Origin of the sequence: Actinoplanes solisilvae (assembly GCF_003999975.1) — a bacterium.
GTDB classification, from domain to species: domain Bacteria; phylum Actinomycetota; class Actinomycetes; order Mycobacteriales; family Micromonosporaceae; genus Actinoplanes; species Actinoplanes solisilvae.
Window position 1 is genome coordinate 795,754 of record NZ_RJAC01000002.1, and the last position, 56,174, is coordinate 851,927.

Consider the following 56,174-nt stretch of genomic DNA (forward strand, 5'->3'; position numbering starts at 1 on the left):
AGAGAGTGGTACAGGTCACCTCGGCCAGGCCGGCGCCCTCCAGAAGAGCGGAAACCCCGTCCCGCGTACGAGGGAACTCGTGGCCCGGATCGAGCCGGGGCAACATGGACGGTCGCTCGGCGCCGGCCGCGTCGAAGATCTCGCTCCACAACCGCTGGGGCGTCGGCGGCGGGGACGGCCACACGGTCAGCGCGATCCGGCCGCCGGGACGGGTCACCCGCGTCATCTCGGAGACCGAGGCCGCCGGATTGCCGACGTGATTGATCACGAAGTTGCCGACCGTGGCGTCGAACGCACGGGCCGGGAACGGCAGCACGGGCAGCGTGGCCAGCACCGTCGCGTTGGCCGGCAGGCGGCTCGCGGCCAGGTCGAGCATGGACGGTTCGGCGTCGACCGCCACCACTGTCGCGCCCTGCGAGGCGGCGAGGGCGGCCACGGTGCCGGTGCCCGTGCCGACGTCGAGCAGGTGGTGCCCCTTGTCGACCCCGGCCGCGTCGAGCAGGGCCGCGGCGGGATGGGCACAGAGACGGGCGAAGCTGCGGTCGTAGGCGGCCGCGCGGCCCGCCCACCGGGCGCGCTCCCACCCGTCGAACTCGGAACTCTTCATGATCCGTCGCAGGATAGCGAGGAAAGGCAAGGCCACCCCGGTGACACGGGGTGGCCTTGACGAACGTACGAAAAGCTCTAAAGCGTGGTGATCACTCGCCGGCGGCGGAAGAGGAAGGCCGTCGCGCCGCCCGCCAGAAGCAGGAGCGCGCCAGCCAGCGCGACCAGGCCGGTCGGTGCGCCGGTGATCGGCAGGCCGCCGCCCTGACCAGCGGAGTCACCCTCGTCAGCGCCTTCCTCGCCTTCCAGCTCTTCGAGCGGGAGGCAGTTGCGGTAGGCGGCGAGTGCGGTCAGGCCGAACTCGCCCGCGACGGCCACGCCGACCGTGTCGACGGCCTCGCTGCCGGCGTTCTGGATCGTGATCGGGAGGGCGGCCGACTCACCACGGCCGAGCTTGAGGTCCTTGATCGGCGCGATCTCGAGGTCGACGCCGCCGGTGGAGCGAATCACGGTCACCTCGGACGTGAACTCGCCGGCCACCGCGGTGAACCTCGAGACGGCCTGGTCGCCGGTGATCGCGACACCGATGGACAGGCTCGCACTAGAGCCTGCGCCCTCCTAGATCAAACTTCGGCGAAAACCGGGCCGTCCTCGGGCAACGGGGGCACCTCGCCGCGAGCCGCCGCACGCCGGGCAAACTCGCGGACGCCCGCGATCTGCCGCTCGCCGAGCGAGAAGTCGAGCGCCCGGAAGTAGGTCGCCAGGGTCTCGGCGTCGAACGGCTCCCACCGGGCCGCGGCCTCGGCGACCTTGTCGAGCTCGCCGAGGCTGAGGTCGCGCGAGCGCTGGAACGCCTCGTGCACGTCCTTGACCACGCCGGGGTGGGAGGCAGCGAAGTCTTTGCGGGCGGCCCAGACGGCGAAGACCATCGGCAGGCCGGTCCACTCGCGCCAGGCCAGGCCGAGGTCGGTGACCTCCAGGCCGAGGCGGGGCGCCTCATACATCGCGCGCAGGGCCGGGTCGCCGATCAGCACGGCGGCGTCGGCCTCGAGCAGCATCTGGTTGAGCTCGGGCGGGCAGCGGAAATACTCCGGCTCGGCCTTGAACTGCTCGGACAGCAGCATCTGGGCCAGCAGCACGCCGGTGCGGCTGGTCGAGCCCAGCGCGACCGGGCGGCCGTCGAGCTCGGCGAGCGGCCGGGTCGAGATCAGGTTGACGCTGAGCACCGGGCCGTCGCTGCCGACCGCGAGGTTGGGCAGCAGCACCAGTTCGTCGGCGTGGCGCAGGTATTCGACGAGCGTGATCGGGCCGATGTCGAGCTTGCCGGCGACCAGGTCGGCGCTGAGCTTCTCGGGCGTGTCCTTGTGCAGATCGACGTCGATGAGAGCGCCGGACCGCATCAGGCCCCAGTAGATCGGGAGGCAGTTGAGGAACTGGATGTGCCCGACCCGGGGGCGTACGGCGCTGTCGCTCATGATGCGACGCTATCCCTTGCCCCCGCAGCTTTACCCGCGACAGGAACCGAAGGTGGTTCACGTCGCACGAGGGGCCAGCCCTCATCCGCCATACCACCCATTCTTCACGGGCAGGGAAAATCAGGCTTCCAGGTCGTACGCCGCCGCGATGGCTTCGGCCAACTCGGGCTCCTGCGCCGGAAGCAGGAAGCCCACGCGCCGGCCGAGCGCCGACCGGGGAACTGTCGTGACGTTGTCGCAGGACACGACGGAGTCATGGTCGAGGCCATTCTCCTTGCCGACTGGCACCTCCGTGGAAAGGCCTCTGACGGTACTGGTAATCGGCGCGACAGTGATCGATTTCAGATAGGGCCGGACTTGCTCCCGCGTAAGAACAAGGACCGGACGGGTCTTGTCGAGCTGCGCGAGGTGAATCGGGCGCATCAGTCGATGTCCAGCGACTGCCCGCCGGCCCACTCCGCGAGATCGTCCAGGTCACCGCGCTCGTGCTCCGCCGCGTATATCGCGGCGTCCCGCTCGGCAGCGGCCCGCCGCCGATCCCGTTCGAGAGCGCGCACCACAACTGCGGCCCGGCTGCTCGCGGTGCCGGCTCGGACTTGGTCGTCCACGAATCCCACCAGGTCATCCGGTAGACGAACTGCGATCTGAGTAGTCATACCTAAACGGTACCGCGCTGGGATTAGATCGGCTACCGCGCTAAATTCAGTAGAGGTAGACGCGAGGGTGGCGTAACGTGGGCGGCCGCTTGACGGCCGTGGTGAGCATGCACCGCAGCGGACGTCCCCCGCGCCGAGGGCGACGGATCAGCCCCTTCCGGATACGCGAGCAGCCAGGAACCACCCTGCCTGAGGATGCACCGTGCCCACCTTTGACCTGGACACCGAACTCGCCGCCGAACGCACGCACCTCGCCGAGTCACGAGCCGCGCTGGCCCGCATGCGAGGTCGCGCCGAGGCCCTCTTCTCCACCGGCGACCGGGTCGCCGGTGACGCCTACACCGCCGAGCAGCTCGGACGGCACATGGCCCGCCGGGTCAAGGAACTTGCCGACGACCCCACCACCCCGCTCTTCTTCGGCCGCCTCGACATCGACGAGTCGGCCTACCACGTCGGCCGCCGGCACGTCACCGACGACGCCGGGGAGCCGATGGTGCTCGACTGGCGCGCCCCGCTCTCCCGCTCGTTCTATCGGGCCAGCGTGCGCGACCCGCAGGGCGTCGCGACCCGCCGCCGGTTCGGCTTCGTCAAGGGCGAGCTGACCAGCTTCGAGGACGAACACCTCGACCGTGGCGAGGAACTGGGCACCAGCAGCCGCATCCTGACCGCCGAGATCGAGCGGCCGCGCGTCGGACCGATGCGCGACATCGTGGCGACGATCCAGCCCGAGCAGGACGAACTGGTGCGCGCCGAGATCACCGACTCGATCTGCGTACAGGGCGCGCCCGGCACCGGTAAGACCGCCGTCGGCCTGCACCGCGCCGCCTATCTGCTCTATCTGCACCGCGAGCGGCTGCGACGCTCCGGCGTGCTCATCGTGGGGCCCAACACGGCCTTCCTCTCGTACATCTCGGCTGTTCTGCCCGCCCTGGGCGAGGTCGAGGTGCAGCAGGCGACCGTGGACGAACTGGTCGGCCGGGCGCCGGTGCGCGCGACCGACAGCCCGGCCGCGGCCCTGATCAAGCACGACGTACGCATGGCCGAGGTGCTGCGCAAGGCGCTCTGGAGCAGGCTGGCCAAGCCGACCGAGCCGATCATGGTGTCGGACGGGTCGTACCGCTGGCGTATCGACGCGGAACCGCTGCGCCGCCTCGTCGACGAGGCACGGCGCGACGGACTGCCCTATGCGGTCGGCCGCGAGCGGGTGCGGGCCCGGGTGGTCGGCCTGCTGCAACGCCAGTCCGAATATCGCACCGGCAACTCACCGACCGACGGCTGGCTGCGCAAAATGAGCAAGGTCGCCCCGGTGACCGGGTTCCTCGACGCGGCGTGGCCCGCGGTGACACCCGAGGCGCTGGTGGCCGAGGTGCTGACCGACCCTCCGGCCGGGCTGCTCGACGACGAGGAGCGGGCGGCGATCCGCTGGGCCAAGCCGCCCCGCACGGTCAAGGCCGCGAAGTTCAGCGCGGCCGACCTGCTGCTCATCGACGAGGCCGCCGGGCTGCTCGAGCGCGAGGCGAGCTTCGGCCACGTGGTCGTCGACGAGGCACAGGACCTCTCCCCCATGCAGGCGCGCGCGATCGCCCGCCGGAGCGAGCACGGGTCGATCACCGTGCTCGGCGACCTCGCCCAGGCCACCTCGCCGTGGGCCGCCGCCGAATGGCGCTCGACGCTCGAACATCTCGGCAAGCCGGAGGCCGCCGTGGTGCCGCTGACCATCGGCTTCCGCGTGCCCGCCTCGGTCGTCGCCCTGGCCAACCGCCTGCTGCCGGCGCTCGGCGTCGACGTGCCCGAGGCGGTCTCGCTGCGCCGCGACGGCGACCTGGCCCTGATCCCGGTGACCGACCCGTCCGATCTGGACGCCGAGACGCTGGCCGAAGTGACCGGGGCGCTGTCGCACGAGGGTTCGGTCGCGGTGATCGCGGCGGACACCGCGGTGGAACGACTGCGCGGGCATCTCACGGCGGCCGGCATCGACCACGCGACGCCCGACGACGTCGACTCCGAGGCACGAGTGACCGTGGTGCCGGCAACCCTGGTCAAAGGCCTCGAGTACGACCATGTGATCGTCCACGAGCCGGCCGACATCGCCACCGCCGAGCCGAAGGGCCTGAACCGCCTCTACGTCGTGCTGACCCGTGCCGTCTCGCGCCTCTCGGTCCTCCACGCGAAACCCCTGCCCGGGCCGCTCGGCTGACCGCGCTGTGCGCCGACCCGAACGCCGCAACTCGATCACCCGCCCATCCGCCTGACCAAAATCGATCGTTCGCTCATTCACTTGATCAAGCGGCCCTTCCATCCCGAACCCCCTCCCTCCCGGGGCAGGCAGACCATATGCCGCCGAGCCTGTCGACGCGTCGCGTTATCCACAGGCTCGGCTCGCTGTCCACAGGCCCGGCTCGCTGTCCACAGGCCCGGCTCGCTGTCCACAGGGCTGGCAACTTTGTGGCACAAAGTTCTTTGACTTTATGCGGTAAAGTTCTTTGCATGACCCCGATCGACGACGACGCCCCACCCGTCAACCCGGCCGAGTCACTCGCGCTGATCGCTCGCGAGCGGGCCAACCTCGGCCGCGAGCTCACGCCCGACCCCCGCCTGATGTTCTGGCCGTGGGGCTTCGCGTGGCTGGTCGGCTTCACGTTCTTCTTCCTGCGCTTCGGCCCCGACGGCCGGGTCATCGTCGACCTGCCCGCGTGGCTGCCGCTGCTGGTCCTGACCGCTCTGTTCATCGCCGCCGGCATCATCACCGGCGTCGCCGGCAGCAAGGTCAGCCGCCGCATCAAGGGCCCGAGCAACCGCCAGGGCCTGATGTACGGGTTGAGTTGGTCGATCGCCTTCACCGCGTTTTCCACCGTTTTCGCCCAGTTCAGCGGCGATCTGCCCGAGGCGCGGGCGGGCCTGCTCTGGGCCGGCGGCATGGTCGCGCTCACCGGCGCCCTGCACATGGCCGGGGGCGCTATCTGGGACGACCGCAACCTCTTCGTCCTCGGCGCCTGGACGAGTGTCATCAACATCGTCGGCGTCATCGTCGGCCCGGGGTGGCACTCGCTGATCGTCGCGGTGGCCGGTGGCGGCGGCATGATCGTCGCCGGCCTGGTCGGGTGGATGCGGCTGCGATGACCGACCAGAGCGAACCCGGCGTGACCGAGCTCGACCCCGTCATCCACGCCCAGGCCCGGCTGCGCGTCGTCTCCGCCCTCTCGGTGTTGCGCGACGACGACCGCATCACCTTCCCCCGCCTTCAGGAGTCGCTGCGCATGACCGCCGGCAACCTCTCCGTCCACCTGCGCAAGCTCGAGGACGCGGGCTACGTCGAGGTCACCAAGACCCACCACGGCCGTACGCCCGCCACCCTGGTGCGGCTCACGCGGCGCGGCCGGCTCGCCTTCGACGACTACACCGCGGCGCTGCGCGCGCTGCTGAACCCGCAGGAGGAGTCATGACCCTGGCCCGCGCCGTCGACGTGTCCCGCCACTATGGCGACAAGGTCGCTCTCGACCGGGTCTCGTTCGACGTCGAGGCCGGCGAGCTGGTCGGCCTGCTCGGTCCCAACGGCGCCGGCAAGAGCACGCTGGTCAACCTGCTCACCGGTATCCGGCGCCCGACGTCGGGCCGGGTCGAGCTGCTGGGCGGCGACCCGCGGTTGGCGGCCAGCCGCCGCCTGCTCGGTGTGACTCCACAGGAGACGGGCGTGCCCGCCTCGCTGCGCGTCGGCGAGGTTGTCGATTTCGTGTCCGCCCACTACGACAATCCGCTGCCCCGGGGTGAGGTGCTCGAGCGATTCGGGCTCACCGACCTTGTACGACGCCAGACCGGCGGCCTGTCCGGCGGTGAGAAGAGGCGGGTGGCGGTCGCGCTCGCCTTCGTCGGCCGGCCTCGCATCGTGTTCCTCGACGAGCCGACCACCGGCCTCGACGTGCAGGCTCGCCGGCTGCTGTGGGACGGCATCCGTTCCTTCCACGCCGACGGTGGCACGGTCGTGCTGACCAGCCACTACCTGGAAGAGATCGAGGCATTGGCCCGGCGGGTGGTGGTGATCGGGGGTGGCCGGGTGCTCGCCGACGACACGGTCGAGGCCGTACGCGGTCTGGTCGCCGTCCGCCGGGTCAGCCTGACGGTGCGCGAGCCGTTGCCCGAATTGGCCGGCGTGACGGAGACCGAGCGCGACGGCGACCGCGTACACCTGCTGACCGCCGACGCCGACCGCCTCGTTCGCGACCTGGTGACGTACGGCATCGCCTTTGTTGATCTTGAAGTGCGCCCGACCTCGCTCGAAGAGGCCTTCCTCGCTCTGACCCGCCAACCGGCTCCCGCCTAGGAGGATCCGTTGTCGTCGCTCGCGCTCACCCACGCCCGTTTCCAGCTCCTCGAGACCTTCCGCATCCCGATCGCCGTCTTCGGCAGCGCGTTCTTCCCGTCGGCGGCCATGCTCGCCTTCGTCGTACCGTTCGTCGGTGACAACGCCGAGTACGCGACCTACGCCACCGTTTCGATGATCACGTTCTCGGTGATGACGACCAACCTCTTCCAGCACGGCGTGGGCGTCTCGGAGGACCGGGCGCAACCCTGGGATCCGTACGTCCGCACTCTTCCCGCCGGAGCCCTGCCCCGCTTCGCCGGCCGCATCCTGGCCGGGCTGTGCCTGATGGCCGTCTCGCTCGTGCCCGTCGTGCTGATCGCCTGGCTGCTCACCGAGGCCACCACGACCCCGCTCGGCTTTGTGATCACCGCCGTGACGACCGCCGTCATCGCGGTGCCGTTCATCCTGATGGGACTCGCCATCGGCTATTCGATGCCGCAGAAGGCGGCCGTCGTGGTGGCCCAGGTGCTGTTCTTCCCGCTCGCCTTCCTGGGCGGGCTGATGACCGGGCCGGGCATGGCGCCGGGCATCGTCGAAGATCTGGCACCCTATCTGCCGACCGGTGGCGCGGCCCGGCTCATGTGGGCCGCGGTCGGCGACTTCCCCTACGACCCGGGCTCGATCATCACGCTCGTGGCCTGGACGATCGTGCTCGGAGCGCTCGCGGTATGGGCCTATCGGCGCGACGAGGGTCGGCGGTTCAGCTAGAACAACGACACTTAAGCCTGTCCAAAGGTGCACGGTGCGACGATGCGGCCATGACCCCATCGACACCCGGATCTCCTGCCTGGGTCGATCTCGGCACCGCCGATCTCGAAGACGCGCAACGGTTCTACACCGCGCTGTTCGGGTGGACGGCGGAGGTTTCCGGCGATTACGTCACCTTCCTCCGAAACGGGCTGCCGGTGGCCGGCGCGGGCCCGCTCTACGGGGCGGGCCAGCCGACGGCGTGGAGCACCTACATCCGCACACGCGACGCCGACGAGGTCACCGCCCAGGTGGCCGCGGCCGGCGGAAAGGTGCTGGTGCCGCCGTTCGACGTGCAGGACCAGGGCCGCATGGCCGCGTTCCTCGACCCGGGCGGCGCACCTTTCAGCGTGTGGGAGCCGGGCACGATGCGCGGCGCGGAGCTCTTCGACGTGCCCGGTTCGGTCACGTGGAACGAGCTGAACACCCGCGACCTCGATGGCGCGATGGCGTTCTACCACGCGGTGTTCGGCTGGCAGTTCCGCAACAGCTCGATGTCAGGCGTGCCCTACGTGGTGGCTAAGGTGCGCGAGACGCCGGTCTGCGGCCTGCAGCAAATGCTCCCGCAGGACTGGCCGGACGATGTCACTCCGCATTGGATGGTCTATTTCGCGGTGCACGACTGCGACGACGCGGCCGAGCACACGCTGGCGTTGGGCGGTGTCGTCGTGCAACCGCCGACGACTCTCCCCATCGGACGCTACGCCCTGCTGGCCGACCCGCAAGGCGGCCTGTTCTCGGTGTTAGGAGCGAACGGGCACGACTAGCGGGCCGTGCTCGCCCTCGATGACCCGCACCCGCACCCGGTAGTGCTTGGCCAGGTTCTCCTCGGTGAGCACCTCGCGGGCCGTCCCGGCGGCCACGACCGTGCCCTCGGCGAGCAGAACGATCCGGTCGGCGTACTCCCCGGCCGTGGTCAGGTCGTGCATCGTCGTCAGCACGGTCAGCGCCCGCTCCTGGCGCAGCCGGTCGATGAGCTCGAGCACCTCCTGCTGGTGGCCGATGTCGAGCGCGCTGGTCGGCTCGTCGAGCAGCAGAACGCCGGCCCCTTGAGCGAGCGCCCGCGCCAGGAAGACACGCTGCCGCTCGCCGCCCGAGAGCGTCTCGAGCCGCCGATCGGCGAAGCGCGTCACGTCGAGCGACTCGAGGACCTCCTCGACGGCGGCGATGTCGGCCACCGATTCCCGCCCCAGAGGTGCGATATAGGGCGTACGGCCCAGGAGCGCGTAATCGAGCACGCGCATCGCCGACGGGACCGTGGGCGACTGGGTCACCGTGGCGATCGTCTTCGCCCGCTCGCGCCGGTGCAGGCGGTCGACCGGGGTCCCGTTCAGCTCGACCGTGCCGGCGAAGGGCAGCAGACCGCCGATCGCCCGCAGCGCCGTGGACTTGCCCGCCCCGTTCGGCCCGATCACGGTGACCCACTCGCCCCGGGCCACGTCCAGATCGACGCCGTCCACGATCAAGTTCCCGTCCAGGCGTACGCGGAGGGCTTGGACCCGAATGGCCAGGTCACTCATGACGAGACCGCCCGGCTGCGCCGCAGCACCACGATGAAGAACGGCGCGCCGAAGAAGGCCGTGATCACGCCGATCGGGATCTCGGCCTGGCCCCCGGCGGTGCGCGCGAACAGGTCGGCCAGGGCCAGGAAGGCGCCCCCGAAGAGCACCGACAGCGGCAGGATCGAGCGATAGCTAGGCCCGGCCAGCAGGCGCATGGTGTGCGGCACGATGATGCCGACGAACCCGATCAGGCCTGACACCGAGACCGCGGCCGCCGTGCCCAGCGAGGCCGCCACAATCAGCAGGTAGCGGCTGCGCTGCGGATGCAGACCCAGCCCGGTCGCCTCCTCGTCGCCGACGGTCAGCACGTCGAGTTCGCGCCGCTGGGACAGAACGATCACGGCGGTCAGGACGGCGTAGGGCAGCACGATCAGCACGTCGTGCCAGCCCGCCGTGGCAAGTCGGCCGAGCAGCCACGAATAGACCTCGCGCAGCGTCTCGACGTTGCGCTGCAGAAGGTAGGTCTGCCCGGCGGCCAGGAAAGCCGAGACCGCGACCCCGGCCAGGATCAGCGTGGCGGGCGAACGGTCGCGGCCCCCGGCCGCCCCGAGCAGCCAGGTCATCGCGACCGCGATCAGCGCCCCGGCGAACGCGGCGACCGGCACCCCGATCGGCAGGTCGGAGGTGACGTCGCCGACGGCCCCGGTGCGCAGCGAGATCACCGCGGTCACGCCGAGGCCCGCGCCGGCCGCGACGCCGAGCAGGTGCGGGTCGGCCAGCGGGTTGCGGAAGACCCCCTGATAGGCGGCGCCGGCCAGGGCGAGCAGCCCGCCCACGAGCAGGCCGAGCACCACCCGGGGCAGGCGCAGCTCGGTCAGGATCGCCACCTCGCGGGTGGTGAGGCCGCTGTGCAGGTGCACGCCGGGCAGCAGGTTGAGCAGCTCGATCGCGACCCCGCCGGGCGGCAGCGAGACCGACCCGAAGGCCAGCCCCGCGATCGCCGCGACCAGCACCGCGACGATGCCACCGGCCAGCCAGCCGGCGCGCAGACCGGCCGGCTTGACGACGCCCCGGGACCGTCCCCGGAGCGCCGCGGTCATGAGGGGACCTTGGCCAAGGCGTCGGCGACCGAACGCACGAGGTCGACGGTGCGCGGGCCCCAGCGCGAGGCGATGTCGTCATCGAGGGGGTAGATCTGGCCGGTCTTGACCGCGGTGACGGTGCTCCAGCCCTTGCGCGCCGTGACGGTCTGCACCGACTGCTGGCAGCACTTCGTGTCGGCCAGGAAGACGGTGTCGGGGTTGGCCTTGACCAGCGCCTCCGCGGAGAGCTGCGGATAGCCGCCCTTGGATCCGTCCGCGTCGGCCGCGTCGGCCACGTTCTTCATGCCGAAGAGCGAGAAGATCGAACCCACGAACGTCTTCGAGGTGACCGTGTAGAGCGTCGGGTCGAGCTCGTAGTAGTAACTCAGCGGCGTGGTGCGGGCCGGCACGTCCTTGACGATCTTGTCGATGTCGGCCTTCATGCGGGTGCTCAGGGCCGTGGCCTCGTCCGCATGGCCGGTCAGCGTGCCCAGCTCGCCGATCTCTTTGTAGGTCCCGTCGAGGTCGGCTGCGGCCGGGACCAGGAGCACCGGGATCTTGAGGGCGCCGAGCTGCGACACGATCTTGTCGATGTCGTTGGAGAGCACCACCAGATCGGGGTCCTTGGCCGCGATCGCCTCGGCGTTCGGCTTGAAACCGGAGAGGTCGGTCTTGGGCGCGTCGGCCGGGTAGGTCGACTGGTCGTCGACCGCCGTGACCTGCGGCCCCGCCCCGATGGCGAAGAGCATCTCGGTGGCGGTCGCGCTGAGCGAGACGATCTTCTCGGGCCGCTTGTCGAGCGTGAGATCACCGACGGTCGCCGGGAAGGCCGCGGCGCTCGCGCTCGACGGCGGCGAGCTCGACGGCTCGGTGCTGTCGCCGCAGGCACCGGCGATCATCAAGGTCGACACCGCGACGAGGGCGGTGAGCAGGCGAGGTCTCATGAGGTCCTCCGGTCGGCCGGGTGCGTTTGCTTCGCCGACGGGAGACCGCCCGCGAGGCGCCCCTCCCCGGGAGCGCTGGTTCGCGACCGCGCTCAGGCGACCTGGCTCGACCCATGACGGGCCACACAGTTGCGGGACAGCGCCGGGTTCACACCGGCTTCGCTGAGACGCGGTCCCCGTGACGCTATCCCACGCTCTGCGTGATCAACCGGCTGGTTCCGCCGGGTTGGCCTCGGTCACTTCGCGCGGTCGGCGTCCGGCTCGACTTTGTCGCCCGCGCGGTCGCCCTCGGCGGCCGCGTCCTCGTCGCCGGCGAGCGCGGCGCGCAGCCGCTGCTTCTCGGCCGCGCGGCGACCCAGGGCCCCGGCGAGCTGCTCGTTCGTCTGGTTACGCCACTTGGCCAGCAGGAAGTACGACAGCACCATGGACACGACGATCGCGATCATGCCCGACACCAGGATGTTGAGCGGGAACATCGAGAGCAGCAGAAGGACCACCGCGAACAGGCCGACGCGCGCGAGCGTGTACTTGATGGCGGGATGCATGTCTCTCTCCTCAACCTGCCCGGTGGCTGAGCCACCGCAGGCCATAAAACCAGACCAGGCAATAGACGACAGTCAGAGCGGCGGCGCCGACCAGACCGCTGACCAGGGTCGGGAACTGGCTCGCCGCGAAACCGGCCAGGGTCAGCCCGGCGACCACGCCGAAGCCCGCGGCCAGCAGCACGACCACCACCCGCGAGGCGCCGAAACCCTCGGCCCGGAACTCCTCGACGAACAGCCACACCGGCAGGATGATCGCCAGCCAGCCGCTGGTCGCGCCGAACTCGGAGATGCGGGTCAGCGACAGGATCGCCTCGAGGATCAGCAGCAGGACAGCACCGGTCACCAGCCCGGCCAGGGCGGTGCCGAGCAGGTCACCGATCGTGCTCAGGCGTCCATTGGGGTCGCGGCGCGGACGGCGCGCACTCTTCGTGTCGGTCATGACAACCCGAGGGTACGCCAGCAGGCCGCGACCCTGATGAGCCGTGTCAGGCCCACACCTTCTGCGGCTCGCTGCGGCGCTCGGCCAGCGAGGGGGCGGGGGCGTACTCGCGGACGACCTCGTAGCGAGTGTTCCGCTCGACCGGCTGGAAACCGGCGTCCCAGATCAGGTCGAGCAGGTCGTCGCGGTGCATGGTGTTCGGGGTGCCGTACGAGTCGGCGTCGTGAGTGATCTTGTATTCGACCACCGAGCCGTCGAGGTCGTCGGCGCCGAAGTTCAGCGAGAGCTGGGCGACCGACAGGCCGTGCATGACCCAGAAGTTCTTTAGATGCCGCACGTTGTCGAGCATCAGACGGGACACGGCGAACGTCTTGAGCGACTCGGCCGGCGCGGCCATGGTCGTACGCTCCTGGATGCGGTTGCGGACCTTGCCGTCCTGCGAGTCGACGAAGTCGTGCTGGTAGCGCAGCGGGATGAAAACCGCGAAGCCACCGGTCTCGTCCTGCAGCTCACGCAGCCGCAGCACGTGATCGACACGGTGGCGAGGCTCCTCGATGTGGCCGTAGAGCATGGTCGCCGGCGTACGCATGCCCTTCTGGTGGGCCAGCCGGTGAATGCGCGACCAGTCCTCCCAGTGGCAGTTGTGGTCGACGATGTGCTGCCGGACCTCCCAGTCGAAGATCTCGGCGCCGCCGCCGGTCAGCGACTCGAGCCCGGCGTCCATCAGCTCGTCGAGGATCTCGCTCGCGGGCAGCCCGCTGATCTTCTCGAACCACTGCACCTCGGTGGCCGTGAAGCACTTGAGCTTCACGTTCGGCAGCGCGGCCTTCAGCTCGCGCAGCACCTTGGGGTAATAGCGCCAGGGGAGGCTGGGGTGCAGGCCGTTGACGATGTGCAACTCGGTGAGCTGCTCGTCCTCCATCTCCTTGGCCTTACGCACGGCCTCGTCGATGCGCATCGTGTACGCGTCCTTCTCGCCGGGCTTGCGCTGGAAGGAGCAATACGCACAACTGGCGCTGCACACGTTGGTCAGGTTGAGGTGACGGTTGACGTTGAACATCACCCGGTCACCGTTGAGCTCGGTGCGCCGGTGGTGAGCCAGCCGGCCGAGCCAGGCCAGGTCGTCGCTCGCGTAGAGCGCCTCGCCGTCCTCGCGGCTCAGCCGCTCACCGGCGTAGACCTTCGCCTCGAGCTCGCGTTTCAGCCCGGCATCCATGTGCGCCCCTCTCGACCACGTCGCCGTCGAGCCTACGTCCGGGCCTCGGCCGACCGTCTGGCGCGGGCCGCCGTTCGCTCAATTCCCAGCCTTCTTTCACCTGGGATCAATCGACAGGTGTGTCCATCTTGCTGTAAGTCTTTAGGGGGAACGGAACGCGGCGCCCCCACGCCGCGACGGACGGGGAGCACATGGCGACAGGACGAGTCGGTCTACGACGATCACGCATCGCGCGCCCGTGGTGGCGCCCGATCGCGTTCACTGCCGTTGCCGCCGCCGCCATTGCCGCCCTCTTCCAGCCCGTTCCCGCTCTGGCCGACCCGGCCAACGCCCCACAAGACACGTTCAACCTCGCCGTTCCCGACTCCGGGTCCCGGCCGACGGCGCTCGGCAGCCTGACCCTCCCCGGTCAGAAGACGCCCACCGCCACCCCGACCTCGTCGCTCAGCGGCGTCGCCCTGACCCCCGTGCTGCAGCAGGTCGAAAAGGGCCGCAACGAGATCAGCGGGCTCGGCGACCAGCTCATCCAGCTCGGCGAAGACCGCCGGCTCGCTGTCGAGCAAGAAACCGCGGCCAAGCTCAAATTCGACCAGGCCGCGGCCAATCTGCTGCAGGCCCGCTCGGCCGCGGCCGACGCGGCGGCCCAATCCATGATCGACGCCGCGGGCATGCCTCCCGGCGGCATCGGCGGGCTGTCCGACCTCGGCAACCTCGCGCGGCTGCAGCGCGGCGACGGCACCGCCCAGGCCATCGCCCGTCAGATCGAGCTGGCCCAGATCAACTCCCAGCTCGCGCTCGACGAGCACGCGCTGAGCGTCGATCGCAACGCCGACCTGGCGACGAAATACACCGCGCTCGACAAGCAGATCAAGCAGAAGCAGGCCGCGCAGCAGCGTCTCGAGGCGGCGCACGCCCCCGAGATCCGGGCTGCCGAGGCCCGCCAGGCCGGCGTCGACAGCGCTCTCGGCACGGGTTACCTCGCCGGCTCCGAGGCCGGGCGCAGTGCCGACGCGCGGGCCATCCGGGCGCTCAAGTTCGCGCTCGCCCAGCGTGGCGACCCATACGTCTGGTCCGAGGAAGGCCCCGACCAGTACGACTGCTCCGGCCTGATGTGGGCGGCCTACCGCGACGCCGGCTTCCAGCTACGCCGCGTCTCCCGCGACCAGTACGACCAGACCAGCGACCGGGTCGTGTCGCGCTACTCCCTGCTCCCGGGTGACCTGCTGTTCTTCAGCTACTCGAACAGCTGGCGTGACATCCACCACGTCGCAATGTACGCAGGCGTCTACAACGGCGTGGCCATGATGGTCGAGGCCCCTCGCACGGGTCTCAACGTGCGGCTCACGCCGGTGCGGTGGTCGCGGCTGTTCCAGGCGACCCGGGTCTTCGGCTCGATCGAGGGCGTCGTGCAGGGCCCCGAGCTGAACGCCCCCGACCCCGAGCCGCCGTCGACGCCGGACAACCCGCGTCCGCCGACCAAGCCGACGAAGCCGCCGACCACCAGCCGGCCGCCGACGAGCCCGTCGACGTCGCCTTCGACCTCGACGTCGCCGTCCACCTCGACGTCCCCGTCCACCTCGACGTCGCCTTCGACCTCGACCTCGCCGTCCACCTCGACGTCGCCTTCGACCTCGACCTCGCCGTCCACCTCGACGTCCCCGTCCACCTCGACCTCGCCGTCGACCCCGACGACGACGTCGAACCCGCCGGCCGAGACGCCCAAGCCGACCACCGACCCGCCCGACAGCGAGCCGACGTCGACCAGGTCGACCAGCACCGGCTCCCCCGACAACTCCCCGTCCGAGGACGACACCGAGGACTCGAGCCCGTCGAACGGCACGACCAGCTCGAAGGCCACCTCCAGTGACTCCACCCCGTCGGGTGGTTCGAGCTCGTCGTCCAAGAAGCCGGCCACGTCCGAGTCGACCAAGTCGTCACCCGAGTCGTCTTCGTCCTCCTCCGGCTCCTGACGCCCCCTCGCGGCCGCCAAGTACGCTTCGGCCGCGCAGGACAGGGCCGTCTCCACCGAGAGGCGCTCGAATTTCGTCTTTCCGGTGGTCAGCGGCGACTCCCGGGCGGGGGCCGGTTGATGCCGGGTGTGCTGACGCGCACGGATATGGCACGGTTATGTGCAGCGCCCGACGACCGAATCCGTCGGCACGCGGCGGTCTGGAGGATCCATGGACGAGCGGCAGGCGAAACCGGACAACGACGGCAGTGAGCCGCCGTCTTCGGGGACGTCGGCGAGCGGCGACCAGGATGCGTACGCTCCCCCGCCCCCGCCCGCACGAGGCGCTTTGTGGGCCACCCAGCCGTCGTCGAGCGGGAGCTCCGGCACCGCCTCGGTGAAGGCGACCGGTCCGGCCTCGGAGGCCGACGCTGCTTCGTCGCCCGAGGGTGCTGAGCCCAAGGCTGTCGGTTCGGCCCGGCCGGTGAGCCCCGCGGGCTCCGGTCTCGTGCCCGAGCGGGTCGACGGCTCGGGCCGGCGTCTGCCGACGACGCTGGGCTCCGGCGCCGCCCGCGCCAGCGTGCCCGGCTCCGGCAGCTCCGATTCCTCCGGCCCGGCGGCGAGTTCCTCCAGCCCGGCGGCGAGTTCCTCCGGCCGCGCGGCGAGCGAGGCGACGGTCTACGGCAGCAAGCCGGCCGACGATGCCAAGCCGGCCGAGCAGCCGTTCGAAGCCTTCGGCGCCAAGGTGGTCACCCCGACTGTCGTCGCCTCGGCGCCTGTCTCGGCCGCGCCTTCCGCGCCGATCGTGGCACCGGCACCGGCACCGGCACCGGCTCCGGGCGAGGAGAGCCGCTCGGTCGTGGCCCGGGCCAAGGTGTCGCCACCTCAGGCCACCGCTCCGAAGCCCGGCCCCGGCGAGCCGCAGCCGTCCGAGCCGCAGCCGTCCGAGCCGAAACCCGCCGAGCCGCAGCCCGGCGACCCCGCCCCGGCCGAGCCCGAGCCCGGCAAGCCCGAGCCGGGCGACCCTGAGCCCGAGCGGCCCGAGCCCGGCAAGCCCACGCCGCCGGCCCCGGTGCCCACGCCGCCGTCGCGCCCCGAGCCCGGCAAGCCCGATCCGTCGAGCCCCGAGCCCGGCCCGATCCAGCCTCCCGACCCGTTCCCGGCCCCGCCGGCGCCCGGCCCGTTCCCGGCACCCACCCCGGGCCCCTTCCCGACGCCCGGCCCCACACCCGGCCCGGTTCCGCCCGGGCCCGGCCCGTCTCCCGTTCCGCCGGGCCCGGGCCCCTCGCCCGTACCCCCGGGCCCGGGCCCCTCGCCCGTACCGCCCGGCCCCGGCCCGTCCCCGGTGCCGCCGGGTCCTTCGCCGAGCCCCGTCCCGGGCCCCCCGCCGCCGATCGTGCCCCCGCCGCCGATGATCTCCTCGGCGTCGAGCGGCCTGCCGTCCTACACCGTGCCGCCTGCCACCGGCGGTCGTTCCGCGCCGGCCACGACCCCGTTCGGGGTCGTCGAGTCGGCTTCCGGCCGCCCGCCGACCGGAGCGAGTTCCCCTCGCCCGTTCGGCGCCCCGCCGCGGTCCCAGTCGGCTCCGCCCCCGCGGTCCGAGCCGGTTCCGTCCGCCCGGTCCGGTGCCCCGGCCTATCCGCCCGGCTTCGATCCCGAGCCGACGGTGGCCGTGCGCCCCTCCGACCCCGACCTGACGATCGCGGTCCGTCCCGGCGACCCCGACCCGACGATCGCCGTACGCCCGGGCGACCCCGACCTGACGATCGCCGTGCGCCCCGGCGACCCCGACCCGACGATCGTCGTCCGCCCGACCGGCAACCCGGCTTCCGGCGCGCGGCCCGATTCGGCGCCGGCTACCCAGGTCAGCGCCCCGGCCTACCCGCCCGGCTTCGACCCGACGGTCTCCGTGCCTCACCAGCGCATGCATGGCACGGTCTACGGCACCGGCGGCTACGAGACGATCGACGCCACGATGCCGGTGTCGATGAACCCGGTCGAGACGTCCGGTTCACTGACCGGGCACATCCTGGCCCAGGGCTGGCGTGACGAGGTCGTCGACCGGCGTCGCGGCAATCTGAAGGTCGCGATCGCCATGCTGGTCGTCCTCGGCCTGCTCGTCACGGTGAGCATCGTCTTCCTGCTCACCGCCGGAAACTCGTTCAGCGACTGGATCGGCGGGATCTTCTCGTGACGCGGCGCACCCGATTCATCGGGTGCCCGATTTGGTGAGACGCCGAGCTTGACCTAAGCTTGCCGGGTTTGCGTGACGACCTTTCAAGCTCCTCATGCAAGCGCGCGGTGGTGGGTGAGCCTGCCCACTAGCAGCGCGGAATGCGGTCGGCGCGCCGAACGTTGAGCCGTACACTTATGACAGTTGTTGACGCGGCGTGCCCTTGCGGAGCACGCCACGGGCGTTCTTGCGGGCATTACAGCGGCCGGCTCTCGGTAGCCGCGGCGGGCCATTCGCGAGCATGCGCCCCCGTAGAGAGGTTCTCTTGACCACTTTCGCTGATCCCAGCACGTTCCCGTCCGTCTTCGAAAACCGTTCTGACTCCGAGGCCGCCACCGAGCAGCCCACCCCCGAGACCACTGAGACCGTGGTCGTCGTGGCTCCGGCCGACACGACTCCCGTGGCGGCCGACCTGACCGACGAGGGTGCCGAGACCTCCGACGCCGAGGTCGCCGACGAGCCGGCCGAGGCGCCGGCCGTCTTCCCGAGCTTCGCCGAGCTGGGCGTTCCCGCCGAGCTGGTGCGCGTCCTCAGTCGTGAGGGCATCACCACCCCGTTCGAGATCCAGGCCGCGACCATGCCCGACGCGCTGGCCGGTCGCGACGTTCTCGGCCGTGGCCAGACCGGCTCCGGCAAGACCCTGGCGTTCGGCCTGCCGCTGCTGGCCCGCGTCTCGCAGGGCGGCCGCGCCCGCCCGCACCACCCCAAGGCCCTGATCCTGGTGCCGACGCGTGAGCTGGCCATGCAGGTCGCCGACGCGCTGATGCCGCTGGGCCGTTCGGTCGGCGTCTTCCTGAAGACCGCCGTCGGCGGCGTCCCGTACGACCGTCAGATGGACGCGCTGCGCCGCGGCGTCGAGGTCATGGTCGCCACTCCGGGCCGCCTCGGCGACCTGATCGAGCGGGGCGCGTGCAAGCTCGACGACATCGAGATCACCGTCCTCGACGAGGCCGACCAGATGGCCGACATGGGCTTCCTGCCCGAGGTCACCGAGCTGCTGGCCAAGACTCCGGCGGAGTCGCAGCGGCTGCTGTTCTCGGCCACCCTCGACGGTGACGTCGACACGCTGGTCAAGCGGTTCATGCACGACCCGGTCACGCACTCGACGGCTCCGGCCGAGGCGAGCGTGTCCACGATGGATCACCACCTGCTGCTGATCCCGCCGCACGACAAGTTCCCGATCGCCGCCTCGATCGCCAACCGGGAGGGCAAGACCATCGTCTTCGCCCGCACCCAGATGGGCGTCGACCGGCTGGTCGAGCAGCTCCGTCAGGTCGGCGTCCGCGCCGGTGGCCTGCACGGCGGCAAGACCCAGCGGGTCCGCACCCGCACGCTTGCCGAGTTCAAGGAGGGCCGCACCAGCGTCCTCGTCGCGACCGACGTTGCCGCCCGCGGCATCCACGTCGACGGCATCTCGCTGGTCATGCACGTCGACCCGCCGAAGGACCCGAAGGACTACCTGCACCGGGCTGGTCGCACCGCCCGGGCCGGCGAGTCCGGCGCCGTCGTCACGCTGGTTCTGCCCAAGCAGCGCCGCAGCACCCAGGCCATGATGTCGAAGGCCGGCGTCTCGCCGGACGAGACCCGCGTGCGCACGGGTGACGAGAAGCTGACCGAGATCACCGGTGCCCGTGAGCCGAGCGGTGTGCCCGTGGTCGACGAGCCGGAGCCCCGCCGCGAGCGTGGCGACCGGCCGCGTGGCCGCTTCGGCGACCGCGACCGCCCGCGTGGCTCGTACGGCGACCGCCCCCGCGGTGACCGTCCGCAGCGTTCGTACGGTGACCGTCCGCAGCGTTCGTTCGACGACCGGCCCGGCAGTGACCGTCCGCAACGGTCCTACGGTGACCGGCCGGCCGGCGACCGCGGTGGCTACGGCGACCGCGCTCGCGGTGACCGTCCGCAGCGTCCGTACGGCGACCGTCCCGAGCGGGGCGGCTACGGCGACCGGCCGGCGAGCGGCGACCGCGGTGGCTACGGCGACCGCGCCGCGTCCGGCGACCGGGGTGGTTACCGCGGTGGCTTCGCCGCCGGTGGCGACCGGCCCCGCGACGACCGTGGTGGCTTCGCCGGTGGCGGCGAGCGGCCCCGTGACGACCGTGGTTTCGGCCGTAACGGCGAGCGGGCCGGCGGCTTCCGTCGCGACACCGGCCAGCGCAACGACCGCCGCGAGGGGCCCTCGGACCGCTTCGGCACCCCGCGCCCGGCTCGCTCGTACTGAGGCAACCTGAGCTAGACGCACGATGAGACGCCCGGCACTGCGAAGTGCCGGGCGTCTGCTTTTCCGGGGCGCTTCGCCCGGGTAGGAAGAAGGCATGTCGCCGCTGCCCGCTTCGCTGTTCTGGCAACGTAAGGACACCGCCGGAACAGAACATGCCCTTTTTGACGCCGCGAACGGCCTGTATGCCCGCGGCACGGCTCTGGCCGTCGACCCGATCCCTTATACGTGCCGTTACGAACTGCGGACCGATCCCGGCTGGGTCACCGCGCACTTCGACGTCACCGCCGAGGGGGCCGGTTGGCGTCGCAGCGTCCGCCTCGAACTGGCCGCCGGAACGTGGCGGGCCACCACCGCCGAACAGGGCGACCTCGATGTGGTGCTGACCTCCGCCGGACACGCTGCCGCTGGTCTGCCCGGCTTCGAGGACTCCGATCGGTTCTTCGGCGCGTTCGACGTCGACCTGGGCGGCTCCCCGCTGACCAACACCCTCCCCGTACGCCGTCTCGGGCTGCAGAAGCCCGCGGCCGACGAGATCGGCGTCGCGCACCGCATCAGCGTGGTCTGGGTGCTGCTGCCGAGCCTCGAGGTGGTGCAGGCCGACCAGATCTACACCGCGCTGGGCGAGGGCCGGGTCCGGTTCGCGAGCGAGACGTTCAGCGCCGACCTCACCATCGACGAGGACGGCTTCGTCGTCGACTATCCGGGCTTGGCCAACCGGGTTGGGTAACGTAACCCCAACGAGCCGTTTGGGCGGCTCAGGCGGCTTCTGAGCGGCCGCGCGGCCCCTACTGCCCCGGGCCGGGCTGCGGCCGGTTCTCCCATTTCGTCGACAGGGCGATCGCCGTGCGGGTGGAGGCGACTCCGGCGGTGCGGTTGACGCGCACGATGAGCTGCTCGAGCTCGGCGATCGTGCCGACCCGCACGGTCAGCTGATAGGACTCCACGCCGGCCATGAAGTAGCAGCTCTCGACCTCGGGCATGGCCCGCAGGGCGGCGAGCACGTCGTCGGTGTCGGCGCCCGAGTCCTCGATGATGCCGATCAGCGCGGTGACGCCCAGACCCAGCGCGTCGTGGTCGACCTCGGCCCGGTAGCCGCGGATCGTTCCGGCCGCCTCGAGCTTGCCGACGCGCTCGTGCACGGCGGGCGCGGAGAGCCCGACCTTGCGGGCGAGTTCGGCGTACGACGAGCGGGCGTTCTCTCGTAGCAGCTCGATCAGCCGGAGGTCGATGGAGTCCATGCCGATGACCCTAAACGGGTGGCAGATCGTCACTCACGCCCGGTAGCGACGTAAACGGCGGCAGGATAACGATCACTGTCGCAATTAGGGCTTTTTCCGCATTCCAGGGACTCGGTTCCGGGGCAATGCTCTAATGGCTTTACGTCCCGATCGAGCACGCCGACACTCACCGTGATCACGGCCGCTCCAAAAGACCGACGCGAGGAGGGGGCTGTGGACACTGGAGATCGTCTGCTCACACCAGGCGAGGTGGCCGCGCTGTTCCGCGTCGACCCGAAAACGGTGACCCGCTGGGCCGCCGCCGGGCGCATCGGGAGCATCCGCACACCCGGAGGCCATCGTCGATTCCGCGAATCCGAGGTCCGCGCGTTGCTGGAAGGCGACGGCGTGGTCGAGGAGATGCGCGAGGACGACGCGGCCAATCGACCTCGCAACGCCGGGCCGAGCAACCCGGGAATGGGTTACGGCCCACCCAACGGACTGCGCTGAGCGTTCAGCTCACCTGTCCAACGGGTCAGAAGCGTGTGGGTCACGCCCAACGCGTCGAGGGCCTTGCCCGCGACGAAGTCGACGAGCTGCTGGGCCGTGGCCCGCGCGCCGGCCCCGTAGAACCCGGGGCTGGCGGGCAGAACCACGGCCCCGGCGTCGTGCAACGCGATCAGATGTTCCAGGTGACTGCGGGTAACCGGCGTCTCCCGGGGCACGATGACTGTGCGTCGACGCTCCTTGAGGTTCACCTCGGCCGCCCGCTGCAGCAGATCTTTGGACAGGCCGATCGCGATGCCCGCGCAGGCGGCCGTGCTGGCCGGCACCACGATCATGCCCTTGGCCGGATAGGACCCGCTGCTCGGACCGGCGGCCAGGTCACCGGCCGGCCAGTAGGACAGGTCGCCCAGGTCCCGCCCCAGCCACGCGGCTACGTCGTCCTTCCAGTGCGCGTCGCGCACGGTCGCACCGGTCTCGTCGAGGATCGTCAGCCGCGCGGCTCGCGAGATCACCAGATCGACGGCCTCCCCCGCGTCGAGCAGCGCGCTGAGCACGGCCCGCGCGTAGGGAGTCCCTGAGGCTCCGGAGACACCGACGACCCACGGTTCACGCATGTATCAAGTGTGCGCCGCGGTCGCGCGCCGGCCGGGCCGAAGGGACGATCACAGCAGGAGCAGGTCGAGCAGGGCGAAGAGGAACAGGGCGATGGCGATGAAGCCGTTGGCCGTGAAGAAGGCCCGGTTCACCTTCGACAGGTCGGTCGGGGTGACGACGATGTGCTGGTAGACGAGGCCGACCGCGGTCGCGGCGAGGCCTATCCACCAGAGCCAGCCGAGGCCGGCGAGCTGGCCGAACCACACGAAGAGCGCGAACGTCACCACGTGGGTCGCGGTCGAGATGTGCAGCGCCGTGGGCACGCCGAAGCGGGCCGGGGTGGAGTGCACGCCGATCTTGCGGTCGATCTCGACGTCCTGGCAGGCGTAGATGATGTCGAAGCCACCGATCCACAGGCCGACCGCGACGCCGAGCAGCCAGGCCGGGCCCGAGCCGGCGAACGTGCCGGTGATCGCCAGCCAGGCGCCGACCGGGGCGACCGCCTGGGCGAGCGCGAGCACGTAGTGCGGGAAGTTGGTGAACCGCTTGGCGTACGGATAGACGACCAGCGGGATCACGGCGAGCGGAGCCAGCACGAGGCAGAGCCAGTTGAGCAGGCCGGCCGCGACGAAGAGCACGACCAGCGAGACCACGGCGCCCGTCCACGCCGTTCGTGGCGAGACGGCGCCGGTGACGAGCTCGCGATTCTGCGTACGCGGGTTGAGGGCGTCGATCTTGCGGTCGAGGATGCGGTTGGCGGCCATCGCGAAGGTGCGGCCGGCAACCATCGCGATCGTCACGAGCAGCAGGTCGACCCAGTGCACGCCGGTGCCCTCGCGGTGCAGCGCGACGGCGGCGGACAGATAGGCGAACGGGAGCGCGAAGACCGAGTGCTCGATGACGACCAGACGCAGGAACGCCTTGACCTTGCCGGGTTTCTCGGGGACCGCCGCGACCGCCGTCATATGCCGTACTCCTTCCAGCGCTTGTCGACCAGGCTCTTCACCTCGGGCGACATCGCCATCTCCTCGGGCCAGCCTCGTGAGTAGCCCTCGGAAGGCAGCTTACGGGTGGCGTCGATGCCGGCCTTGCCACCCCAGAACTGCTGGTAGGACGAGTGGTCGAGGTGGTCGACGGGGCCCTGGGTGAGCAACAGGTCGCGGTCGTAGTCGACGTTGCCGAAGGCGCGGAAGGCGACCTCGTTGTAGTCGTGGACGTCGCAGTCCTCGTCGACGATCACGATCAGCTTGGTCAGCGACATCAGGTGGGCGCCCCAGATGGCGTTCATGATCTTCTGGGCGTGCTTGGGGTAGCGCTTGCGGATCGAGACGATCGCGCAGTTGTGGAAGACGCCGGCCGCGGGCAGGTCGTAGTCGACGACGTCGGGGATCAGCATGCGCAGCAGCGGCAGGAAGATGCGCTCGGTCGCCTTGCCGAGGCCGTGATCTTCCTGCGGCGGCTTGGACGTGACGATCGAGTGGTAGATCGGCTTCTTGCGCATCGTCATGGCTTCGATGTGCAGCACCGGGAACGGCTCGACCGGGGTGTAGAAACCGGTGTGGTCGCCGAACGGGCCCTCGGGCATGCGCTCGCCGGGCTCGAGGTAGCCCTCGAGGATGATCTGGGCCTCGGCCGGCACCTGCAGCGGAACGGTCAGGCAGTCGACCATCTCGACGCGCTCGCCACGCAGGAAGCCGGCGAAGAGGTATTCGTCGATGTCGGACGGGAGCGGCGCACTCGCGGCGTAGCTGACCACCGGGTCGCAGCCGATCGCGATGGCCACCGGCAGGCGCTGGCCGAGCCGCTCGGCGACCGCGTGGTGGGCCGTCGAATCTTTGTGGATCTGCCAGTGCATGCCGAGCGTGTTCTTCGAGTGCTGCTGGAGGCGGTAGAGGCCGAGGTTGCGCTTGCCGGTCTCGGGGTGCTTGGTGTGGGTGAGCCCGTAGTTGTGGAAGATGCCGCCGTCGTCGGGCCAGACCTGCAGGCCGGGCAGCAGGCCGAGGTCGACCTCGTCGCCCTTGAGCACGACCTCTTGGCAGGGGGCGGTCTTCACCTTGCGCGGCGGCAGCGACTTGAGCTGCAGCACCTTGCCGAGGCCCTCGCGGATGCCGGACCAGCCGACCGGGAGCTCGGGCTTGAGCATCGCGCCGATGCGGTCGCCGACCTCGTCGAGCGACTCGACGCCCAGGGCCATCGCCATGCGCTTCTCGGTGCCGAAGAGGTTGATCGCGATCGGCATCGTGCCGCGGGTGGGGCGCTCGAACAGCAGCGCCGGGCCGCCGGCCCGCACGGTGCGCGTCACCACCTCGCTGATCTCCAGCGTCGGGTCGACCGGCACGGTGATCCGACGGAGTTCCCCGGCCGCCTCCAGGGCGTCGAGGAAGCTCTGCAGATTTTCATAGGGAAATCCACGAGGCGCCATGACGACCAGTCTCGCGTACGGGTCCGACAGTTTCGCGCGCGGGCGATCACCGTCACTCGGATTGTCCGATTCGCGTTGAGTGGGCATTGGCCCGAGGCTCACGTGAGGTGGCAGGTGAAGATCCGGAACGCGGTGCTGTGGTGCGCGATGGCCGCCCTGACCACCACGCTGACAGGCGTGAACCCGGCCGCCGGGAGCAGGAGACTACCCCCCTGCCCGGCCGCGAAGGCGTCGACGCGGGCCCCCACCCAACCGGCCGGGCCGAACACCATGGGGGCCTGTCGTGCCACAGGTCACATCCTTGAATCGGGCGTGCGACTGGCCCGGCGCGGCGAGGCCGGCTTCACCCCGAGCGGCTACCACCACCTGGGCGCCAACACCGGCAACGAGTGGGCCGGCGTCTCGGGGCGCATGTCGGTCGTGGACGGTTCGGTTCGACCCCGGTCGTACGACTTCGTGGCCGGCCGCTTCATGGCCAAGCGCAACCTGGGCCGCGGCAGCATCGCGTGGCTCGAGGCGGGCTGGGCCGAGACGGGCTGGGCGCAACCGGGCCGCCAGCACATCTACACGTTCAACACCAACACCAAGACTTGGCAGTTCTACGACCAGTACCTGCTGCGGCCCGGCGACAAGATCTGGCTCGACCTGCGCTCGAACGACGGCGGCTGGTGGAGCGCCTGGCTGTGGTGGGGCGACCGGTGGAACCTGCTCACCGCTCAACGGCTGCCGCTGGGCCCCACGGCGACCGTCGAGCAGTACGTCGAGGTGCACGTCGACGCCGGACGGCCCGGCCTGCTCGATGTGCCGCCGGTGCTGGTGGACAACGTCCGGCTGCGGCCGGCCGACGGTGGCGCGTCCCGGCTCTGGCGCGACGACGTGCCTACGCTGACCGGGTCGGACCCGGCCCAGCGCGAGCACAACGGCGGGTTCTGCCTCGACTGGCTGACCCGTTACGACACGTGGACCGCCGGCGACTGCGGCTGAACGATCAGCCCGCGTTGGCGTACGAGTGCAGGCCCTCGAAGAACAGGTTCACGCCGAACAGGTTCATCAGCATCGTCACGAAGCCGATCAGCGCGATCCAGGTCGCGACCGTGCGCTTGACGCTCGGCGTGGCCCGCGCGTGCAGGTAACCGGCGTAGACGATCCATGAGATGAACGCCCACACCTCCTTGGGGTCCCAGCCCCAGTAGCGGCCCCAGGACGCCTCGGCCCAGATCGGACCGGCGATCAGCGCGCCGAAGGTGAACAGCGGGAACGCGAAGGCGTGCAGGCGGAACGTCAGCCGCTCGAGGGTGGCAGCGGCCGGCACGCGCTTGCCGAGCGTGTAGGGGAAACGGCGTTTGCCCTGGTCGTAGCCGTTGCGGATGAGGAACATCGCGGCCGGCACAGCGCCGATCAGGAAGATGCCCGTGCCGATGATGATCGTCGACACGTGGATGATGAACCAGTACGACTTCAGCGCCGGGACCAGCGGGCCGACCGGGGTGTAGGCGATCAGGCTGGCCGCGCCGAGCATGACGACCAGCGCCAGCGAGGCGAACAGGCCCAGGTGCCGCACGGCCGGACGGGCGAGCACGATGCCCAGCCACACCGCCGAGGCGATGAACGTGGTGGCCAGGATGTACTCGTACATGTTGCCCCACGGCATGCGGTCGGCCGCGATGCCGCGGGTGACCAGACCGCCGAGGTGCAGCAGCACCGCGATGACGTTGAAGCCGACCGCGATCTTGCCGACCAGTTCGCCCCGGTCGCGCCGGACGGGCGGCGGGGAGGACTCCTCGGTCACCACGATGTCGTCGGGCACCGGGGCGCCCGCGCCCACCAGCAGCTTGGCCTCGACCGGGCGCAGCGCGGCCCGACCGACGCGGCTGCGGCGACCGAACGCGTACTCCCCGGCGTAGCAGACCATCGCGACCAGATAGGTCAGGACGGCCGCCGCCATCAACTGATTCGACAACTCCGCCATCAGGACGTCCCTTCCTCGGCGGTTTTGACCAGCGCCTTGAACTCGTCGGAGAAACCGGGGTAGTCGGTGCGCGGCAGGCCACCGGCCTCGACCAACGTACCGCCGCCGGGCCGCGCGGAATCTGGCAGGTCGACATTCGGCCGGTCGGCATTCGGCCGGACCCGGAACCACACGCGGCGGCGGTGGCCGGCGAGCGAGAGCATCAGACCGATCAACCCGGCGATCGCGCCGACCAGCAGCAGGCCCTGCGTGGGGTCGTACCGGATGGAAAGCGTCGCGTAGGGGCGGGTGCCGAGGAACTCGAGCTTGGTGCCGTCGTCCAGGGTCCAGGTCTCGCCCATCTTGAGCGGGTGCGGGCGGGCGCCGCTGACGTTCTTGAGGTCGCCGCTGTGGATCTGGGCCTGCTTGAGGGAGTAGACCGAGCCCGGCGTGCCGACGTCGAGGCCCAGGTCGCCGCGGTAGGCGGTCAGGTAGAGCATCGGGTTGTTCTCGGCCGGGAAGGTCGAGGTCGCCCGGCCGTCCTTCGCCGCGGTCGGCAGGTAGACGCCCTCGAAGCCCATCTGCAGCGTCGAGTCCCGCTTGTTGGTCTTGGGGTCGATGTTCACGTCCGGGAACTGTGCGACGCCCTCGCTGGTCTGCATCCCGTCGACCGGCAGGAACGGCACGATCTTGGTCTGCGAGACGCCGAACCGGTCCGTGTATTTCAGGATCGGCGCGTAGGAGTGCCCGAGCAGGTAGACGTTGGCGCCGTCGAGCCGCAGCGGGTCGTTCACCGTGAACTTGCGCGTCTCGGCCGGGCCGTTGTCCTGCGTGACCTGCACCGTCGCCAGGAACGTCTTGGGCTGACCGGTGCTCTGGAACGTGGCCTCGAAGTCGCTGAGCTTGAGACAGAAGTTCGGCAGGTCGGAGGGCTGCACCCGGGGGCCGAGCGTGGAGTCGTCGTACTGCGTGAGGGTGTTGCAGAAGCCCTGGTCGCTGCCGCCGACGAGGATCCGGTTCGCGTGCCAGCCGTACCAGTGCCCGAAACCCACGCAGACCAGCACGGTCAGCAGGGCGAAGTGGAAGAAGAGGTTGCCGGTCTCCTTGAGGTAGCCCTTCTCGGCCGAGACCGTCCAGACGCCGTCCTCGCCCTCGCGCACCCGGGTGCGGAACCGGCTGCGACGCAGACCACCGGCGAGGCTCTTGGCGACCTCGGCCGGCTCGCCGGGGCGTACGAAATCGGCGTTCTGCGGCAGGCGCCGCAGGCGTTTCGGGGCGTCGGGCGGGGCCTGCCGCAGCGAGCGCACGTGATCGATCAGCCGGGGCACGACACAGCCGATCAGCGACGTGAAGAGCAGCAGATAGATCGAGGCGAACCAGGGCGAGGCATAGACCTCGAAGCCGCCGAGGCGCTCCAGCCACGGCGCCAGTTCGGGGTGCGCCTGGTAGTACTGCGTGACCCTCTCGGCGTTGACCCCGCGCTGCGGGAAGACCGAGCCGGGAATCGCCGCGATGGCCAGCAGGAAGAGCAGGACCAACGCCGTACGCATGCTGGTGAGCTGGCGCCAGGAGTTGCGCAGCAGAGCCCACACGCGGTTGGTCGGTCGTGGCGGCGGAGCAGCGGGGGGAGCGGGGCGTTGCTCGACGACGGTCACAGCAGAGTCCCTCCACCGAAGTCGAAGGTGACCTTCAGCCACACCAGGAAGTGGTTCCACCCGCCGGAGACCAGCATGATGCCGACGAGGATCAGCAGCACCCCACCGATGCGGGTGACCCAGCGGCTGTTGCGGCGCACCGCACGGAAGACGCCGAGCAGCTTGCGGAAGAACAGCCCGAAGACCACAAACGGAAGACCCAGGCCCAAGCTGTACGCCAGGGCGAGCACGACGGCTCGGTTGGTCTCCCCGCTCGTGGTGGCCAGCGCGAGCACCGCGGCGAGCGTCGGACCGGTGCACGGCAGCCAGGAGAAGGCGAAGACCGCGCCGAAGATGGGCGCGCCGATCAGGCCGGCCGCCGGGAGCTTCTTGATGCGGGCCTCGCGCTGCAGCCCCGGGATCATGCCCAGGTAGCCCAGGCCGAGCACGATGACCAGGATGCCCAGGCCGATGTTGAGCGCCTCCTGGTGGCGCAGCAGGAAGCCGAGGTTGGCGACCAGCGTGGCCAGCAGGGTGAAGACGACCGAGAAGCCGAGCACGAACAGGCTGGTGCCGGCCAGGACGCGTCCCCGGACGGCTCGGCCGGTCTTCGGCGGGGCCAGGGTCTGCACGCCGCCGCCTCCGCTGGTTTCCTCGGTGACGTTCGCCGTCGAGTCGTCCAGATCGGAGCCGGCCAGGCCGGTCACGTACGAGAGGTAGCCGGGCAACAGCGGCAGTACGCAGGGCGACAGGATGCTCACCAGGCCGGCCAGCGCGGCCACGGCGACGGCCAGCACGAGCGGGCCGCCACTCGCTATGTCGGCGAACGACTCGCCCATCAGCGCTCACTCTCCGCGGCGACCTTCTCGACCAGCGGCAGCAGTTGCGTCAGCGTGGTGGCCTGCCGCAGCGCGGCCGCGATGCGCCCCTGCCGGTCGATGATCAGGGTCGCCGGCGTGCTGACCTGCGTCACGTCGAACTGCAGGCCGACCTTGCCGTCAAAGTCAAAGATGCTCGGGTACGTCACCCGGCCGCGCTCGAATTCCCGGGCCGCGTCTTTGTCGTCGCGCGAGTTGACCCCGATGAACGCGACGCCCTTGTCCTTGGTGGCCTGGTAGGTCTTCTCCAGGTCGTCGGCCTCGGCCCGGCACGGCGCGCACCACGAGCCCCAGAAGTTGACCACCACGACCTTGCCGCTGTCTTGACTCAGGTCGTACTTCCCGCCGTCGAGCAGCTCGCCGCTGACCGCCTTGACCGTCGTGCGCTGGTCGGGCGCGCACTCGACCACGCCCTTGGTGGTGGTGCACTTCTCGGCCCAGTTCGCCTCCCCTCCGCATCCGGCGAGGACACCGGCCGTGACGGCGGCGGTGACCAGGATGGCGGCGAGGCGGCGCATGATCAGGCTCCCTTGGCGGTCTTGGCTGACGCGGAGAGGGCCACCAGGTGCGCGGCGGGTTCGGCGTAGTCGATGCCGACAACCCGGGAGTCCTCGAAGCGGAACGAGGTGATGCTGGCCAGGCCGCACTGACGACGGCGAGGGTCGTGCCACAGACGCTTCTTCTCTATATAGCGCCGCAGCGTCCAGATCGGGAGCTGGTGCGAGACACAAACAGCCTCGTGCCCCTCGGCGGCGACCCGCGCGGCCTGCACGGCGGCGAACATGCGCTGCGCGATGACCAGGTAGGCCTCGCCCCACGAGGGGGTGATCGGGTCGCGCAGCACCCACCAGTGTCGCGGGTTCGTGAGCGCCCCGTCGCCGACCGAGACCTTCTTGCCCTCGAAGTAGTTCGAACTCTCGATCAGCCGTACGTCCGAGTGGATGTCGAGATCGAACTCGGCGGCGATCGGGACGGCCGTCTCTTGCGCACGCTCGAGCGGGCTGGCCACCACATGGGTGATGTCGCGCTTGGCCAGCGACTTCGCGGCCGCCACGGCCATCTGCTGGCCGAGCTCCGACAGGTGGAAGTCGGGCAGCCGCCCGTACAGGACCTTGTTGGGGTTGAAGACCTCGCCGTGCCGCATGACGTGCACCGTGGTCCGCGTCGGTTCGCTCATTTATCTCCCCCCGCCGCCGCGGCCGCGTCTGCCGCGTAGGGCAGCGCCGTGGCGATCTGTTCCAGAGCTTCCTCGTCGATGGCGGTCGAGACGAACCACGACTCGAAGGCGCTCGGCGGCAGGTAGACACCGCGCGACAGCATCGCGTGGAAGAACGCCTTGAACGCCCCGACGTCCTGGGTCTTGGCCGACTCGTAGTCGACCACCTCGGACTCGGTGAAGAAGATCGAGAACATGTTGCCGGCGAAGGCCAGCCGGTGCGGGACGCCCGCGGTGGTCAGCGCGTCAGCCGCCAGCGCGCCGACCGTCGCCGACAGCTCGTCGAGCCGCTTGTAGACCGCCTCGTCGGCGAGCCGCAGCGAGGCCAGCCCGGCCGCGCAGGCCAGCGGATTGCCCGACAGCGTGCCCGCCTGATAGACCGGCCCGGCCGGGGCCAGGCGCGACATGATCTCGCGCCGCCCGCCGAACGCCGCCGCCGGCAGCCCGCCGCCCATCACCTTGCCGAAGGTGAACAGGTCGGCGTCGACCGGGTCGAGCCCGGCCCAGCCCCCCGCCGAGACGCGGAAGCCGGTCATCACCTCGTCGACGATCAGCAGGGCCCCCGCCGCGTGCGCGATCTCGGCCAGCCGCTGGTTGAAGCCGTCGCGCGGCGCCACCACGCCCATGTTTCCGGCCGCGGCCTCGGTGATGATCGCCGCGATCTCGTGACCGTCCTGGCGGAAGGCCTCCTCGACGGCGGCCACGTCGTTGTAGGGCAGCACGATCGTCTCGCTCGCCGCCGCACCGGTGACCCCCGGCGAGTCGGGCAGACCCAGCGTCGCCACCCCCGACCCCGCCGCGGCCAGCAGCGCGTCGACGTGGCCGTGATAGCACCCGGCGAACTTCACGATCTTGGATCGCCCGGTGAACCCGCGGGCCAGCCGAATCGCCGACATCGTCGCCTCGGTGCCCGAGTTGACCAGCCGGACCTCTTCCACCGTCGTACGCCGGACGATCTCTTCGGCCAGGTCGACCTCGCCCGCCGTGGGGGTGCCGAAGCTCGTTCCCCGGGTCGCGGCTGACTGAATCGCCGCCACGACCTCCGGGTGCGCGTGCCCGTGAATGAGCGGCCCCCACGAGCAGACGAGGTCGACGTAGCGCCGCCCGTCCGCGTCGGTCAGCCACGCTCCCGCGCCGTGGTCCATGAAGCGGGGCACGCCCCCCACCGCCCGGAACGCACGCACGGGTGAATTGACCCCGCCCGGCACGATGGCCTTGGCGCGGTCGAACAGTCTCTGGGAAACCGGGGCGTCCTCCGGGTAGGGGAGGCCCTCGGGGCGGTATGAGGTGGTCACAGCGGCTCCCATTGTGTCAGCGCGTTCGAGCAAGAATCTCAAGAGGGTTCCTCACATCATCCGAGGATCGCCAAACCCCCACTCGCCGATGCCGGGAACGCCCCGATCTGTTCGCGCCCAACAGGCCGAACAAGCACACAGGCGATAGGCTGGCCCGGTGGAGCGACCCGAGCTGTCGATCACGGCTGAGCACTCCCCTGACGAGGTCGTCTTCCACCTCGCCGGGGAGATTGACGTGCTCACGGTCAACCAACTATCGACGCTAGTAAATGAAGTCCTGGCCGAACCGCCGCCGCGCATAGTCCTCGACATGGCAGGCGTGACGTTCTGCGACTCCCAGGGCCTAGGCACCCTGGTAGTCCTAAGCCGAAAAGCCCAACATGCCCGTTCCGTCCTGGCCCTGAGCAACGTAGGCGACTTCCTGCTACGAGTGCTGGACATCACCGGCCTACGCTCAGCCCTGATGATCAGCAGCACCGCCTAGCCCGCGGAGGGGTCGCCGGTCAGGGACTTGAAGCGGCCCGGCACGTCGGCCAAGTCCGCGCAGGCGACCGGCTGAGCTGTGGAAATGCCGTCCGCACCGCAATCGGCACGCTCAATTCGTCCGGTCCCACCCGCCCCAGGGGTGACCCTCTCAGTTCCCCCAGCGCGCCTTCTCGAGCAGAGCAAGAGCCTCACCAGCCGCTTCGTCGCCACCGGAGCGCAAGACCCGGGCGGCTTCGTCCACAGTCTCGGTAAGCCGCTGCCACTGAGCATCACGCTCACGCGTAGCCTCGGCCTGAGCCTTGAGCTGCTGAGTCTTGTTCCAGAGATCGACAAAGATGGACACCTTGGCCCGCAGAACCCAAGGGTCGAACGGCTTCGTCAGGTAGTCCACGGCACCAACCGCGTAGCCCCTCAGTGCGAGTTGGGCATCCCGGTCGGCCGCCGTGAGGAACAGGATCGGCACATGCCGGGTCCGCTCCCGCCGCTTGATGTGAGTGGCAGTCTCGAACCCGTCCATGTTGGGCATCTGCGCATCGAGCAGAATCACCGCGAAGTCGTCGGTGAGCAGTTGCTTGAGCGCCGCCTCACCGCTCTCGACCGCCACCGCCGTAACCGGCAGTCCTTGGAGAATCGCCTCCAGGGCCAACAGATTGTCTTTACGGTCGTCAACCAGCAGGGCCTTCGCGCGCTCCGCCACTCTTCATCCCTTCCCTGGGCCGAGAATCTCAGCCCCGCTCCGGTTCCGTGGTCTTGTCGGCGTTGACCCAGCGGGCCATCAGCTCGATCAGTTCGTCGAGATCAACAGGCTTCGTGATGTAGTCGCTGGCGCCGGCCGCGAGGGCTGATTCCCGGTCCCCCGGCATCGCCTTCGCCGTGAGGAACACTACCGGCAGATCCTGGAAGCGCTGGTTACGCCGGATGCCGCGGGTGGTCTCGTACCCGTCCTGATCAGGCATCATCGCGTCCATCAGCACGATGTCGACCTCGGGGTGCTCGCCCAGCACCCGCACCCCGTCGACCCCGTTGTCCGAGTAGAGAACGTTCAGCCCGTGCATCTCGAGCGCACTGGTCAGCGCGAACACGTTCCGCACGTCGTCGTCGACGATCAGGACCGTTGCCCCGTCGAGCTGGCGGCTCGCCGGGGTCACCACGTGTCCTTCGATCTCGGCCCGCGGTGTCAGGACCGGCAGCTCCATCAGCGGGATGTCGATCGGCGCCGGCGGCGGCTGTACGACCACCGTGGTCGACGGCAGCGTCGGCAGGCTGAGCGGCGGGATCGCCTCGGCGCTCAGCGCTTCGGGCATGTAGAGCGTGAACGTCGACCCTTCGCCGGGCCGGGACGACACCACGATCGTGCCTCCGAGCAGCGCGGCCAGGTCGCGGCTGATCGACAGGCCCAGGCCCGTACCGCCGTATTTGCGGGTGGTCGTGCCGTCGGCCTGCTGGAACGGCTCGAAGATGATGGCCAGCTTCTCGTCGTTGATGCCGATGCCGGTGTCGGTCACCGCGAACGCGATCACCTGCCGGGCCGCGGCCAGGGCCGGGATCTCGAAGTCGGTCTCGGGCGGCGCGCCGAAGATGCTCAGCGTGACCGAGCCGCTGTCGGTGAACTTGACCGCGTTGGACAGCATGTTGCGCAGAATCTGGTGGAGTCGCTGGGCGTCCGTGAGGATCGACTCGGGCAGCCCCGGCTGCAGCCAGACCCGGAATTCCAGGCCCTTCTCGTTGGCCTGCGGCGCGAATGCCTGCTCGACGTAGCTGCGGACGCCCTCGAAGTCGACCTGGTCGGGTTCGACGTCCATGCGTCCGGCTTCGATCTTGGCCAGGTCGAGGATGTCGTCGATCAGGGAGAGCAGGTCGGAGCCGGCACTGTGGATGGTGCGGGCGAACTCGATCTGCTTCTCGCTCAGGTTGGTCTCGGGGTTGTCGGCGAGCAGCCGGGCGAGCAGCAGCAGTGAGTTGAGCGGCGTACGCAGTTCGTGGCTCATGTTCGCCAGGAACTCGGACTTGTAGGCGCTGGCCCGGCTGAGCTGCTGCGCCTTCTCTTCCAGGCCGCGGCGGGCCTGTTCGATCTCGCGGTTCTTGGTCTCGATGTTGGCCTTCTGCTCGCTGAGGAGCTGGGCCTTGTCCTCCAGTTCGGCGTTGGTGCGCTGCAGTTCGGCCGACTGGTCCTGCATCTCGCGAGCGAGCCGTTGCGATTGTGAGAGCAGTTCTTCCGTACGCCGGTTCGCCTGGATGGTGTTGAGGGCGACCCCGATCGTCGAGACGAGCCGTTCGAGGAACGTCAGGTGCAGCCCCGAGAACGTGGCGACCGACGCGAACTCGATCACGCCGAGCATCTCGCCCTCGAACAGCACCGGCAGCACGACCAGGTCGTTCGGTGGCATCGACATGAGACCGGAGCGCATCGTCAGGATGCCGTCGTGGGTGGCCCGCACCCGGATCGTGCGGCGCGAGACGGCGGCCTGGCCGACCAGTCCCTCGCCGGGCCCGAAGGTCACCTCGTGGTTGCGGGCGACATAGCCGTACGACGCGGCGAGCCTCAGACGCATGACGGCCTGCTCGTTGTCGACCATGAAGAACGCGCCGAGCTGGGCGTCGACCAGCGGGGTCACCTCGGTCATGATCATGCGGCAGACCTCGCCGAGGTCGCGCTGGCCCTGCAGCAGGCCACCGATGCGGGCCAGGTTGGAGTCGAGCCAGCCCTGCTCGGCGTTCGCCTTGGTCGTCTCGCGGAGCGTGACGATCATCTGGTTCAGGTTGTCCTTGAGCTCGGCGACCTCGCCCTGCGCCTCGACCGCGATGCTCTGCGTCAGGTCGCCGCGGGTCACGGCCGTGGACACCTCGGAGATCGCGCGGAGCTGGATGGTCAGCGTCGACGCGAGCTGGTTCACGTTGTCGGTGAGGTCTTGCCAGGTGCCGGAGACGCCCTTGACCTGCGCCTGGCCGCCCAGCTTGCCCTCGACACCGACCTCGCGGCCGAGCTGGGTGATCTCGGTGGCGAACGACGAGAGCTGGTCGACCATCGTGTTCACGGTGTCCTTGAGCTCGAGGATCTCGCCCCGGGCGTCGACCGTGATCTTCTGCGACAGGTCGCCCTTGGCCACCGCCGTGGTGACGGACGCGATGTTGCGTACCTGGGCGGTGAGGTTGGAGGCCATGTAGTTCACGTTGTCGGTGAGGTCGCGCCACGTGCCGGCCACACCGCGCACCTGCGCCTGGCCGCCGAGCTTGCCCTCCGAGCCCACCTCGCGGGCCACGCGGGTGACCTCGTCGGCGAACGACGACAGCTGGTCGACCATCGTGTTCACGGTGTTCTTCAGCTCGAGGATCTCGCCCTGCGCGTCGACGGTGATCTTCTGCGACAGGTCACCCCGGGCGACCGCGGTGGAGACCTGGGCGATGTTGCGCACCTGGCTGGTCAGGTTCGAGGCCATCGAGTTGACGTTGTCGGTGAGGTCGCGCCACGTGCCGGCCACACCGCGCACCTGGGCCTGACCGCCGAGCTTGCCCTCGGTGCCGACCTCGCGGGCCACGCGGGTCACCTCGTCGGCGAACGACGACAACTGGTCGACCATCGTGTTGACGGTCGACTTCAGCTCGAGGATCTCGCCCCGGGCGTCGACCGTGATCTTCTGCGACAGGTCACCCTTGGCCACCGCCGTGGTGACCGAGGAGATGTTCCGTACCTGGCTGGTCAGGTTGGACGCCATGTAGTTCACGTTGTCGGTGAGGTCGCGCCACGTGCCCGAGACGCCCTTGACCTGGGCCTGCCCGCCGAGCTTGCCCTCCGAACCCACCTCGCGGGCCACCCGGGTCACCTCGTCGGCGAACGACGACAGCTGGTCGACCATCGTGTTCACGGTCGACTTCAGCTCGAGGATCTCGCCCCGGGCGTCGACCGTGATCTTCTGCGACAGGTCACCCTTGGCCACCGCCGTCGAGACCTGGGCGATGTTGCGTACCTGGTCGGTGAGGTTGGCGGCGAGCTGGTTCACGTTCTCGGTGAGGTCGCGCCAGGTGCCGGAGACGCCGCGCACCTGGGCCTGACCGCCCAGCCGGCCCTCGGTGCCCACCTCGCGGGCCACCCGGGTCACCTCGTCGGCGAACGACGACAGCTGGTCGACCATCGTGTTGACGGTGTCCTTGAGCTCGAGGATCTCACCCTGCGCGGCCACCGTGATCTTCTGCGACAGGTCACCCTTGGCCACCGCCGTCGAGACCTGGGCGATGTTGCGCACCTGGCTCGTCAGGTTGGAGGCCATCGAGTTCACCGAGTCGGTGAGGTCCTTCCAGGTGCCGGCCACGTTCGGCACCTCGGCCTGACCGCCCAGCTTGCCCTCGGTGCCCACCTCGCGGGCCACCCGGGTCACCTGCTCGGCGAACAGCCGCAGCGTGTCGGTCAGGCCGTTCATCGTGTCGGACAGCTCGGCCACCTCGCCGCGGGCGGAGACGGTGATCTTCTGCGACAGATCGCCCCGGGCCATCGCGGTCGCGACCTGTGAGATCGAGCGCACCTGGTGGGTCAGGTTCGACGCCATCGTGTTGACCGAATCGGTCAGGTCCTTCCACGTGCCGGCCACGCCGCGTACGTCGGCCTGACCGCCCAGCTCACCCTCGGTGCCCACCTCGCGGGCCACCCGGGTCACCTCGTCGGCGAACGACGAGAGCTGGTCGACCATCGTGTTGACCGTGCGGCCGATGCGCAGGAATTCACCCCGGAGGGGTCGGCCGTCCATCTCCAGCGCCATGTGCTGAGACAGGTCGCCCTCGGCGACGGCCACGATGACGCGGGAGATCTCCGTCGTCGGGCGGCCCAGGTCGTCGATCAGGGCGTTGACCGATCGGACGCTGTCGGCCCACGACCCGTCGAGGCCCTCGTCGTCGAGACGCTCGGTGAGCCGGCCGTCACGACCGACGATGCGGCTGATCCGCCTGAGGTCGAGATTTTGCCGCTCCTGAAGCGACACCACCTCGTTGAACGCATCGGCGACCTCACCGGCCGGCCCGCTGCGACGGGGCAGCCGAACCTTGAGATCGCCACGGCGAACCCGCCGCAGGGCCTCGGCGAGCTCACCGAGCACCGCCGTGTCGTCGGGCACGCCGACGCTGGCTTCCTTGGCCGCGGTCATGCTGTCCTCACTCGCTGTCATCCGGCTGGGCCCCCTATCCTCTCTCGCCCGACCGGGTCAATGCGAGGGACGACTTTGTGCACAGGCCCACCGGCAGGAGAGGATGCATGCGTGTCAGTGGAGGCCGATGCGATCGAGGGCACTGGAGCGAGTGGGCTCGTCCGGCGCGTCCGGCTGCCCAACGACCGGCGCACCCCGGCGGCGGCGCGCGCCCTCGTGCGCTCCGTGCTGGAAGAAGCGGGCCTCGAGCCCCTGCTCAACGAGGCGCTGCTGCTGACCACCGAGCTGTCGACCAACGCCGTCGTGCACGCGAACACCGAGCTCGACATCGAGGTGCGCGCCGATGCCACTGGGCTGACAGTAACGGTCACCGACTTCGCGCCGGGCCCGGTCGAGCAACTCGCGGTCGGCCCGCGTAACGAGACCGTGGACATCGGCGAGGTCGCCGAGCGTGGCCGTGGTCTGCTGCTGGTCGACCATTTCGCGAGCCGCTGGGGCACGGTGCACGAGGGCACCGGCAAGGGTGTCTGGTTCCGGCTCGAGCCCGAAGGCGCTGTACGGGAAGCGTCCGCGCTGGTGCCGGCGTCGGTGAACGCCCCCGAAATGGGGACCCCCAGCGTCGGCGCCCTCAGCGCACTTCTGCAGGTCAACCCCGAGCGCCAGTCCGAGGAGGGGGTGGCCGAGTTCGCCGCCGACCTGCTCGCCCAGCTCGCCCGCCTCACCGGGGCGGCCGGCGGGGTGATCCGGCTCGACCGCGGCGACGGCGGGGGCCGCCAGCTCCTGGCCCGTTACGGCCGGGCGCCGCGCGACGACGCCGACACGATCCGGGTGCGGCTGAACGTGCAGCGGCCCTACTCGGGCGAGCTCGAGCTCGACGCCTCCCCCACCGGCTATGCCCAGCCGCTGGCCACGCTGGTCGCCGAGCGGTTCTCGCTGCATCTCGAGAACGACCGCCTGCGCCGCGCCGACCTGCGCCGGCAGACCTGGCTGACGTTCCTGGCCGAGGCCAGCGAGCTGCTGGCCCAGTCGCTCGACGTCAACCTGACGATGGCACTGATCCCGCAGCTCGTGGTGCCCCGGCTGGGCCAGTGGTGCGCGGTGCACACCACCGACGCCTGGGGCCGGCTGCAGCTCGCCGCGGCGACCCACGCCGACGAGTCACTCCTGCCCCAGCTGCACGAGACGCTGGCCGAGACCGGGCCCGACTCGATCCTGGCCCGGCTCGAAGAGGCGTCCCGTCTGGGCACCCAGGTGATGCTGGGCTCACCGACCGAGGGGTTCGCGGTGCCGCTGGTCGCCCGGGGCACCCGGCTCGGCACGCTGGCCGTGGGCCGGCACCACCGCATCCGGCACGACGCCGACGAGGTCAACGTGCTGGAGGACGTGGCTCGTCGCGCGGCCCTGGCCATCGACAACGCCCGCATCCACGACGAGAGGCACAAGGTCGCCCGTACGCTGCAGGCCTCCCTGCTGCCACCGGCGTTGCCCAAGGTCGAGGGCGTCGGGTTCGCGGCGGAATATGTGCCGACCGGCTCCGAGGTGGGCGGCGACTTCTACGACGTGGTGCCGTCCGGGCCGGAGAGCTGGGTCGTGGTCGTCGGCGACGTCTCCGGCAAAGGCGTGCAGGCGGCCACGGTGACCGGCCTCGTCCGCGACGTGATCCGCATCCTGGTCGACGATCACAAGCCGATGACCGAGATCCTCTGCCGGGTCAACAAGACGCTGGTGCAGCGGGGCGGCGGGCGCTACTGCACGCTCGCGATGGCCTCGGTGACCCGGCAGGCCGACGGGGTGCTGTCCGTCTGCCTGCACCTGGCCGGCCACGACCGGGCGGTGCTGGTGCACGCGGACGGCAAGACGTCGTTCGTCGGCGAGGGCGGCACGGCGCTGGGCCTGCTCGAATCGATCACCTCGCCCGACACCGAGGTGCTCCTGCAGCCCGGCGACTCGCTGATCTTCTACACCGACGGGGTGACCGAGCGCCGCCGCGGCCGCGAACTGTTCGGCACGTCCCGCCTGCGCGACGCGGCCGGCCCGCTCGCCGGCTACCCGGCCGAGGTGATGGCCGCCCGGCTGCGCTCCACCACGATCAACTTCTCGGTCGAAGAACCCCGCGACGACATAGCCATCCTGGTCCTGCGGAACGACGCCTGAGCGCGTTCCGAAGCCGCCGAATCGACCCTTTCTACCGGATATTTCGTGGCATGGTGGATGTCATGGCGAAAACTCAGTACTACACGGCGACGAGCATCGACGGCTACATCGCCGACGAGAACAACTCGCTGGAGTGGCTCTTCGACGTCGACGGGGGCAACGAGAACCCCTTCGGCGGGTTCTTCGCGGGTGTCGGCGCGTTCGCCATGGGCGCGACCACCTACGAGTGGGTGCTCGAGAACGACAACGTGCTGGCCGAACCGCAGAACTGGCACGACCTGTACGGCGACATCCCGTGCTGGGTCTTCGCCAACCGCGAGCTGCCGCTGGTGCCCGACGCGAACGTCTTCATGGTGAGCGGCGACGTGAAGCGCGTGCACGAGGCGATGCTGGTGGCCGCCAAGGGCAAGAACGTCTGGCTGGTCGGCGGCGGCGACCTGGTCGGCCAGTTCGTCGATCAGGGCCTGCTCGACGAGATCATCCTGGGCATCGCCCCGGTCGTGCTGGCCGGTGGCGCCCCGCTGCTGCCCCGCCACCTGACCGCCCAGCACCTCGCGCTCACCGGCGCCGCGCAGATCGGCCGCTTCGCCTATCTCACGTACGCCGTCGGCAGCGAGCCCTTGGCCGACCGCCAGCCGGCCCCGAGCGAGCGCCGCTACGCCGTCCTGCACTGAGTTGGGCTCGGTCGGGCCCAGCAAAGATGATCATGTAGGGCGACGAGGCCGCAGGCCCGCCCGGCCACGCCCACTCTCGCACCGGCACGGGCCGGCATCAGGCCGTCAGAACAGGTCGTGGCGACCGGCCATCTCGATCTCGCGGGCCAGCTCGGGCGGGGCCGCGACGACGACCACCCGGCCGTTGCGAGCCAGCAGAACGTGCCGGACGCTCTCGACGATGGCGGTGACCTCGGCCGGCGCCAAGCGGCCCGGCAGCACAGCGTGCACGCTGCCCAGGCCCGCCGAGCCCCGCACCGGCACCGGCCCGCCGGCCGCGTCGCCCAGCGCGTAGAGCGCCGCCGGCAGATCAGCGGCCGAGACCGACAGGCGCAGTGCCACGTCGTCACGCCGGAACGGATAGATTCCCCACCACGGCGGCGCGACCGGCGTTGTCACCGCCCCGGCGCCCCAGACATCGGTAAGCCGCGACGCCTGTTCGACTGCCTCGGCCTCGACGCCCTCGAACAGCGCGGCCAGGGTGCCGCCGCGGCCGCCGGCCGGCAGGTCGACCTCGATCGCGCTGGGCTCGGCCTCGCCGGCCGCCTCGACGAGCTTGCCGAGCTGCAGCGGGGTGGGCGCCGCGATGCCGACCCAGCGGCGGGCCGGGGGCAGCGGTTCGAGGCGCAACGTCGCCGCGGTGATCACGCCGTCGATCTCGGCGATGCCGGGGCGGCCCTGCTCGCCGTCGGACTCGGCGGCCGTGCCGGACCGGTCGATGTAGGCCACGCTGGTCACGAACTCGGCCGGGGTGCCGAACCGGTAGCGCAGCGGGCCGGACTCGTTGACCGCGAGCATGCCGCCGACGGTGGCCGTGCGTGACGGCGGGTCGACCGGCACCCGCTGACTCTGCAGGGCCAGCGCGGCCTGAAGCGCCCGCACCGGCGTGCCCGTCGCGACCTCGACCGTGCCGCCGTCGACGTCGTGGCTCCACAGGCCGCTGAGCCGGCCGGTATCGATCAGCACGTCGACGCCGTCGCGTGGCCGGCCCCAATCGATCTTGGATCCGCTGCCGCGCGGGAGAGCACTGAGGCCGCTCTCGGCGATCAGCCGCAGGATGTCGGCGACGGCCTGCGCGGTGGCGGGCACCGCGACGTGACCGGCCCGGCGGCCACCGACCGTGTCGATCGACCGCGCGACACGCGCATAGTCGGGTCCGCAGATGTCCACAAGCGCGCTCAGCACCTGATCATTCACGTCCCGGTTCCCAACATCCTCGAAGACAGTCGATCTTGCAGAAGCTCGGTGAACGCCCGAAGATCGTCCACTCTGGCATATCGTACACGTGTTCGAATGAGCGCGGTCCGCGCTCGCAAGAAGTAAAGAAGTCGGGGAAACCGGACCGCCCGGTAACGTAGGTCGGGTGACGAATCCGACTCCTGACAGCCCGCCCACGGTCCGCCTGGTGCCGCACGAGCGCACCTTCCACGGCGACACGGTGACCGACGAATACGCGTGGCTGGCCGACAAGGAGAACCCCCAGACGATCGCCTACCTCGAGGCCGAGAACGCCTGGACCGAGAAGGCGACCGCACACCTGGGCGGGCTGCGCGACACGATCTTCAACGAGATCAAGAACCGCACCCAGGAAACCGACCTGTCGGTGCCCAGCCGCAAGGGTGCGTACTGGTATTACACCCGCACCGAAGAGGGCAAGCAGTACGGCATCCAGTGCCGCGTACCGGTGCGGCCGGGCGAGACCGACCCGCCGTCGACCACCGACCAGCCCGGCGAAGAGGTGCTGCTCGACGGCAACGCGCTCGCCGAGGGCAGAGAGTTCTTCGCGCTGGGCACGTTCGATGTCAGCGTCGACGGTGGCTGGCTCGCCTACTCGACCGACTTCACCGGCGACGAGCGGTTCACGCTACGGGTCAAGAACCTGCGCACCGGCGAGGTCCTGGCCGACGAGGTGCCCGACACCTCGTACGGAAGCGCCTGGTCCTCCGACGGCAGCGCGCTGTTCTATGTGACGGTCGACGAGGCCTGGCGGCCCTACCGGGTCTGGCGCCACACCGTGGGCCGCCCCTCCACCGACGACGTGATCGTCTTCGAGGAGCCCGACGAGCGGTTCTGGGTCGGCGTCGATCTGACCCGCAGCGAGAAGTTCCTGGTCATCAGCGCCGGCAGCCAGATCACGTCCGAGGTGCGGGTCATTCCGGCCGAGACGCCGACGGCCGAGCCGATCGTGATCGCCCCCCGCGAGCACGGCGTCGAATACTCGATCGAGCACCACGGCCACCGCTTCCTCGTGCTGCACAACAAGAACGCCGAAGACTTCGCCCTGTCGTACACGTCGTGTGACAACCCAGGCGAGTGGGTGGACATGATCCCCCACCAGCCCGGCACGCGCCTCGAGTCGGTCGACGCGTTCGTGCGGCACATCGTGATCTCGCAGCGCCGTGACGGCCTGACCGGGTTGCGGGTGATCGGCGACGGCAGCACCGACTTCTACGAGATGCAGTTCCCCGAGCCGCTTTACAACGTCAGCCTGGCGGCCAACCCTGAGTACGACACCTCGGCCGTACGCATCGCCTACGCCTCGATGGTCACGCCGAACTCGATCTACGACGTCGACCTGGTGACCCGGTCGATGACGCTGCGCAAGCGCCAGCCGGTGCTGGGCGACTACGACATCGACGACTACGAGCAGTTCCGGGAGTGGGCGTCGGCCCCCGACGGCACCAAGGTCCCGATCTCGATCGTCGCCCGCAAGGACGCCCCGCGCAACGGCACCGCGCCCCTGCTGCTCTACGGCTACGGCTCCTACGAGCACAGCGTCGACCCGTTCTTCTCCATCGCCCGCCTCTCGCTGCTCGACCGGGGCGTCATCTATGCCATCGCCCACGTGCGCGGCGGCGGCGAGATGGGCCGCCGGTGGTATGAGGACGGCAAACTGCTGGCCAAGAAGAACACGTTCACCGACTTCGTCGCGTGCGCGCAGGCCCTGGTCCGCGGGGGGTGGACGTCGTCGCGGCGTCTGGTCGCCCGGGGCGGCTCGGCCGGCGGCCTGCTGATGGGCGCGGTCGCCAACCTGGCGCCCGACGAGTTCGCCGGCATCGTGGCCGAGGTGCCGTTCGTCGACCCACTGACCTCGATCCTCGATCCGTCACTCCCGCTCACCGTGGTCGAGTGGGAGGAGTGGGGCAATCCGATCGCGTCGGCCGACGTCTACGCCTACATGAAGTCGTACAGTCCCTATGAGAACGTCGCGAAGCTCCGCTACCCGCGCATTCTCGCCATGTCGGGCCTGAACGACACGCGCGTGCTCTACCACGAGCCGGCCAAGTGGATCGCCCGTCTGCGCGCCGTGGCCCCCGACGGCGACTACCTGCTGAAGACCGAGATGGGCGCCGGCCACGGCGGGCCGAGCGGCCGTTACGACGCGTGGAAGGACGAGGCGTTCGTCCTGGCCTGGGTCCTCGACGTGCTGGATCTCGCGTCTCGGTGACTCATCGGCGGCGCACGGCGACGACCGCGATGTCGTCGGCCTGTTGCCCGGCGCCGCCGAGCTCGACCATCAGGCGGCGGCAGAAGGCGTCCAGGTTGGACTCGACTGTCGCCGCCGTGCTCGCCAGGGCGGCCAGTCCCACGTCGATGTCGGCGTCCCGGCGTTCGACGAGGCCGTCGGTGTAGAGCACGAGCGTTCCGCCCCGGGGCAGGACGAATTCGAGATCGTCGTCGGGGCGGGGCCCGTTGATGCCGAGCAGCGGGCCGTGCGGTTGCAGGAAGCGCTGTTCCCCGGCCGTGTGCAGCAGCGGCGGCAGGTGACCGGCGCTGGCCATCCGCACCCGGCCCGACTCGGGTTCGAGCGTGAACAGGCAGATCGTGGCCGAGTCGGCCGGCAGCACGGTCCGCATGAAGTTGTTGACCAGCTTGAGCACGGTTCCCGGTGGGTGCCCCTCGACCGCGTACGCCCGTACGGCGTGCCTCACCTCGGCCATCACCGTGGCCGCGTGCAGGGAGTGCCCCGCGACGTCACCGATCGCCACCAGCAGCCGCCCGTCGAGCATCGTCAGCTCGTAGAAGTCGCCGCCCACCTCGGTCTGCGCGGCCGCCGGCTCGTAACGCATGGCCAGCTCGATGCCGGGCACGGCGGGCAGGTGCGACTGGAGCAGGCTGCGCTGCAGGGTCACCGCGATGCGGTGTTCCTCGTCGTAGGAGCGCTGCGCCTCGACGGCCGCCGCGACCGTCTGGGAGAGCTGCCGCAGCACCGGGAAGCCCGGATTCTGACTGCTGCCGGTGACGACCACATAGACCGGTGGCCGGTCGGGACGCAGCCGGGCCGCCGCGACCGCCACCGATTCGCCCTCGGGCCAGTCGACGATGTTCCAGTCAGCCGCGTCGTCGGTGCGCACCACCGATCCGACCGCGACCTTCTCGTCCGGCAGCGACCATGGGCGTACGCCCGGGTGCGTGCCCGTCGCGGCGATGCCCTCGCCGTCCGCCGTCCCGGTGAGCACCACGACCGGACCGCCGAAGATCTCGTGCGCGCCCGCCGCAGCCGCCTCGATCAAACCGCTCAGCGTCGTCGCGGTGTTGATGGCGAGGGTTGCCTCGGCGAGTCGCACCATGCGGGCGGCCAGTGATTCGGCGCGTTGGCGGGCCGAGTAGTAGCGCAGCACGGCGTGGGCCGTGGCGATGAGCTCGTCGGGTTCGATCGGCTCGACCAGGTAGGCGTCGGCGCCCCGGTTGAGGCCCTGCGTACGGTCGACGACGTCGACGGCGTGCGCCGACACGTGAATGACGGGCAGGGACCCGTACGCGGGATCGGTCTTGATCGTCTCGCAGACGTCGAAGCCGCTCATGTCGGGCAGCTTGACGTCGAGAACGACGAGCTCGATGTCCGAGTCGGGCAGCATGCGCAGCGCCTCGGTGCCCGTCTCGGCCTGGCGCACCGTGAAACCGGCGCGGGTCAGCCAGCTCACCAGCAGATAGCGCTTGGTGGCGCTGTCGTCGACGACGAGGACGGTGCCTTTCATGACACCGGCAGCCGCAACGTGAAGGTGCTGCCCTCGCCGAAGGCCGAGTCGACGCGCAGGGCGCCGCCGAGGATCGCGGCCAGCCGGCGCGCGTAGGGCAGGCCGAGACCGGTGCCTTTGCCGCTGAGCGCCTTGCTGCCGGGCACCTGATAGAACTCCTCGAAGACGCGCTCGTGCAGCTCGTCGGGGATGCCGGTGCCGGTGTCGGCGACCGTGAACTCCACGTCGGAGCCGGCCTCGCGCACGCTGAGCCGCACCTCGCCCTCGGCGGTGAACTTGAGCGCGTTGGTGAGCAGGTTGCGCAGCACCCGGGCAAGCAGCACCTCGTCGGAGCGCATCGACGCCACAGCCGGCTCGTCGATGCGGAAGTCGACCTCGGGACGGGTGGCCAGCGGTCGCAGCGTGCCCCGCAACTGGCCGAAGACGGCCCTGAGATCGACCTGCTCCCAATTCGGCTCTATCCGCCCGGCCTCGGCCTTGGCCAGGTCGAGCAGGTCGTTGACCAGGGAGAGAAGGTCTCTCGCGGAACCGCGGATCAGGTCGACCTGACGGTGCTGCTCGACGGTGAGCGGGTCGGACCCCTCGTCGCCCAGCAGGCGGCTCAGGCCGATGACCGCCGTGACCGGGGCGCGCAGCTCGTGGCTGACGTTGGCCAGGAACCGGCTCTTCGCCTCGCTGGCCGCGGCGAGCTGCTCGGATTTCTCGTCGAGCTCGGCATAGAGGGCCACGACGCCGCGGTTCGTCTCCTCCAGCTCCTCGGAGAGCTGGTGATAGAGCGCCATGACGCCGCGGTTGGTCTCCTCGAGCTCGGCGTTCAGCCGGGCCAGGTCGTCGCGCTGCGAGCGCACCTCGTCGAGGGCGGCGATGAGCTGCTCATTCTGCACGTGCAGCTCGTCGGCCGGGCTCGACGGGACGTGCCGGGACAGCCCGGCGCGGATCTCTTCCATCCGTTCCGGGGTCAGCCTCTGCGCACTCGCCGGCAAACGTCGGGCCATCCAGACGACCGTACCGGTCCCACCGTCCTCGACCTCCATCTTGTCCACCAGGCGGCCGACATGTCCCAGCTCTTCCCGAAGCCGGCCATGATCACCGCGCGGCGGCCCTTCCACGGCCACCCGCAAGGCTGTGAATACCCCGTCCTGGCGAATCGTGAACGTCACATCCGCATCGGCTCCCTCGGCCAGCACCACCCGGCCCACCTCGCTCAGGGCGGTCGCGAGCCGGGTCTGGTCCTGCCGCTCGAGGCCCACCTCGCGGGCCACCTCGCGGCCGAGCTGACGGACCACGAAAATGTCCTGCTCCACCCGCAGCCGCAGGCGCATCAGCGGTCCCGGCCCGCGCTCCGGCCCGCCGGTGGTCATGGCAACCGGGCCACGAGCACGCCGGCGTCGTCGCGGCGGACCCCGGCGTCGCGCAGAACCGTCGCCGCGATGACGAGCGGTGAGTGGGTGATCAGCCCCGGATAGTCGGACGGGCTCCACCGGTCGGCCACGCCGTCGGAATGCATGAGGACGACGCCGTCCGGCGTGATCGGATAGTCGAACTGCCGGATCTGACGGCGCTGGTGGCCGGCGATGCCCGGCAGCGAGACCATGCCACGGCGGGCACCGCCGCCCGACACCACGGTGCCGGCGATGTTGCCGAGGCCGGCGTAGCGCACCAGGCCGGCGTCCGGGTCGAGCTCGGCGATCGCCACAGCAGCCCCGCGAGTGTGGTTCAGTCTCTTGTGCACCAGCTCGAGCACGGCCGAGGGCGGTGCCGCGGGCCCGTCGTGGAACGCGCGGACCGCCTGATGGGCCGCCGCCGCGGCGAGGCCGCCGTGGCCCAGCCCGTCGCACATCATCACCTGACGGCGGCCCTCGGCGTCGCGCACGGCGAAGGCGTCGCCGCTGACCGGCTCCCCGGTCAGCGGACGGGTCAGCCCGGCGGCCCAGACACTTGCCGGCGCCCCGGCGGGCCAGACCTGAACGGCGAGCACGGTGCCCTTGCCGGGCGTGGAATGAAGGTCGTACCAGGACGCCTGGCGGACGATCGCGCCCAGCCCGATGCCGAGGGTGCCGGCCGTGGAGTGCCCGTCGCCGACCGAGTGCAACAGGTCGGCCATGCCCGGCCCACGGTCGACCACGACGAGCTCGACCCCGGCCTGCTCGGGCGTGCGCACCGGGCGCACCAGCACGACTCCCTCGTCGGCGTGCTTGGCCAGGTTTCCGGCGGCCTCGGCGGCGACGATCGACAGGTCCGCGATGCTGCGCTCGGGCATGCCGAGCTCCACGGCCAGGCGTTCAGCCGCTCTTCGTACGGCGGAAGCGCTCGCGGCGGCCTCCACCCGGAACCAGACTCCCTCGTCGAGAAGTCCCTCGGGTAGCGACGCCACCGCGCCTCCGCTCATCGGCACCACTTGGTTACGGTAATGCTCGTACCCTCGCCCACCGCGGTAGCGATGTCGAATTCGTCGACGAGCCGCCGGGCGCCGCTCAGGCCCAGGCCGAGCCCACCGCCGGTCGTGTAGCCGTCGGTGAAGGCCATGTCAAGATCGGCGATGCCGGGCCCCTGGTCGGCGAAGGTGATGCGGATGCCCTTGCGGCGGCCGTTGTCGACCGGGCCGGCCTCGACCGAGCCGCCCCCGCCGTAGACGAGCGTATTGCGCGCCAGTTCGCTCGCGGCGGTGACGACCTTGGTCTGGTCGACGAGGGAGAGCTTCACCGCGACGGCCAGCGTGCGGACGAGCTGGCGGACCCGGACGACGTCCTGGTCGGTGGTGACCTCGATCCGCTGGCTCTCGCCGTTCACGACGTGATTACCGCGGACGTGCCGGTGTCGTCCTCGTCCTCTTTTTCGTCGCCGTCGCTGTCGTCGCCACGCTCGCGTTCCAACAGCGCCATGCCCAACTCGACATTGAGCGCCGTACGGATGCCGGGCAGCGACAGACCCAGCTCGACAAGGGTGATCGCGACCGCGGGACGCATGCCCACCACGACGGTGTCGGCGTCGAGCACCTTCGAGATCGAGGCGATGGTGGCGAGCGTACGGCCGACGAAGGAGTCGACGATGTCGAGCGCGCTGATGTCGATGATCACGCCGTGGCAGCCGGTGGCGACGATCCGGTCCGCCAGGTCTTCCTGAAGTCGCAGGGCGACCTGGTCCTCCATGTCGATCTGGATGGAGACGAGGAGGATGTCGCCGATCTTGAGGATCGGAACCCGCTCCACGTCAGCGCACCTTCTTATTGGTACGCGCGAGAACGTAGCGCAGGGCGTCAGCCAGCGAGGCCTTGGTGGCGATGTCGCCGAACTCGATGCCCAGCGCGACGATCGTCTGCGCGATCTGCGGGCGGATGCCGGAAATAATGCAGTCGGCGCCCATCAGCCGGGCCGCCACCACGGTCTTGAGGATGTGCTGGGCGACCTGGGTGTCGACGGCCGGCACGCCGGTGATGTCGATGATCGCGTACGGCGATCCGGTGTCGACCAGGGTCTGCAGCAGCCGCTCCATCACCACCTGGGCCCGGGCCGAGTCGAGCGTGCCGACCAGCGGGACGGCGACGACGCCCTCCCAGAGCTTCACCACCGGCGTGGAGAGCTCGAGCAACTGCTCGGCCTGGTCGGCGATCAGCTCCTCGCGCACCCGCACGTAGCTGTCGAAGGTGAACAGCGCCGCCTCGTCCACGAAAGAGGAGAACGCGACGTAGTCACGGAGGCTGGCACCGTCGCCGAGGATGCCGAGGACGGCGTCCTTCAACGCGATGACACTCACGGCCGTCTCGGTGGCGCTGAACCCCTGCCGCGCCCGGTTCGTGCTCAGCTCGCTGAGTTGCGCGCGCAGCTCAGCGGCCGACTCGGCGGAGAGATCCTGCGCGGCGCCGGACAGCGCCTGTTGAAAACCGCGTCGCAACTCGGAGGTCTGCCGCCGCAACTCGGCCTGGCTCAGCCGGCCGCGCAGCGAAGTGGCCACCCGGTCGGTCCAGGCCGCGACCAAGGTGTCCTCGTGCTCCTCGAGCAGAGCGGCGAAGCGGGCCGCCTCATCCGCACTCAGCGTCACCGCTGCCTCCCGACTGATCTCGTCTGCAACGGGCGGACTTTACCATCGTGAGGCCGAATACTTGCTGCGAGCCAAATAATGCGGCGGGCTTCCGACGATGCGCCCCGTTCTGCGCGCGGAGGGTGTCTTGGAGTACCGTTCAGCACATAACTGGAGGTCCTGAATGTCTCTGACGGTACAAACGGAACAGCGCGCCGACATGGTCGTCGTGTCGGTCGCGGGTGAGCTGGACATGGCCACCGCGCCCCAGCTTCAGGACCAGATCAGCGACCTTCTCGAGAAGGGCCGCACCCGTCTGGTCTTCGACCTCGCCGAGGTGTCGTTCTGCGACTCCACCGGGCTGTCGGTCTTCGTCCGGGCAAAGAACAGCACCGACGACGCCGGTGGCACCGTCCGCCTGGCCGCGCCGCAGCGGGGCGTGCTCCGCATCCTCGAGGTGAGCGGTCTGGTCGAGGTGCTGCGCACCTACCCGACGGTCGACGAGGCGGTCACCGCCCAAGAGCCCGCGCTCGACTGACACACCTATCCACGTCGATCCGGTCGGCGATAGTTTGTCGCCGACCGGTCGTGGGCACCTGCGGCCGGACGATCCCCAGGCTGACGCAGGAGTGCACGTGAAAAAGATGTTTCAGGGCTTCAAAGACTTCATCATGCGCGGCAACGTTGTCGACCTCGCGGTCGGCATCGTCATCGGTGCCGCGTTCACCGGAGTCGTCAGCGGCTTCACCAAAGGCTTCATCGAGCCCCTGATCAAGCTCATGAGCGGCGGCACCGGAGTCAAGGCGGGAACCTTCTCGGTCCGGGGGGTCGTCTTCGACGTCGCCGGCTTCCTCAACTCGGTGATCACGTTCCTGATCACCGCCGCGGTGCTCTACTTCTTCGTGGTGCTGCCGCTGAACATGCTGGCCGAGCGCCGCCGCCGCGGCGAGGAGCCCCCGCCGAAGACGCCCGCCGAGGACATCATCCTGCTCACCCAGATCCGCGACGCGCTCGTCACGCAGCAGTCCCGCGCGTACGGCGACACGCCCGGGCGGCACGAGCCGCCGCGCTGAGCGTCACTAAAAAGATCAACCCCGGTCCACCAAGTTCGAACAGATGTTCGATACGCTGCCGAGATGGAGCAGCGTAAGCACTGGTGGAACGGCAAGTGGGGCCGTGTCGCCCGCAAAGACGTCTACCTGCGGGTGAGTGGCGACCAGTGGTATGTCGAGCAGCGCGCGGGCGGCGCCGACGGCGTCTCACACTTCTTCGAGTACGACAGCGAAGACGAGGCGCTGAACACCGTGCGCGCGCTGCTGTCCTCCCCCGGCGACTGGCGCGAACTCTCCGTCCGTCCGCCCCTCCGCTGACTTACGCTCCCGCTGCTCCCATCGCCACACGCAGGCCCCGCTCCGCGCCAGTTCCGCTCCGCGACGGTTCCGCTCGCGCCGGTTCCTCCCCGCGCCGGCCCTGATCCGCGCCGGCCCGTTCCAGCCGGCCCCGCAGGGCTCGCGACCACGCTGTTCTCTCGCGCACACGAAAACCCACGCGGGAACCGTCAGGCCGCCTGGCGTTCGTCGGCCTCGGCGGTCATCGGGCCGGGCGGCACCAGGCGCAAGCCCGGACGGAACGACGGCGACGGCTCGGCGAGATCGTCATCGGGGTCGTTGTCGGCGAAGCGGGCACGCCAGCCGCTGACGGCCGAACGGCTCCCCGGCGGCGTGCTCACGAAGCCGCCCGGAATGCGCGACAGCGCCACGATCAGCAGATATCCGAGGATCACGAAGCCGTGGCTGACCAGCCGGGTCGCGTCGACCCGGCCCGCCGTGAGGTCGTTGACCGAGAGCAGCAGCAGGGTGCCGACGAAGGCCGTGAGCATCGGCACCAGGCCGGTCGGGCGGGTGCGCCGCAACGCGATGAACAGGTAACCGGCGCCGACCGCGACGTTCCACGCGGCCGACTCGTGCCACAGGTGACCCGGCGTCGCGTCGAGCGAGGTGTGCACATGCGCCCCGACGACCCCGCCGCCGATCTGGTTGAGACCCAGAATCAGCTGTACGGCCCCCACGATCGCGAGCGCCACGAGCAGGGCGATGCCGAGGGGGAAGCGCCGCGGCAGCCCCACCCAGAAACGTGCCCGCGACCCCGCGACGGTTTCGACCGCGGCGAGCCCCGGGCGTGGGCTCGGCAACGCGGCCAGGATCGCCGCGCTCAGGTCGGGTGGTGTGGCCATGCTCGTGCTGGTCAGACGGTTGACCGTGGCCGCACGGTCGAGCCACTCCCGGCATCCGGCGCAGCCGGCCAGGTGCGCGTCGACCGCGGGGCGGTCGCCCGGGTCGTCCTCGCCGTCAAGCTGCGCCGAAAGCATCTCGCGCCACCGCTCACAAGCCATGTCCCCATAGTCGCGCGAGACCGCCCCAGAGTTCCCACCGGCAGGCGCCCGATCTCAACCCGATGCAGCCAGAACAACGCCCGACGCAGCCGAAACAACGCGCCCTCCCTCACCCACCCCTCGTCGTGATCACCGGCCGGCGCGGCCCGCTGCCTAGGCCTTGTCGCGATTTTTCGGACTTGCGCGGCGAGCAGCACGGTTTGGAGGCGCGGACAAGGCGGCGCGACGCGGACGAGAGGGCGCGACGCGGACGAGGAGGCGCGGCGCGGACGAGGGGGCGCGGCGCGGACGAGGGGGCGCGGCGCGGACGAGGGGGCGCGGCGCGGACGAGGGGGCGCGGCGCGGACGAGGGGGCGCGGCGCGGACGAGGGGGCGCGGCGCGGACGAGGGGGCGCGGCGCGGACGAGGGGGCGCGGCGCGGACGAGGGGGCGCGGCGCGGACGAGGGGGCGCGGCGCGGTACGGCTTGGGGCGAAACGGCTTGGGGCGGCGCGGGCGGCGCGGGCGGCGCGGTCAGGGTGAGTGGCGGGCCCACCCGGAACGGGTGCGGGGACGGTGAGTTCGCACGCAGCGGGACTGTGCCTCGCGAACTTTTCGGGAAGGCGTACGTAAAAGGGTTAAATCAGGCTGGGCGGGCCCTGGACCGAGGGGCGCGGAGGCAGGGCCCCGCTGCCGCCCATCAGGCGCTTGCGCTCGCGGAAGGCGCGGAGGTTGGCCGTGTTTCCGCAGGTGCTGACGTCGTGCCAGACGCCGCTGTTGTTGCGGGACGTGTCGAAGAAGGCGGCCCGGCACTCGCTGTTGTTGCAGAGCTTGAGGCGCGGCCACAGGCCCGCTTGCTGAGCCAGCAACGCCTCGGCCCACAGGGCGGACGCGAGCCATCTCGTGCCGCGGCCGGCGGGGACCATGCGCACCCAGCCGTCGGCGTCGGGCACGAGGCTGACCGGCACGTCGGCGGGGGGCAGCGAACCGGCGGGGCCACTGGTGCCGCCGGCGAGGATGACGTTTTCGAAGGTGCTGCGGAGCCGGCGCAGGGAGCGCAGGTCGGACGACGAGATGAGCAGCGTCGGCGCGGGCAGGCCGGAGGCGCGTGACCAGGTGGCGAGGGCTTCGGTCAGCCAGCGTTGGGCATCATCGGCGTCGAGCAGCAGGTCGGTGCCGTAGGTCATGGGCGCGCGGGTGTTGAGCAGCTCTTGCAGGAGCGCCAAGCCGGCGGGGGCCTCCCGAACGCCGTGCCGGGCGCTGGCCATCCATGACATAGCCGAAGAGTACTTGATTCTGTTTCTTGACCAACCCGTCCGTGCGTCTGGTTTCCCCTTGAGAGATCAGGTTTCATACCCGGGAATGGACCACTTGTGACGATTCGCCATAGTGCTGTGCGGCATCAGGGCGGGATAACGAAAATTTCCCGGTAATGATTGTCTCCATTGCCGTTAACCGTCGATGCGGGTGATGTTGCGGATCTTGTTGGAGGCGTCGAGGGCGGCCACCTTGTAGGCCTCCGAGAGCGTCGGATAGTTGAAGACCGCGTCGACCAGGTAGTCGACCGAGCCGCCGCACCCCATGACCGCCTGCCCGATGTGGACGATCTCGGTCGCGCCGGTGCCGAAGACGTGCACACCGAGCAGTTTGCCGCCGTCGGGCGCGACCAGAAGCTTGAGCATGCCGTACGAGTCCCCGACGATCTGACCGCGGGCCAGCTCGCGGTAGCGCGCGATGCCGACCTCGAACGGCGTCGAGCTCTCGGTCAGCTCGTCCTCGGTGGCGCCGACGAAGCTGATCTCGGGGATCGTGTAGATGCCGATCGGCTGGAGCTGGTGCATCTCGCGGGCCGGCTCGCCGCAGGCGTGGTGCGCGGCGAGACGCCCCTGCTCCATCGAGGTGGAGGCCAGCGCCGGGAAGCCGATCACGTCGCCGACGGCGTAGATGTTGTCGACCGCGGTGCGGTAGTTGAGGTCGACCTCGATGCGCCCGCGGCGGTCGGCGGCAAGCCCGGCCGCCTCGAGCTGCAGGTCGTCGGTCTGGCCCTGGCGTCCGGCCGAATACATGACGGTGTCGGCCACGATCTTTTTGCCGCTTTTGAGAATGCAGAGGGCGGCCGTCTGGTGACGCTCGACCGCGGCCACCTCCTCGCCGAAGCGGAAAGTGACGCTGAGGTCGCGCAAATGGTATTTGAGGGATTCGACGATCTCGTCGTCGCAGAAGTCGAGCATCTGCTCGCGGCGCTCAACCACGGTGACCTTGGTGCCAAGGGCGGCGAACATGGACGCGTATTCCATGCCGATGACCCCGGCGCCGACCACGACCATGCTGCGCGGCACGGCCTGCAGGTTGATCACGCCGTCGGAGTCGACGATCGTACGGTCGTCGAAGTCGACGCTGTCGGGCCGCGCCGGCCGGGTGCCCGCGGCAATGATGATCTTGTCGGCGCTGACCTTGTTCTCGCGACCGCTGCCGCCGTCGACCCAGATCGAGTGGTTGTCGGAGAACCGCCCGACACCGGTGATCATGGTGACCTTGTTGCGGGCGAGCTGGTTGCGGATGACGTCGGTCTGCCGGGCGATCACGTGCTGGGTGCGGGCGGCGAGGTCACTGACGGTGATCTCGTCTTTGACCCGGTAGCTGCTTCCGTAGAGGTCACGCTGACTGAGACCGGTGAGATAGAGGACGGCCTCACGCAGAGTCTTGGACGGCACGGTGCCCGTATTGATGCAGACGCCGCCGATCATGTCGCGACGGTCGACGATGCCGACCCGCCGACCGAGCTTGGAGGCGGCGATGGCGGCCTTCTGACCACTAGGCCCGGAGCCCAGCACCAACAGATCGTAGTCATACACGTAGCTAAGCGTCGCAGTGCCCGGCCCCTCGGTCCACCGACTCCGCGAGATTTCTCATTGTCTATTCAACAAACATTCGCGGCCGCACCATGGAGCCATGGATGTCGCGACTCTGGCCGCCGAGGCGGCGACGCTGAGCGCCCGGGGTGACCACCCGGCCGCGATGACCCGATACACGCGCATCCTCGCCCTGGCCGCGGCGGGCACGACGCACGAAGCCTGGACGGTGGCGACGGCCCACATGCAGTGGGTGGAGGCGGCCCGCTTCTGTGGCGTGCCGCTGCGCTCGCTGTTCGCCGTGCTCGACGCGGCCGAGCGCTACCTCGATTCGATCGGCCACCCCGAGTGGCGCGGCGGGCTGCTGGCCCAGCGGGCAGCCACCCACCGCGAGCTGGGCGATTGGGACAAGGCCGTGGAGCTCGCCGAGGAAGCGGTGGAGACGCACGTGCCCGGCGCGCCCGGCACGACGCTCGCGACGCTGCGCTACCGGCTGGGCGACATCCTGTGCGAGGCGGGCCGGCCGACCGAGGCGGTGCCCCATTTCCGGGCGGTCCTCGACGATCCGGGCGTCCGCTACAAGGCGCTCGTCGGCCTGACCCACTGCGAGTTGAACCGCATGCATCGGCGCACCGCGCTACGGCATGCCACCGCGGCCGTCCGCGAGGCTGGGCCCCTGGGCGACGAGGCGCTGCGCCTTCCGCTGCACGCCCTGGTCGCGGCCCAGCGCGCCCTCGGCGACCTGGACGCGGCGACCGCCACGGCGGCCCGCTATGTCGACTGTGCCCACCGGCTCAACTCGACCTACGTGCTCTTTTTCGCGCTGCGCTCAGCGGCGGACGTCGCCCTCGACCGCCACGACGTCACGACCGCTCGCGATCTGCTGGCCGGCCTGGAGCTACAAGCTTCCGTCCTGGACGACGCCAACGGTCACACCCGCCGCTCGGCCGAGGTCGCGAAGCGCCGCCACCGGCTGTCAACCCTGCGCTGAACAGCGAAGGCCGGCCGTTGCCGGCCGGCCTCCGCTGCCTAGAAGATCAAGCTGCCAGGGGTACGACGTCCGGAGCGTCCCGGCGCGATGCGTCGGCACTCTCATCGTCCGGCTGCTCCTGTGCGGCCTTCTCGGCGGCCACCCGCGACTCGTACGCCGCGAGCTCGTGCTCGACCTCCGACGCGGACCAGCCGAGCGGGCCGGCCAGCAGCGGTGCGGCGTCCCGGGCGGCGGCGAGCCCGCGGTCCGGGGTCTCGATCGAGATGCGCGTACGACGAGTCAGCACGTCTTCCAGGTGCCGGGCGCCCTCGTTCGTCGCCGCGTAGACCAGCTCCGCGCGCAGGTAGTCCGGCGCCCCGTCGACCGGCTGCCCCAGCGTGGGGTCGGCCTCGACCAGTGCCAGCACCTCGTTGGTGAGCGTGCCGTAGCGGCGCAGCAGGTGCTCGACGCGGTAGACGTCGAGACCGGCCTCCCGGGCCAGCGCCGCGCGCCGGTTCCAGGTCGCCTTGAAGCCCTCGGCGCCCAGCAGCGGGACCTGCTCGGTGATCGAAGGCGTCACCGGTCCCGGCAGCTCGCGGGCCGCCATGTCGACGGCATCCTTGGCCATCACGCGGTAGGTCGTGTACTTGCCGCCGGCCACCACGACCAGGCCGGGCACCGGGGAGTTGACCGCGTGCTCACGCGACAGCTTGGTGGTCGACGACTTCTCGGCGGCCAGCAGCGGCCGCAGCCCGGCGTAGACACCCTGCACGTCGTCACGGGTGAGCGGCGTGGCCAGCACCTTGTTGACCTCGGCCAGCACGTAGTCGACGTCGCCCGCGGAGGCGGCCGGGTGGGCCTTGCCGAGCTTCCACGCCG

55 protein-coding genes and 1 riboswitch (2 of these 56 only partly in view) are annotated in these 56,174 nt (G+C 70.2%); of the genes, 20 read left to right on the top strand and 35 right to left on the bottom strand.

Going from position 1 to position 56,174, the window contains the following annotated elements; translation table 11 throughout:
- From EER30_RS10680 to EER30_RS10700, 5 genes are all read right to left on the bottom strand, one after another.
- A protein-coding gene (locus EER30_RS10680; RefSeq protein ID WP_127500157.1) for a class I SAM-dependent methyltransferase crosses the window boundary here: on the bottom strand, window positions 1–607 show its 5' portion. The gene continues 209 nt to the left of window position 1, outside the view; 607 of the gene's 816 nt are visible here — the first part of the coding sequence; it begins with the start codon at window positions 605–607; its stop codon lies off the left edge, out of view.
- A gap of 77 nt (window positions 608–684) precedes the next feature.
- A complete protein-coding gene (locus tag EER30_RS10685; protein ID WP_164842272.1) occupies window positions 685–1,086 on the bottom strand; it encodes an LPXTG cell wall anchor domain-containing protein in 402 nt (133 codons plus the stop codon).
- 83 nt (window positions 1,087–1,169) lie between these two features.
- Window positions 1,170–2,021, bottom strand: coding sequence for a menaquinone biosynthetic enzyme MqnA/MqnD family protein (locus tag EER30_RS10690; RefSeq protein ID WP_127500159.1), 852 nt, complete (start codon window positions 2,019–2,021; stop codon window positions 1,170–1,172).
- 120 nt (window positions 2,022–2,141) lie between these two features.
- Window positions 2,142–2,444: a type II toxin-antitoxin system PemK/MazF family toxin gene (locus EER30_RS10695; protein ID WP_127500160.1), complete on the bottom strand. Its 303-nt coding sequence runs from the start codon at window positions 2,442–2,444 to the stop codon at window positions 2,142–2,144.
- Window positions 2,444–2,677 carry a ribbon-helix-helix domain-containing protein gene (locus EER30_RS10700; RefSeq protein WP_127500161.1) on the bottom strand — a complete coding sequence of 78 codons (234 nt, stop codon included), beginning with the start codon at window positions 2,675–2,677 and terminating at the stop codon, window positions 2,444–2,446. Before EER30_RS10700 ends, EER30_RS10695 begins: the two co-directional genes overlap by 1 nt.
- A 202-nt stretch (window positions 2,678–2,879) precedes the next feature.
- Between EER30_RS10700 and EER30_RS10705 the strand changes: the two genes are divergently transcribed.
- The 6 genes from EER30_RS10705 to EER30_RS10730 all read left to right on the top strand — a co-directional run bounded on the left by EER30_RS10705 (window position 2,880) and on the right by EER30_RS10730 (window position 8,551).
- Entirely contained in the window at window positions 2,880–4,874 is a 1,995-nt protein-coding gene (locus EER30_RS10705) for a HelD family protein (RefSeq protein WP_127500162.1), read from the top strand.
- Window positions 4,875–5,164: 290 nt separating this feature from the next.
- Complete coding sequence (locus EER30_RS10710; RefSeq protein WP_127500163.1) at window positions 5,165–5,797, top strand: transporter; 633 nt, start codon at window positions 5,165–5,167, stop codon at window positions 5,795–5,797.
- Window positions 5,794–6,120: a winged helix-turn-helix domain-containing protein gene (locus EER30_RS10715; RefSeq protein ID WP_127500164.1), complete on the top strand. Its 327-nt coding sequence runs from the start codon at window positions 5,794–5,796 to the stop codon at window positions 6,118–6,120. The genes EER30_RS10710 and EER30_RS10715 overlap by 4 nt, the downstream gene beginning before the upstream one ends.
- A complete protein-coding gene (locus tag EER30_RS10720) occupies window positions 6,117–6,995 on the top strand; it encodes an ABC transporter ATP-binding protein (protein ID WP_127500165.1) in 879 nt (292 codons plus the stop codon). Before EER30_RS10715 ends, EER30_RS10720 begins: the two co-directional genes overlap by 4 nt.
- Window positions 6,996–7,004: 9 nt before the next feature.
- Window positions 7,005–7,745, top strand: coding sequence for an ABC transporter permease (locus EER30_RS10725; protein ID WP_127500166.1), 741 nt, complete (start codon window positions 7,005–7,007; stop codon window positions 7,743–7,745).
- Window positions 7,746–7,795: 50 nt separating this feature from the next.
- The gene (locus tag EER30_RS10730; RefSeq protein ID WP_127500167.1) at window positions 7,796–8,551 is read left to right on the top strand and encodes a VOC family protein; all 756 of its coding nucleotides are present in this window, start codon (window positions 7,796–7,798) and stop codon (window positions 8,549–8,551) included.
- Here the strand turns inward: EER30_RS10730 and EER30_RS10735 are convergent.
- From EER30_RS10735 to mqnE, 6 genes are all read right to left on the bottom strand, one after another.
- A complete protein-coding gene (locus EER30_RS10735) occupies window positions 8,528–9,304 on the bottom strand; it encodes an ABC transporter ATP-binding protein (RefSeq protein ID WP_127500168.1) in 777 nt (258 codons plus the stop codon). The two genes, EER30_RS10730 and EER30_RS10735, sit on opposite strands and share 24 nt — an antisense overlap.
- Complete coding sequence (locus tag EER30_RS10740) at window positions 9,301–10,386, bottom strand: FecCD family ABC transporter permease (protein WP_127500169.1); 1,086 nt, start codon at window positions 10,384–10,386, stop codon at window positions 9,301–9,303. The genes EER30_RS10735 and EER30_RS10740 overlap by 4 nt, the downstream gene beginning before the upstream one ends.
- A complete protein-coding gene (locus tag EER30_RS10745; RefSeq protein WP_127500170.1) occupies window positions 10,383–11,312 on the bottom strand; it encodes an ABC transporter substrate-binding protein in 930 nt (309 codons plus the stop codon). The genes EER30_RS10740 and EER30_RS10745 overlap by 4 nt, the downstream gene beginning before the upstream one ends.
- A gap of 100 nt (window positions 11,313–11,412) precedes the next feature.
- A riboswitch (cobalamin riboswitch) is annotated at window positions 11,413–11,470 on the bottom strand.
- A 78-nt stretch (window positions 11,471–11,548) separates the two neighbouring features.
- Window positions 11,549–11,857 carry a DUF4229 domain-containing protein gene (locus EER30_RS10750; protein ID WP_127500171.1) on the bottom strand — a complete coding sequence of 103 codons (309 nt, stop codon included), beginning with the start codon at window positions 11,855–11,857 and terminating at the stop codon, window positions 11,549–11,551.
- Between the two features lie 10 nt (window positions 11,858–11,867).
- A complete protein-coding gene (locus tag EER30_RS10755) occupies window positions 11,868–12,296 on the bottom strand; it encodes a hypothetical protein (protein ID WP_127500172.1) in 429 nt (142 codons plus the stop codon).
- A 46-nt stretch (window positions 12,297–12,342) separates the two neighbouring features.
- On the bottom strand, window positions 12,343–13,512 hold the full coding sequence (gene mqnE, locus EER30_RS10760; RefSeq protein ID WP_127500173.1) for an aminofutalosine synthase MqnE: 1,170 nt from the start codon (window positions 13,510–13,512) through the stop codon (window positions 12,343–12,345).
- A gap of 191 nt (window positions 13,513–13,703) precedes the next feature.
- Between mqnE and EER30_RS10765 the strand changes: the two genes are divergently transcribed.
- The 4 genes from EER30_RS10765 to EER30_RS10780 all read left to right on the top strand — a co-directional run bounded on the left by EER30_RS10765 (window position 13,704) and on the right by EER30_RS10780 (window position 20,638).
- The gene (locus EER30_RS10765; RefSeq protein WP_127500174.1) at window positions 13,704–15,482 is read left to right on the top strand and encodes a C40 family peptidase; all 1,779 of its coding nucleotides are present in this window, start codon (window positions 13,704–13,706) and stop codon (window positions 15,480–15,482) included.
- A gap of 210 nt (window positions 15,483–15,692) precedes the next feature.
- Window positions 15,693–17,654, top strand: coding sequence for a hypothetical protein (locus EER30_RS49590; protein WP_127500175.1), 1,962 nt, complete (start codon window positions 15,693–15,695; stop codon window positions 17,652–17,654).
- A 304-nt stretch (window positions 17,655–17,958) separates the two neighbouring features.
- Complete coding sequence (locus tag EER30_RS10775; RefSeq protein WP_240669932.1) at window positions 17,959–19,911, top strand: DEAD/DEAH box helicase; 1,953 nt, start codon at window positions 17,959–17,961, stop codon at window positions 19,909–19,911.
- A 94-nt stretch (window positions 19,912–20,005) separates the two neighbouring features.
- A complete protein-coding gene (locus tag EER30_RS10780) occupies window positions 20,006–20,638 on the top strand; it encodes a putative glycolipid-binding domain-containing protein (RefSeq protein ID WP_205650160.1) in 633 nt (210 codons plus the stop codon).
- Window positions 20,639–20,696: 58 nt separating this feature from the next.
- Here the strand turns inward: EER30_RS10780 and EER30_RS10785 are convergent, their stop codons facing one another.
- On the bottom strand, window positions 20,697–21,149 hold the full coding sequence (locus EER30_RS10785; RefSeq protein WP_127500176.1) for an Lrp/AsnC family transcriptional regulator: 453 nt from the start codon (window positions 21,147–21,149) through the stop codon (window positions 20,697–20,699).
- A 213-nt stretch (window positions 21,150–21,362) separates the two neighbouring features.
- Between EER30_RS10785 and EER30_RS10790 the strand changes: the two genes are divergently transcribed.
- Complete coding sequence (locus tag EER30_RS10790) at window positions 21,363–21,638, top strand: BldC family transcriptional regulator (protein WP_026206443.1); 276 nt, start codon at window positions 21,363–21,365, stop codon at window positions 21,636–21,638.
- Here the strand turns inward: EER30_RS10790 and EER30_RS10795 are convergent.
- From EER30_RS10795 to EER30_RS10810, 4 genes are all read right to left on the bottom strand, one after another.
- On the bottom strand, window positions 21,611–22,249 hold the full coding sequence (locus EER30_RS10795; RefSeq protein WP_127500177.1) for a UbiX family flavin prenyltransferase: 639 nt from the start codon (window positions 22,247–22,249) through the stop codon (window positions 21,611–21,613). The genes EER30_RS10790 and EER30_RS10795 overlap by 28 nt on opposite strands.
- Before the next feature lie 48 nt (window positions 22,250–22,297).
- A complete protein-coding gene (gene mqnP / locus EER30_RS10800; RefSeq protein WP_127500178.1) occupies window positions 22,298–23,194 on the bottom strand; it encodes a menaquinone biosynthesis prenyltransferase MqnP in 897 nt (298 codons plus the stop codon).
- On the bottom strand, window positions 23,191–24,651 hold the full coding sequence (locus tag EER30_RS10805) for a menaquinone biosynthesis decarboxylase (RefSeq protein WP_127500179.1): 1,461 nt from the start codon (window positions 24,649–24,651) through the stop codon (window positions 23,191–23,193). Before EER30_RS10805 ends, mqnP begins: the two co-directional genes overlap by 4 nt.
- 98 nt (window positions 24,652–24,749) lie before the next feature.
- The gene (locus tag EER30_RS10810) at window positions 24,750–24,941 is read right to left on the bottom strand and encodes a hypothetical protein (RefSeq protein WP_127500180.1); all 192 of its coding nucleotides are present in this window, start codon (window positions 24,939–24,941) and stop codon (window positions 24,750–24,752) included.
- A 22-nt stretch (window positions 24,942–24,963) separates the two neighbouring features.
- Between EER30_RS10810 and EER30_RS10815 the strand changes: the two genes are divergently transcribed.
- Window positions 24,964–25,635: a hypothetical protein gene (locus tag EER30_RS10815; RefSeq protein WP_127500181.1), complete on the top strand. Its 672-nt coding sequence runs from the start codon at window positions 24,964–24,966 to the stop codon at window positions 25,633–25,635.
- A gap of 4 nt (window positions 25,636–25,639) precedes the next feature.
- On the opposite strand, the gene ccsB is transcribed toward EER30_RS10815, so the two are convergent.
- The 6 genes from ccsB to hemL are packed head-to-tail and all read right to left on the bottom strand — an operon-like array spanning window position 25,640 to window position 31,634.
- Entirely contained in the window at window positions 25,640–26,620 is a 981-nt protein-coding gene (ccsB, locus tag EER30_RS10820; protein ID WP_127500182.1) for a c-type cytochrome biogenesis protein CcsB, read from the bottom strand.
- Window positions 26,620–28,254 carry a cytochrome c biogenesis protein ResB gene (resB, locus tag EER30_RS10825; RefSeq protein ID WP_127500183.1) on the bottom strand — a complete coding sequence of 545 codons (1,635 nt, stop codon included), beginning with the start codon at window positions 28,252–28,254 and terminating at the stop codon, window positions 26,620–26,622. Before resB ends, ccsB begins: the two co-directional genes overlap by 1 nt.
- Window positions 28,251–29,072, bottom strand: a complete 822-nt coding sequence (locus tag EER30_RS10830; protein WP_127500184.1) for a cytochrome c biogenesis CcdA family protein — start codon at window positions 29,070–29,072, stop codon at window positions 28,251–28,253. Before EER30_RS10830 ends, resB begins: the two co-directional genes overlap by 4 nt.
- A complete protein-coding gene (locus EER30_RS10835; RefSeq protein ID WP_127500285.1) occupies window positions 29,072–29,635 on the bottom strand; it encodes a TlpA disulfide reductase family protein in 564 nt (187 codons plus the stop codon). The genes EER30_RS10830 and EER30_RS10835 overlap by 1 nt, the downstream gene beginning before the upstream one ends.
- A complete protein-coding gene (locus tag EER30_RS10840; RefSeq protein ID WP_127500185.1) occupies window positions 29,632–30,288 on the bottom strand; it encodes a histidine phosphatase family protein in 657 nt (218 codons plus the stop codon). Before EER30_RS10840 ends, EER30_RS10835 begins: the two co-directional genes overlap by 4 nt.
- Window positions 30,285–31,634, bottom strand: coding sequence for a glutamate-1-semialdehyde 2,1-aminomutase (gene hemL, locus EER30_RS10845; RefSeq protein WP_127500186.1), 1,350 nt, complete (start codon window positions 31,632–31,634; stop codon window positions 30,285–30,287). Before hemL ends, EER30_RS10840 begins: the two co-directional genes overlap by 4 nt.
- Window positions 31,635–31,779: 145 nt before the next feature.
- Here hemL and EER30_RS10850 point away from each other — a divergent pair, with 145 nt between their 5' ends.
- Window positions 31,780–32,106, top strand: a complete 327-nt coding sequence (locus EER30_RS10850) for an STAS domain-containing protein (protein WP_127500187.1) — start codon at window positions 31,780–31,782, stop codon at window positions 32,104–32,106.
- A gap of 150 nt (window positions 32,107–32,256) precedes the next feature.
- On the opposite strand, the gene EER30_RS10855 is transcribed toward EER30_RS10850, so the two are convergent.
- Entirely contained in the window at window positions 32,257–32,805 is a 549-nt protein-coding gene (locus EER30_RS10855; RefSeq protein WP_127500188.1) for a response regulator, read from the bottom strand.
- Between the two features lie 28 nt (window positions 32,806–32,833).
- The gene (locus tag EER30_RS10860; RefSeq protein WP_127500286.1) at window positions 32,834–37,240 is read right to left on the bottom strand and encodes a HAMP domain-containing protein; all 4,407 of its coding nucleotides are present in this window, start codon (window positions 37,238–37,240) and stop codon (window positions 32,834–32,836) included.
- 111 nt (window positions 37,241–37,351) lie between these two features.
- Here EER30_RS10860 and EER30_RS10865 point away from each other — a divergent pair, with 111 nt between their 5' ends.
- Together EER30_RS10865 and EER30_RS10870 are read left to right on the top strand one after the other, a co-directional pair.
- Window positions 37,352–39,394 (top strand): SpoIIE family protein phosphatase, encoded by a 2,043-nt coding sequence (locus EER30_RS10865; RefSeq protein ID WP_240669933.1) that lies wholly within the window; start codon window positions 37,352–37,354, stop codon window positions 39,392–39,394.
- A gap of 62 nt (window positions 39,395–39,456) precedes the next feature.
- Window positions 39,457–40,068 (top strand): dihydrofolate reductase family protein, encoded by a 612-nt coding sequence (locus tag EER30_RS10870; RefSeq protein ID WP_164842273.1) that lies wholly within the window; start codon window positions 39,457–39,459, stop codon window positions 40,066–40,068.
- Window positions 40,069–40,173: 105 nt separating this feature from the next.
- Here the strand turns inward: EER30_RS10870 and EER30_RS10875 are convergent, their stop codons facing one another.
- Window positions 40,174–41,304 (bottom strand): FAD-binding oxidoreductase, encoded by a 1,131-nt coding sequence (locus tag EER30_RS10875; RefSeq protein WP_240669934.1) that lies wholly within the window; start codon window positions 41,302–41,304, stop codon window positions 40,174–40,176.
- Window positions 41,305–41,470: 166 nt separating this feature from the next.
- Here EER30_RS10875 and EER30_RS10880 point away from each other — a divergent pair, with 166 nt between their 5' ends.
- Window positions 41,471–43,555: a S9 family peptidase gene (locus tag EER30_RS10880; protein WP_127500191.1), complete on the top strand. Its 2,085-nt coding sequence runs from the start codon at window positions 41,471–41,473 to the stop codon at window positions 43,553–43,555.
- A 1-nt stretch (window position 43,556) separates the two neighbouring features.
- Here the strand turns inward: EER30_RS10880 and EER30_RS10885 are convergent, their stop codons facing one another.
- The 6 genes from EER30_RS10885 to EER30_RS10910 are packed head-to-tail and all read right to left on the bottom strand — an operon-like array spanning window position 43,557 to window position 49,124.
- Window positions 43,557–45,086, bottom strand: coding sequence for a SpoIIE family protein phosphatase (locus tag EER30_RS10885; protein ID WP_127500192.1), 1,530 nt, complete (start codon window positions 45,084–45,086; stop codon window positions 43,557–43,559).
- Complete coding sequence (locus EER30_RS10890; RefSeq protein WP_127500193.1) at window positions 45,083–46,447, bottom strand: sensor histidine kinase; 1,365 nt, start codon at window positions 46,445–46,447, stop codon at window positions 45,083–45,085. Before EER30_RS10890 ends, EER30_RS10885 begins: the two co-directional genes overlap by 4 nt.
- Window positions 46,444–47,475, bottom strand: coding sequence for an ATP-binding protein (locus EER30_RS10895; RefSeq protein ID WP_127500194.1), 1,032 nt, complete (start codon window positions 47,473–47,475; stop codon window positions 46,444–46,446). The genes EER30_RS10890 and EER30_RS10895 overlap by 4 nt, the downstream gene beginning before the upstream one ends.
- Window positions 47,472–47,876, bottom strand: a complete 405-nt coding sequence (locus tag EER30_RS10900) for an ATP-binding protein (RefSeq protein ID WP_127500195.1) — start codon at window positions 47,874–47,876, stop codon at window positions 47,472–47,474. The genes EER30_RS10895 and EER30_RS10900 overlap by 4 nt, the downstream gene beginning before the upstream one ends.
- Entirely contained in the window at window positions 47,873–48,295 is a 423-nt protein-coding gene (locus tag EER30_RS10905) for an STAS domain-containing protein (RefSeq protein ID WP_127500196.1), read from the bottom strand. The genes EER30_RS10900 and EER30_RS10905 overlap by 4 nt, the downstream gene beginning before the upstream one ends.
- A 1-nt stretch (window position 48,296) precedes the next feature.
- A complete protein-coding gene (locus tag EER30_RS10910) occupies window positions 48,297–49,124 on the bottom strand; it encodes an STAS domain-containing protein (protein ID WP_127500197.1) in 828 nt (275 codons plus the stop codon).
- 163 nt (window positions 49,125–49,287) lie between these two features.
- On the opposite strand from EER30_RS10910, the gene EER30_RS10915 reads away from it, so the two are divergent.
- From EER30_RS10915 to EER30_RS10925, 3 genes are all read left to right on the top strand, one after another.
- Window positions 49,288–49,641 (top strand): STAS domain-containing protein, encoded by a 354-nt coding sequence (locus EER30_RS10915; protein ID WP_127500198.1) that lies wholly within the window; start codon window positions 49,288–49,290, stop codon window positions 49,639–49,641.
- Between the two features lie 106 nt (window positions 49,642–49,747).
- Complete coding sequence (gene mscL, locus EER30_RS10920; RefSeq protein WP_127500288.1) at window positions 49,748–50,176, top strand: large conductance mechanosensitive channel protein MscL; 429 nt, start codon at window positions 49,748–49,750, stop codon at window positions 50,174–50,176.
- A gap of 63 nt (window positions 50,177–50,239) precedes the next feature.
- Window positions 50,240–50,473, top strand: a complete 234-nt coding sequence (locus EER30_RS10925; protein WP_127500199.1) for a hypothetical protein — start codon at window positions 50,240–50,242, stop codon at window positions 50,471–50,473.
- Between the two features lie 188 nt (window positions 50,474–50,661).
- Here EER30_RS10925 and EER30_RS10930 read toward each other — a convergent pair whose 3' ends face one another.
- The 3 genes from EER30_RS10930 to sthA form a co-directional block, all read right to left on the bottom strand.
- The gene (locus EER30_RS10930; RefSeq protein ID WP_127500200.1) at window positions 50,662–51,495 is read right to left on the bottom strand and encodes a zf-HC2 domain-containing protein; all 834 of its coding nucleotides are present in this window, start codon (window positions 51,493–51,495) and stop codon (window positions 50,662–50,664) included.
- A 616-nt stretch (window positions 51,496–52,111) separates the two neighbouring features.
- On the bottom strand, window positions 52,112–52,750 hold the full coding sequence (locus tag EER30_RS10935; protein ID WP_127500201.1) for a CGNR zinc finger domain-containing protein: 639 nt from the start codon (window positions 52,748–52,750) through the stop codon (window positions 52,112–52,114).
- A gap of 174 nt (window positions 52,751–52,924) precedes the next feature.
- Window positions 52,925–54,328 (bottom strand): Si-specific NAD(P)(+) transhydrogenase, encoded by a 1,404-nt coding sequence (sthA, locus tag EER30_RS10940; protein WP_127500202.1) that lies wholly within the window; start codon window positions 54,326–54,328, stop codon window positions 52,925–52,927.
- Window positions 54,329–54,425: 97 nt separating this feature from the next.
- On the opposite strand from sthA, the gene EER30_RS10945 reads away from it, so the two are divergent.
- Window positions 54,426–55,316, top strand: coding sequence for a tetratricopeptide repeat protein (locus EER30_RS10945; RefSeq protein WP_127500203.1), 891 nt, complete (start codon window positions 54,426–54,428; stop codon window positions 55,314–55,316).
- A gap of 46 nt (window positions 55,317–55,362) precedes the next feature.
- Here the strand turns inward: EER30_RS10945 and EER30_RS10950 are convergent, their stop codons facing one another.
- Window positions 55,363–56,174 carry the end of a glycerol-3-phosphate dehydrogenase/oxidase gene (locus EER30_RS10950; RefSeq protein WP_127500204.1) on the bottom strand. Its footprint extends 904 nt past the window's final position, so 812 of the gene's 1,716 nt are visible here — the last part of the coding sequence; its start codon lies beyond the right edge, outside the window; the stop codon is at window positions 55,363–55,365.

What these genes read in the sequence shown, in the direction of transcription:
- mscL (WP_127500288.1), top strand. Translation starts at nt 49,748, where the DNA reads ATGTTTCAGGGCTTCAAAGACTTCATCATGCGCGGCAACGTTGTCGAC.
- EER30_RS10915 (WP_127500198.1), top strand. Translation starts at nt 49,288, where the DNA reads ATGTCTCTGACGGTACAAACGGAACAGCGCGCCGACATGGTCGTCGTG.
- EER30_RS10730 (WP_127500167.1), top strand. Translation starts at nt 7,796, where the DNA reads ATGACCCCATCGACACCCGGATCTCCTGCCTGGGTCGATCTCGGCACC.
- EER30_RS10755 (WP_127500172.1), bottom strand. Translation starts at nt 12,296, where the DNA reads ATGACCGACACGAAGAGTGCGCGCCGTCCGCGCCGCGACCCCAATGGA.
- EER30_RS10720 (WP_127500165.1), top strand. Translation starts at nt 6,117, where the DNA reads ATGACCCTGGCCCGCGCCGTCGACGTGTCCCGCCACTATGGCGACAAG.
- EER30_RS10795 (WP_127500177.1), bottom strand. Translation starts at nt 22,249, where the DNA reads ATGCGTGAACCGTGGGTCGTCGGTGTCTCCGGAGCCTCAGGGACTCCC.
- EER30_RS10885 (WP_127500192.1), bottom strand. Translation starts at nt 45,086, where the DNA reads ATGAAAGGCACCGTCCTCGTCGTCGACGACAGCGCCACCAAGCGCTAT.
- EER30_RS10715 (WP_127500164.1), top strand. Translation starts at nt 5,794, where the DNA reads ATGACCGACCAGAGCGAACCCGGCGTGACCGAGCTCGACCCCGTCATC.
- EER30_RS10765 (WP_127500174.1), top strand. Translation starts at nt 13,704, where the DNA reads ATGGCGACAGGACGAGTCGGTCTACGACGATCACGCATCGCGCGCCCG.
- EER30_RS10830 (WP_127500184.1), bottom strand. Translation starts at nt 29,072, where the DNA reads ATGGGCGAGTCGTTCGCCGACATAGCGAGTGGCGGCCCGCTCGTGCTG.
- EER30_RS10930 (WP_127500200.1), bottom strand. Translation starts at nt 51,495, where the DNA reads ATGGCTTGTGAGCGGTGGCGCGAGATGCTTTCGGCGCAGCTTGACGGC.
- EER30_RS49590 (WP_127500175.1), top strand. Translation starts at nt 15,693, where the DNA reads ATGGACGAGCGGCAGGCGAAACCGGACAACGACGGCAGTGAGCCGCCG.
- EER30_RS10735 (WP_127500168.1), bottom strand. Translation starts at nt 9,304, where the DNA reads ATGAGTGACCTGGCCATTCGGGTCCAAGCCCTCCGCGTACGCCTGGAC.
- EER30_RS10870 (WP_164842273.1), top strand. Translation starts at nt 39,457, where the DNA reads ATGGCGAAAACTCAGTACTACACGGCGACGAGCATCGACGGCTACATC.
- EER30_RS10700 (WP_127500161.1), bottom strand. Translation starts at nt 2,677, where the DNA reads ATGACTACTCAGATCGCAGTTCGTCTACCGGATGACCTGGTGGGATTC.
- mqnE (WP_127500173.1), bottom strand. Translation starts at nt 13,512, where the DNA reads ATGGATGCCGGGCTGAAACGCGAGCTCGAGGCGAAGGTCTACGCCGGT.
- EER30_RS10690 (WP_127500159.1), bottom strand. Translation starts at nt 2,021, where the DNA reads ATGAGCGACAGCGCCGTACGCCCCCGGGTCGGGCACATCCAGTTCCTC.
- EER30_RS10935 (WP_127500201.1), bottom strand. Translation starts at nt 52,750, where the DNA reads ATGTCATGGATGGCCAGCGCCCGGCACGGCGTTCGGGAGGCCCCCGCC.
- EER30_RS10740 (WP_127500169.1), bottom strand. Translation starts at nt 10,386, where the DNA reads ATGACCGCGGCGCTCCGGGGACGGTCCCGGGGCGTCGTCAAGCCGGCC.
- EER30_RS10890 (WP_127500193.1), bottom strand. Translation starts at nt 46,447, where the DNA reads ATGACCACCGGCGGGCCGGAGCGCGGGCCGGGACCGCTGATGCGCCTG.
- EER30_RS10710 (WP_127500163.1), top strand. Translation starts at nt 5,165, where the DNA reads ATGACCCCGATCGACGACGACGCCCCACCCGTCAACCCGGCCGAGTCA.
- EER30_RS10805 (WP_127500179.1), bottom strand. Translation starts at nt 24,651, where the DNA reads ATGGCGCCTCGTGGATTTCCCTATGAAAATCTGCAGAGCTTCCTCGAC.
- EER30_RS10860 (WP_127500286.1), bottom strand. Translation starts at nt 37,240, where the DNA reads ATGACCGCGGCCAAGGAAGCCAGCGTCGGCGTGCCCGACGACACGGCG.
- EER30_RS10925 (WP_127500199.1), top strand. Translation starts at nt 50,240, where the DNA reads ATGGAGCAGCGTAAGCACTGGTGGAACGGCAAGTGGGGCCGTGTCGCC.
- EER30_RS10780 (WP_205650160.1), top strand. Translation starts at nt 20,006, where the DNA reads ATGTCGCCGCTGCCCGCTTCGCTGTTCTGGCAACGTAAGGACACCGCC.
- EER30_RS10785 (WP_127500176.1), bottom strand. Translation starts at nt 21,149, where the DNA reads ATGGACTCCATCGACCTCCGGCTGATCGAGCTGCTACGAGAGAACGCC.
- EER30_RS10695 (WP_127500160.1), bottom strand. Translation starts at nt 2,444, where the DNA reads ATGCGCCCGATTCACCTCGCGCAGCTCGACAAGACCCGTCCGGTCCTT.
- EER30_RS10840 (WP_127500185.1), bottom strand. Translation starts at nt 30,288, where the DNA reads ATGAGCGAACCGACGCGGACCACGGTGCACGTCATGCGGCACGGCGAG.
- EER30_RS10895 (WP_127500194.1), bottom strand. Translation starts at nt 47,475, where the DNA reads ATGAGCGGAGGCGCGGTGGCGTCGCTACCCGAGGGACTTCTCGACGAG.
- hemL (WP_127500186.1), bottom strand. Translation starts at nt 31,634, where the DNA reads ATGGGAGCCGCTGTGACCACCTCATACCGCCCCGAGGGCCTCCCCTAC.
- ccsB (WP_127500182.1), bottom strand. Translation starts at nt 26,620, where the DNA reads ATGGCGGAGTTGTCGAATCAGTTGATGGCGGCGGCCGTCCTGACCTAT.
- EER30_RS10945 (WP_127500203.1), top strand. Translation starts at nt 54,426, where the DNA reads ATGGATGTCGCGACTCTGGCCGCCGAGGCGGCGACGCTGAGCGCCCGG.
- EER30_RS10750 (WP_127500171.1), bottom strand. Translation starts at nt 11,857, where the DNA reads ATGCATCCCGCCATCAAGTACACGCTCGCGCGCGTCGGCCTGTTCGCG.
- EER30_RS10745 (WP_127500170.1), bottom strand. Translation starts at nt 11,312, where the DNA reads ATGAGACCTCGCCTGCTCACCGCCCTCGTCGCGGTGTCGACCTTGATG.
- mqnP (WP_127500178.1), bottom strand. Translation starts at nt 23,194, where the DNA reads ATGACGGCGGTCGCGGCGGTCCCCGAGAAACCCGGCAAGGTCAAGGCG.